The organism is Paenibacillus alvei DSM 29 (assembly GCF_000293805.1).
GTDB classification, from domain to species: Bacteria; Bacillota; Bacilli; order Paenibacillales; family Paenibacillaceae; genus Paenibacillus_B; species Paenibacillus_B alvei.
The window spans coordinates 1322747-1380417 of record NZ_AMBZ01000001.1; the positions used below are offsets into that span (position 1 = coordinate 1322747).

Consider the following 57671-nt stretch of genomic DNA (forward strand, 5'->3'; position numbering starts at 1 on the left):
TTACCCGAGGAACATTTGACGTGGAAGCCGCATGTGAAATCAATGTCGTTAGGCGGGCTAGCCACGCACCTGATTAACCTGCTGAATTGGCAAATCGCAATTTTTCTTTACCCGGAATTCGATCTTTCAACCGTACCGAATCGGCGAGAAGCTTTGGAAAAAAGTGAAGACGTACTGAAGGAGTTCGATGCGAACGTCATCAAGCTTGAAAAGCTGTTATCTGAATGTGACGAGAACGCACTTGGCGAGGAATGGACTTTACGAAACGGCGAGCATATCATTTTGAGCCAGCCGCGGGCGATCGCGCTTCGCACCTTCGGAATAAGCCACATGATCCATCACCGAGCACAGCTCGGAGTTTATTTGCGGCTACTCGATATTCCGCTTCCAGGCTTTTATGGCCCCTCAGCCGACGAGCAAGGCAAGTAGATGAAAATAAACCAAAAAGTCGCAGAGCATCGGCAAAACCGCCGATACTCTGCGACTTTTTTTTGAGAATAAAGTTTTTGGACGAGAAGGCAACCTAGCAGTCACTTCCCCCAAAAATCGGAACCAATCCGGTTCCAGAACTTCTACGCTTTCCCCATAACATTACTGACGAACATGACTCAAGAATGTGAAATCAAAAAATTTTTTTGCAGCAAAAATCCTTACCCCTATTGGGATTGACCTATACTTCTGGAAAATTTTCTTAAAAAAGGGGCTTTTCATTTTCGGAAGCTCTGTTATAATACAGATCAACGAATGATAAATCTGTATTATAACAGATAAATTTTATGACTCAGGAGGCGTTAGGAATGGACTGCTACTACTGCCATGGCAATGGAGAAATGGAATGTTTGGAATGCGAAGGACACGGAAAACAAGAGAGCGGCCACCAATGTGGCTCATGCAAGGGGCATGGTATCACGCCGTGCTTGCGCTGTAATGGAAGCGGCAGCCTGGATTACGAATTCAATGAACAAGACTCGATCGCGAATATTTTGCAAGCCGCCTATTTGAGTCCGGCTTTCAGCAGAGGGAGGTAATTGGTCATGTCCAAGATGCCCGTTAATAATTGCAAGGAAATTATTGTTCTCGGACACATGCCTGAACCGTACGCTGAGATTTTGACGCCTGGGGCACTCGAGTTCCTCGGAAAGCTCCATGAACGGTTCAATGCCCGCAGATTAAATCTGCTATCTGACCGCGCTGAGCGACAGCGCCGACTGGATGCCGGCGAGCTCCCCGACTTCCTGCCGGAAACGAAGCACATTCGGGACAGCGAGTGGAGCGTCGCTCCCGTGCCTTCCGATCTCCAAGACCGGCGGGTGGAAATAACCGGACCTTCCGGGGATGTCAAAATGGTCATCAATGCGCTCAATTCCGGCGCCAAGGGATTCATGGCCGACTTCGAAGACGCCAATTCCCCAACATGGGACAATTCGATCCGCGGCCAAATCAATATGCGTGATGCCATCCGCCGTACAATCACCTTTACGAGCCCAGAGGGCAAAGCCTACCGCCTGAACGAACAAACAGCTTACCTGTTAATTCGCCCTCGCGGCTGGCATTTAGAGGAGAAACACATTCGCATAGGTGAAGAAATTGCCTCAGGCAGCCTTGTCGACTTCGGACTCTATTTCTACCACAATGCTCGTGCCCTCATCGAGAATCATTCCGGACCTTATTTCTATCTTCCCAAGCTGGAGTCCCACCAAGAAGCAAAATTATGGAACGACGTATTCGTGTTCGCCCAGCAGGAGCTGGGCATCCCTCAAGGAACGATTAAAGCAACTGTGCTCATCGAGACGATTCTGGCCACATTTGAGGCAGATGAAATTTTATACGAGCTGCGGGAGCATAGCGCCGGCTTGAACTGCGGACGCTGGGACTATATTTTCAGCTTCATTAAGAGGCTGAACCGCCATCGACATGCGCTGCTCCCCGATCGATCGCAGGTCACGATGACCGTACCGTTCATGCGGGCATATACGCAGTACGTCATTCGTACCTGCCACAAGCGCGGCGCGCATGCCATGGGCGGCATGGCAGCCCAAATCCCGATCCGGAATGATGCCGAGGCTAACGCGAAGGCAATGGAGCAAGTGCGCGCGGATAAGCTGCGCGAAGCAAATGACGGCCATGACGGAACTTGGGTTGCCCATCCTGGACTCGTTCCGATCGCAATGGAAGTATTCAATGAACAGATGAAAGAGCCGAACCAGATCCATAACAAACGGGAAGATGTCCATGTCACGGCAAACGACCTGCTCGCTTTACCAGATGGAACAATTACCGAACAGGGATTGCGGACGAATATCAGTGTCGGTTTGCAATATATCGAAGCATGGCTGCGGGGATTTGGCGCCGTACCGATATTCAATCTTATGGAGGATGCGGCAACGGCCGAGATATCGCGCACTCAGGTATGGCAATGGATTCGCCATCCAGAAGGCCAGCTTACGAATGGCAACGACATCACGCTGGAACTAGTCTTAAAGCTGACGGAAGAAGAAATGTCAAAGATTGAAGAACGGATCGGCCAAGATGAATTCGCGAACCGCAGGTTTACAGAAGCGAAGCAGATGTTCGTGGATTTGATTAGCGAAGAAACTTGCAGCGAGTTTTTGACGGTGATGGGCTATGAATTGCTGGGATGAAATCATTGAATATGAGGAGATGGTTGCCATGACGGATAAACATACGATTCAACAATTGGAGACGAAATGGAAAGAAGAACGCTGGAAAGGCGTAACACGTACCTATTCTGCCGATGAAGTGCTCCGGCTTCGCGGTTCTGTTCAGGTGGAGCATACGTTAGCCCAGATGGGAGCCGAACGTCTCTGGCATCTGCTGCATACCGAAGAGTTCGTGCCCGCGCTTGGGGCATTGACGGGGAATCAAGCCGTGCAGCAGGTAAAAGCCGGCTTGCAGGCCATTTACTTAAGCGGATGGCAGGTAGCCGCGGACGCCAACCTATCGGGCCATATGTATCCCGATCAGAGCTTATATCCGGCTAACAGTGTGCCGCAAGTCGTAAAGCGGATTAATCAAGCACTGCAGCGGGCCGATCAAATCCAACATGCAGAAGGAAAAAACGAAACTTACTTTTTTGCCCCTATCGTGGCAGATGCCGAAGCAGGATTCGGAGGGTCGCTCAATGTATTCGAGCTCATGAAGGCGATGATTGAAGCAGGAGCAGCAGGCGTACACTTCGAAGATCAACTATCTTCGGAGAAAAAGTGCGGACATCTCGGCGGCAAGGTACTCCTGCCTACGCAGCAAGCCATTCGCCATTTAATCGCAGCTCGCTTGGCTGCCGACGTTATGGGCACAGACACCTTGATTATCGCGCGTACTGACGCTAATGCGGCTCAACTGCTGACAAGCGATGTCGATCCGTACGATCGGCCATTCCTGACGGGGCAACGTTCTCCAGAGGGCTTCTATTATACGCGTGCCGGTATTGAACAAGCGATTGCGCGCGGTCTCGCTTATGCTCCTTATGCAGATCTCGTTTGGTGCGAGACGTCCGAGCCGAACATCGATGAAGCACGGCAATTTGCCGAGGCGATCCATGCAAAATATCCAGGCAAGTTGCTTGCTTATAATTGCTCTCCTTCTTTCAATTGGAAGAAGAAATTGGACGACAAGGCAATCGCGGGCTTCCAACGCGAGCTTGGACGTATGGGATACAAGTTCCAGTTCGTGACACTAGCCGGTTTCCACGCGCTCAATTACAGCATGTTTGAGCTGGCGCAAGGCTACAAGGAGCGCGGCATGGCCGCATACTCCGACCTGCAGCAAGCTGAATTCGCCCTAGAGCAGGTCGGCTATGAAGCGGTGAAGCATCAGCGCGAGGTGGGCACAGGCTACTTCGACGAGGTGGCACAAACGATTTCGGGCGGTATTTCATCCACGACCGCCTACACGGACTCAACAGAAGCAGAGCAGTTCACGTAAGGGGAACCGATTCTAACCCGTTGTTGACATAAAGTCATATTAGCTATAACGCCCCGGTTTGCAATCACTCCCCCTTGCTGCCCGCTGCTCTGCAACCCCGCCTTCGCTGCTATAAGCAGCACTCGTAATGCCAAGCTCTCCACGGAAGCGCAAAACTTCCAGTTTCACTGCAACCTCCCCGGGGCATAAACGGACGGAGCCGTCTCACAGGTCATTGAACAATGGCATAGAGACGGCTCTATTTATCATTCAGCAGTCATTTCCAAGCGTATTATATCATTTCCCTATTATGAGAAATTCAGCCCATTCTTTCCCGCTTATCAACGCTCCAAATCGATCCCTGGACGACTAACCCTTCAAAAAATCTATTTACTAGAAAATATTTAATTTACATAGTTGTCATTAATAGGTTTATATGGTAAATGTATATGTATAACACCATGCTAACTGTCCTCCCTCAAAACACATCCCTTCACACACATCCACAAAAATCTCCTTTGGTATCTTCATGAATCCAGCAATGTTAGAACAGAAAGAATAGCGGAATTTTGAGAGCATCTGTTTTGAAAACGATTACAAAACTAGATAGGAGGCATTTTATGATCCGTAAACTGTCAAGCTTCATTTTGCTCTTCTTTATTCTTTTTTACTCTATTCTTCCTATCAACTTGCCGTCTGTCCACGCGCAAGCCGACAATGCCATTACCAACAATACCATTGCCAACAATGACTTCCCGATCGTACTGGTTCATGGATTTGGAGGCTGGGGAAGAGACGAGATGTTTTCGTTTAAATACTGGGGTGGATTCGGCGATATTCAAGAAATACTACAGAAACACGGGCATTCCGTTTATACAGCTGCGGTGGGAACGGTATCGAGCAATTGGGATCGAGCCTGCGAGCTGTATGCACAGATTAAAGGGGGAACCGTAGATTACGGCAAAGCCCACTCAGAACTGTACGGTCACGAGCGATATGGGAGATCGTATGAAGGGCTGTATCCATCCTGGGGAGAGATTGACCCGAATACGGGGCGCCCGAAGCAAATTCATGTGATTGGACACAGCATGGGAGGACAAACCGCACGCATGCTGATTCATTTGCTGGAAAAAGGAGATGCTGCTGAACGTGCTGTCACCGCTGCATCTGATCTATCCCCGTTGTTCAGTGATCAACCGCTTCCGTATGTTAGCAGCCTCGTTTCCCTAGCCGCGCCGCATAACGGCACCAGCTTCACGCATTTTGTAGAGGGAGTCATTCCCTTTATCCACCAACTAATCGGCTTAATTGCCGCAGCCTCAGGTAATGCCGAGCACCCCCTATATGATTTCAAATTAGATCAATGGGGATTGAAACGAATGCCCGATGAATCCTTTTTTGATTATTTCCAACGAGTAATAAATAGTAAATTTTGGAGAATATCACAAGACAGTTCATTATGGGATTTAAGCCCTAACGGGGCCAAACAGTTCAACGAGCAAGTACAGGCAAATCCAAGCGTCTATTATTTCTCGGTCGCCACCAACAAATCATATCGCATCCCGCTATCGGGATGGCATGCGCCAAAGTTGCTCATGAATCCGTTATTGTTGCCGCCGAGCTATTTTGTCGGTTCCTTTGCGTATGATTCCCCAGGACATGTAGTCATCGATGAGGATTGGTGGCCAAATGATGGGCTGGTGAACACGATTTCCATGGACGGCCCAAAAAACGGCTCAAGCGATCAAATCGTTACTTACCAAGGAAAGCCGCAGGTTGGGAAATGGAACTATTTAGGACTCATGGATTCTTGGGATCATCTCGATGTCGTTGGATTGGGCCTGAAAAATACGGATGATTTTTTCCTCGACTTAGCGGCTATGCTGGCCGAGTTGCCTCCGGCAGGCTGATGAAACAGATGTCAAAAGAGAAATAAAGTGTTCCATTGACTTCTATATAAAATCAGCGGCAATCGTTAAGACTGAAAAATAAAGTCTTAGAACTGCCGCTGTTTCTTTTTAACGCTTCTGTCCCCTATTCGTAGTATAATGCAAGCCATCGATAGCCCTACACCATTATCTTTGATAAATATCGACTCTCATCCATGCTTATTTCTCATCTGCTTTCTCAAAATAAACGATTTCACATAATCGAATATGATGCTTTTTCCCGCGAACTACAAGAGCTACGTGATCGATGAAAACATCATCCAGAGTACCTACTAATTTGCCGACAGTTGTCGTGATAACAACCGCTAATCCTTTGTGTTGGATCAAATGCTCGATGAATTTGGGTTCCACAGATGTCGTGTACATGACATGTTGCGGAAACATCAAGGTTCCCTTGCTCTGTACATCTTCATTCCGATAATATTGCGGAGCTGGGTACATGGCTTGCGGATAGCTATTGTACATAAACCTATTCATGTGCTGCATACCCCTTTATCATAAATTACAATCATATCTATAACTTATGGCAAATACCCATGCGGTGTTCCACAGCACGCCAAAAAAAGAGTGCCCTGATCAAACATCAGGACACTCTAAAGAGTACTATTTGTAACCCTGTTTGTTACTGCTTTAGTTACAACTACGTCAACGATGTGTGGTTCGAAATTGCTTGAATAATCGTATTCCAATCGTCGAAGTGTATTTCGTGCCCCATTCCATCAAGCGTTAATAAGGATGCATTTGGTATTTCATTAGCAAGTGCAACTCCATGTTCTAATGGAAGAATCGTATCATCTGTACCGTGAATAACCAAAGCAGGCACATTGATTTCTTTTAACTTTCATTCGTAAGCGTCATCACCTGTAAGTAGTGCGTGATTAAACATACTAAGCAGATTATTAGCTCGTTTTATCTCGCGTATTACTTGCTTATACGCTCTATTCTCATCAAAGTCATGCTTGGAACCACAAAGCAGGCTAGAGCCTTTGACCAGGTATTTTGCAACCGCCTCTTCATCCGACCAATCCAGTGCTGCTCCATCCGCATGATAAGCAAGTATCTTTTCATCCATCGGAGGCAAGCCTCTATCATTCTCATCAGATCCAAAAATAGATGAGGCAATCAAAGCCATGCTTAGAACTCTTTGAGGATATTTAATTGCAATTATCTGTGCAATCATGCCACCCAATGATAATCCGACGAGGTGCGCTTGGTTAATTCCATATGAATCAAGCACCCCAACTGCATCATCAGCCATGTCCGCCACAGAATATTGAGACTTCCCAGGCGGATAGGTCGTTGTACGTCCCACATCTCGGTTATCAAATCGAATCACATAACGTCCCGAGTCAGCCAAGCTTTGGCAAAATTCATCATCCCAATAAACCATGGAACACATGGCTCCCATAATCAGCAGGACAGGAGGATGAGTTGGATTGCCGAAACTCTCTGTGCATATATCAATTCCATTGATTTTTTTATCTTTTCACTCATGAGATACTCCTCATTTCATTCGAATTTGTTAATGATAAAAACACACTCAAATAAACCCATACATTTTTCAAAAAAATGATGAGAGTAGTTGAACTGTGCTTCAAATTAACGTAGACGAATGAATTTAATAATCATGAGAAGACCTCTCCTTCAAAACACAAAATTAGGGGTTCACCCCATACCCATCAACTTAAGAAATTAATTGTTCCCCAAAACGAAAAAAGTGAACTAAATTCCCATGGACACCTATGAAAAGATGAAATTTTCGTTTCTGTTAGGTTGATGGGCATGGGATACCGCTCAACATTTTAACAAAATATATACTAAGCAAATTTCAGCATAAAGTAAACCACTTTTTCTTAAAATTGTTTCTTCCCTTTCTCGGCGAAAACCAGCAATAATCCAAACAAATAATAAATGATACTTACCGTAATAACACCATAATCAACCTTATCTTCAGGAAACTTATGTATGTTTCAAAGAGACTCCGCCTTTTCAACGTACAATGAACTTCAACAATTACTAGCTACTTCCTAAACATTGTTCTTCATTTACCAACCTGTTTATGCTTTTTTCAAACTTTGCAACAGAACCAGTTTAACCATCATCATGTTCATGGAACTTTAGGTTATTTAAGTCCAGTTGAGTTCAGAAAATGAGTCCTTAAAAAAGCAGTCTGAATTTGTGTTGACAATCCACACCTCCATCAATACTATCAAAAGAACCTTTATACTGTTACAGCTTGAGAAATCCACTGAGCAGTTAGTTCAGGAAATTCAACAGGAAACTGATGACCGTACTGAATACGTGTAATATCCAAGTGTTCAAACTGCTTTGGGACATGATGATCTTTGTCCAAAGCTCCCCATAGTATCTTAATTTTCCTCTTATCCCATGTCTCGGGATTTAACTGAATGGATTTTGATATAGTTAAGCAAGACATGACCGTAGCGTTAGTTTTGCGAATACGAGGGGATTTTAAATCACGGACCACAGAATGAGCGTAATTACTCAATAACTGACTCGATGTTCTGAAGCTATTGGCTTGAAGTAGCTCTTTTTCCAAACGGGCGGGCTCCATATATTTTAGAACGAAACTTGTAATACGTCGAAATCTATATTTAGGTTGGATAGGATGCAGTACTGGCTGCAATAAAATGAGTTGTTTGATCAGTGAGGGCAGCCGTTCCATCACTTGAGCCGCAATCAATCCGCCAAATGAATGCCCCACTAATATAACGGGTCTGTTCAACTCAGTGATCATAGTGGAAATGCTCTCTACATAGCCTTCTAGCACAGAAGGATTATGGTGATAAGGGGTACGCCCAAATCCAGGTAAATCTACGAACCAAGTATTTAAACTGCTTAAAAATTGTGAGAGGGGCAAAAGGGCATCGGCATTGCTGAACGTCCCATGAAGAAAAATAATAGGCGTTTCATTCCTATCTTTCTCTAGCGAAACTAAGTTAGCCCTTCTTCGTTGACTAAAATCTTTCTGCTCATTTTGATTCAGGCCTAAATGATTTAACCGATAATCCAAATCACTAATGATAAAAGGGAGCGTGGACGGAACTACGAATGAATTTCTGCCGTTCCTTTGTTCTATTTCTAATTTACTGTAAACAGGGAATTCCGACTTAACAAGAAAACTCATGGATTCTTTAGGAATACCAAGCATCTTACCAGCACCCATTCTAAGCACAGTTTTCAATAACGGAAGCGGTATAGTTCCTAACGGCTTTGTTGTCTGCAATTCGTGTGCCATGAGTTTGATGACAGTTCGGATCGACGGACTCTCTTGCTTAGAATCTAAAAGATAGTAGGTATTGCTTGATAACCCTTCTGTATTAGCAAGTTTTGAAATAAACGAAGCCACATGATCAATATGAACCATCGGTAACCAATAATCGTCGCCGCCTGGAACAAGTGGCATAAGATTTCGCCTTACGGCATCGACTAAGATACTAAGGCCTCCAATCTGTTCTGTTTTCCCTGAGAAGGAGTCTCCGACGATTACACTAGGATTAACAGTAGATAAGGGAATGCTCATGTTATGAAGAGATTTTCGTATATAAGAGTCGGCTAAAAACTTCATTTTTTCATAAGGCGGTTGATTGTCCAGCAAATGATCTAGATCCAACAATGCATTTTGTTCATGATAGGGACTCATAAAGCCTACGACATGGATAAAATGCTTTAATTCTTTTGCAGCGTGGATATCCTGTGCTAGCCGAGCAAGGGATTTTGCAGGAGCGAGGAAAGACTGCTCAGCTTCACTGAGGTTCAACTCAATATTCATTGGACCTCCTGCATGAATAATTAGATCAGTTGCAAGTAATTGCTTGTAGCTGTCATCACTTAAACCTAATCGAGGCTGCGTTAGATCACCGATAACAGGAACAATGTTGTTCTGTTGATCGGGTGACAGTTGATTGATGATGGTAAGAAGACGATTTTTTTGACGTACAAGTGCATAAATCTGATGCTGAGAAGCTAACTCAGCGATTAAATGACGTCCAATATAACCAGTTCCGCCGGTCATGAAGATATTCATAATAAAAACACTCCTTTATTATTTTATAGTACTAACTAGTACTAATATATCTAAAAATATTACTTTAGCATGGAAGCTAAAGCAGGAAATAAATTTTTGATCATATCTTGGTTGTTAGAAGCTTGAGCCAAGAAGAGAGCACCCTCAATAGAGGAGACAATCAACATAGCTGTTTGTTTAACAGGCAGCTCTTCCTTTAGTTCTTGTCGTGCAATCCCTTGGGCTAAAATCAATTCAACACCATGCAGCTGTTTTTCAAAAAAACTCTTGATTCTATCTCTAATTTCAACCGCGTCAATAGGCGTCTGTGTATACAGAGTCAGGAAAGGACAACCGCCAAGGTAGTTATTTTGTTCAATAGTATCGCTTAAAATGTGGAGTACCGCTTCTAATTTCTCCTGAACGGTGAGCTCAGTTTGAGACACAATATAATTAATTCGCTGCTCGTAATGTGCTATCAACTGATTAACAATAGCGAGCAGCAGCTCCTCCTTGCTCTTAAAATAATAATAAATGTTCGTTTTTGAAACTTTGCTACGTGCGACTATGTCGTCCATGCTTGTTGCCAGAAAACCTTTAGTAAGAAACAATGTAAAAGCGGATTGCAGAGCAATATCTTTATTACTAAGTGTATTTTTTTTCATATTAGTACTATACAGTACTACAAATGGAGAGTCAAGGGAATGATTGATGAAATGCATAGGGGTTCGATCGAGATATGTGTAAAAATAGGTTGTAGGCTTTCCACTTATTTATCAATCTTTGCAAAAAGATATCCAAGGATAACAAAGTGATTGTTTCGTCTGTTCAATTTCTTACAGAAAAACGGACGAAAATCCCATAGGTATGAGAAAAAAACAGCCTTTGATATCTTAGGCATCGTATACAATTTTTCTATTTCTCACAATCATGTAGCGTAATCTAAAAATTTGAACCCCGATAGGGTTTATTTGGTATGCAATTTTATTACTCAAATGGATTGAATTCGAAACAGATTATCTATACGAAGTCAATCTGTTCGTCAGCCTAACCACTTTGCATTTGTAAGAAAGCGTCCAGCCGCTCCTTCTGAAGAAGATGGTGGCGGTAATGCATCTCCACCATTGCGAACCATTCGACCGCGTTTAACGCGCCGAAGGCTACAGCCGGATGAATCGCTTTCCGCTGCAGCCGCTCTGAATCTATGCTCTGCAGCAACGTCCCAATCTCATGCATGCGGCGCCTTGCTTCCTCCAGCTTGGCAACAAGCTGCTCCTTGCTCTCCGGCTGAGGAGGCGTATACTGCAAGTCGGCCGGTACCTGAATACGAACCGGCGGGAAGCTCCCTTGCTCAAACACGGCATGGCCAGCCTCCGTTTTCCCGCCTGCCTCCTCGCTGCCGCCACCAGGCGCCATACACTGCTCCGCAAGACGGAGCTGCAAGTTCAGCGTGGAATGGGGCAGATGCAGATACATTTGTCCCAGCGACCATTCGTTCTCGCTTGGCTTGCGCCACAGTTCCGTCAGACAATACTCGTCCAGCTCCTGAACATAATGCTTCGATATCTCGTCGAACCGTACTAAAATATCCGCAATCCTCATGTTCTTGTTCATCAAGATCATCTCCTCGAATACAGAAGTACTCTCATCGTATGAGAGGGTTCAAGAAAAAAGCATATTCGTAGTTTATATCTTTAATTCTAAACCTTCGTTGAAAATCCTGCCCGATAAATGAATGCCATTCCCGCTCCAATCCTGTTTTTTCTCAGATTACAATTTTGGAAATAAGAAAAGAAAACAGCCGATTTCACCTCTAAGGAAATCGGCTGTATTATCTGTATTACGATTCATGTCCCGGAAGAAATGGGAATGAGGTATACACATCCCCTACTTAAGCTGTTCATTCAACACACTATCTTCTAACACAGAAAATTTATCCCCATATACTTTCGTTAAATGTTTCTCCCCCCATGTACATAATGAACTTAAAATCCCTTCTAAGCTTCGTCCATATTCACTAAGCTCGTATTCTACTCTTGGTGGAACTTGATTGTACACGATTCGATTGATAACCCCATCCTCTTCAAGCTCGCGCAGCTGTTGGGTAAGCATTTTTTGCGTAATACTTGGCATGAGCCGCTTTAATTCGCTTGTCCGTTTTTTTCCGTGAGTCAAATGGCAAAGAATCACACACTTCCACTTTCCACCTATAACTTCTAATGTCGCTTCAACAGAGATATTGTATTTCTTCTTTTGCATCGTGATTCTCCTCCTTCTTATAGGCACTAAAAAGTACCTATATTACTTTCTGGTTCCTATATAACTTTCAAGTGCGTACTTTCATTTAAGAACGATATATTTCATAATAACATTTGTCGGTTGAGAAATACTATACTTTCTTCAATTTCACAATAACATTTTGAGGTTGATACCCTTCAAATTTTATTATTCGCTGAAAAGAAAGTTCCCATTTATATAACAGAAAAGGAGGAGACAATATGGAACTAAATAAAAAGCAAAGCATGTTAGCATTGCTTGCCTTAGCAGTAAGTGCTTTTGCAATCGGAACGACTGAATTCATCAGTGTCGGATTGCTGCCTCTTATTGCAAATGATTTAGGTATTCCAGTTACCACGGCAGGATTAACAGTGTCCCTATATGCATTAGGAGCAACGTTTGGAGCTCCGATTTTGACAGCTTTGACATCAAGTATGTCACGTAAGAAATTATTACTTTGGATCATGATTGTCTTTATTATTGGCAATACTGTTGCTGCAATCTCAACGACAATCGGGTTATTGCTAGTCGCACGAGTGATATCAGCATTCTCACATGGGGTCTTCATGTCAATTGGATCGACAATTGCAGCCGATTTAGTTCCAGAAGACCGCAGAGCTAGTGCGATTTCCATTATGTTTACCGGTCTTACCGTAGCTACAGTAACGGGTGTTCCATTCGGAACCTTTATTGGGCAGCAGTTAGGATGGAGAACCGCCTTTATTGCCATTGTTATCATTGGTGTTATTGCATTACTTGCAAATAGCATACTTGTTCCATCTCAATTGCGAAAAGGAGTAAAAACTACTTTTCGTGATCAGCTTAAACTTGTAACAAATGGTCGGTTATTGCTATTATTCATCATTACAGCATTAGGATATGGCGGAACATTTGTCGTGTTTACCTACTTATCACCATTGCTTCAAGACATCACTGGGTTTAAAGAAGGAACGGTAGCTGTCATTCTGTTAGCTTACGGTATCGCGATTGCGATTGGGAATATGATTGGAGGTAAGTTATCGAATCGAAACCCAATTGGTGCATTGTTCTATATGTTTATAGTACAAGCAATCGTCTTATTTATTTTGATGTTTACAGCACCATTTAAAGTTGCTGGGTTGATAACCATCCTGTTGATGGGGCTGTTGGCATTTATGAATGTGCCGGGCTTGCAAGTATATGTTTTGATACTGGCTGAGCGCTTTGTTCCTAGTGCGGTTGATGTGGCATCGGCAATCAATATTGCTGCATTTAATGCCGGAATTGCGATAGGCTCCTTTGTAGGCGGTCTAGTTACTGACTCGATAGGACTAATCCATACGACTTGGATTGGAGCACTTATGGTAGTAGTCGCTACAATCTTAACTGGATTTAGCAGAGCTATGGAACGAAAAGATCAAGTAAGCAAAAAATAAAAAATTTGGAGGTTTTAATTATGATGGCAAAAAATTTGCAAGATACAACAACTTTGAATAATGGCGTGAAAATGCCTTGGTTTGGACTTGGAGTTTTCAAAGTCGAAGAAGGCCCTGAATTGGTGAATGCAGTCAAAACAGCGATTAAACATGGATACCGCAGCGTGGATACCGCAGCGATTTATGGGAATGAAGAAGGTGTTGGCCAAGGGATCCGAGAAGGCTTGAAGGAAGCGGGCATTTCAAGAGAAGAGTTATTTGTCACTTCTAAGGTTTGGAACGCGGATTTGGGATATGAATCTACGATTGCTGCTTATGAAACAAGCTTGAAGAAACTGGGCTTAGAATATTTGGATTTGTATTTGATTCATTGGCCGGTTGAAGGAAAATATAAAGATGCTTGGAGAGCGTTGGAAACTCTTTATAAAGAAGGCCGCGTAAAAGCAATTGGCGTAAGTAATTTCCAAATCCATCATTTGCAAGACTTGATGAAGGACGCTGAAATTAAGCCGATGATCAACCAAGTAGAATACCATCCACGATTGACTCAAAAAGAGCTGCAAGCATTTTGCCAAGACAACGGTATTCAGTTTGAAGCATGGTCACCACTCATGCAAGGTCAATTGCTTGACAACGAAGTTATTCAGGAAATTGCGAACAAGCATAATAAATCTGTTGCCCAAGTTATTTTGCGTTGGGACTTGCAGAACGGAGTGGTTACCATTCCAAAATCAACAAAAGAGCATCGAATTGTTGAAAATGCGAATGTGTTTGACTTTGAACTGACAAAAGAAGAAATGGAAATCATTGATGGATTAAATCAAAACCATCGTGTAGGTCCAGACCCAGATAACTTTGATTTTTAATAAAAAACTCGGGCTGCGAGTTCTCAGCGTGTAGAGAAAGAGCTATTCTTTCTCTACACTTTTTTATGTTGAAACAACGACAATCTAGAGCTATATTTCCTGCTGACAGTAGCGCTCCAGCTTAAGGCGTAAGAGAAAAGGAATAAAATTCTCCTTTCTTGTTGATCTTGCCCACGATTGTAGGTTGTTTGTCCTTCTTAAATGTATATTCGTTCAATTTAACAGTCACTTTATATCCGGCCAAATTGACATTGAATATTGATTTAACTTTGCCGCTTGCTGCAGAAATCGCTTGTTTTGGGGTATATTTGGGTTTGGCAAAGGATTTGGCAAAATCTTTGTCGCTCGTCCAATCCGTATAAATCGTATCGACTTCCAACACTTGATTAGTTATTGCGTCAATCTTGACGCTATGATGATCGTAGTGATCTCTAAAATGCCAAAAATAGCTGCCGGCGACTTCATCCTTTACCCGCTCCGCGCGAACAAGATTTACTTTTTCTTTCCTTAATTGATTAATTGCGTTAACAGCTTTATTCAACAATTTTTTATCTACTTGGGCTGAGGAATAGCTTTGTCTGGCGATGATTTTGTTCCCTTTGTCGAGATCGATATCCAGCGATGCTGTCCCCCAGAATACCCAGTAATTTCGCGGCTCATTATCTTGATATGGCGATTTTACTCTCCATAATGCGTTGAACGTTAATGGATATTTCTTATCCTCGAACTTCGCGATGAAAGCATTCACCTTCTTAAGAACGGCTGACTCCAACGCAAGATCCTTATCTTTGATTTGATAATAGACGGTTGCATTATTCACTCGTTGTTTTTTCTTGTCGTAACCAACAGTAAACCTTGCTGCAGGCTGGGACAGCTCCCCTTCTAGATCAATATTGTCACTATTATTCGCCATTACTTTGAGATCCGATTTCATCTCATTGCCTTTTGCAATATCCCCAAGAGCGGCTTTGACCTTCTCTAAAACAGTTGAATCGAGCTGTGATTTAGCCGTACTTTCAATAACTTCTGTGTGCGTTTCTGCCTGTACAGGTCCATTAAAAAAGCTGCATGTCAATAAGGCGGCCATAACGGTAAGTAGAGCGATTCTTCTTCGCATATAAACCCTTCCTTCATTATGGAAAAATGTAACTTCATTTTTTAGATTCATTTCCTTTTTAAAAGGTTGCACCTTTACAGACATTAGAATAGTAAACATCATTCCAATAAATTTTCTTATTCAACAAAAAACAGGCGTCTTTTACACCGCTTACCTGTGCAAAGAACACCTGTTTGTTTTTGGTAACACTCTTTTGAGTAGCCTTTCCTATCAATCTGAGGTTCCACTGCGTTTATCCCACATTGTAATGTGGTTTTAGCACAACTTCTTGGTTCACTTCTGGTTTCGCTTCTTGGTTCTTCTTCGACTGATTACGTTGGCTAGGTACGGAGATAAAGATCGCAATCAAGAAAGAGAGCATACACAAGACCGCAATGACGGTAAAGGTAATTTGGAAACCACCGAACAAAGCACTAAGGAACGAACCAGCCAAGGCACCTAACCCGAATCCTTGATAAATGATTCCATAGTTCTTGCTTTGGTTCTTCAAGCCGAAATAGTCTGCCACAATCGCCGGGAAGACCGTGATATTACCGCCAAAGCAGAATGCGATCACCGCGACACAGGTGAAGAAGATGCCCAGATTCAGAGGTACAAAGTTCAAGGCCATGACGGACAATGCCGTCGCAAAAAGCGCTCCCGCTACAACTTTCATACGTCCTACTTTATCAGACAATGCACCGAGAATGATTCGACCGGCTGTATTGAAAATCGCCACCATAGCTACCGCATTCGCTGCTGTGCTGATATCAAGACCGGCTAGCTGCACACCGATGTCTTTGACGATACCAATCAGGTACAATCCACTCATACAAGCTGTGAATAGAATAAGGAAGAGCATATACGCTTCTTTCGTACGCAGCATTTCTTTCACTGTATAATTCCGCCCACTCTGCGACTCCGCAGTTGCGTCTGCAGGTGTTTCCGTAATTACGGCTTCTTTGATTAACAACGAACCGGCAATCACCATGACCATCACAATCAATCCCCAGACCAGAAATGCATAGGAGACCCCCATCGTATTGATGAAATTCACATTAATATATTTGAAAACCAAGCTGCCTGTCCCAAAAGCTCCCACCGAGATCCCCGATATTAATCCTTTGCGTTCAGGAAACCATTTCATTAAATTCGATAGCGATGTGATGTAGGCCGTACCATCCGCAAAACCAACAACCACACCAGCAAGCAAGTACAACATCCACAACGATGAAACCTGTGAGCTAGCGATAAGCCCTGCACCGAGAACAACACCTGCAATCATCGTCATACGCCGAATTCCGATGCGATCCTGAATTTTTCCGGCGAACAATGTCGAGAAAGCCAGTGCAAAACTGGTGATGGAAAATGTAATCGATACGGAGCTGAGCTCCCATCCAAATTTGTCGGCTAACGGCTGATTGAATAAACTCCACGTATATATGGTTCCTAATCCCATTTGTACAATGATTGTTCCAAGGACGATCAGCCAGCGATTTACCTGCGACCCAGTTGCTTGATGCGTTCTCATAATAGATCCCCTCTTTCCATTCTGCTATGATCAAGAGTTGTGTTTTATCAGTAGGGAGTGAAAGCTCTTACGCTTTGCTTTTACACCCTTATCTTACAAGATAAAACGCTTTCTTAAGCCATAAGCGGCATGAAATGACGGGATTGCGGAATGAACTGCATTTATATATGCATCAACTGCCTGAATTCTTTGACTTTACTTCTGCTGACGGGCACTTCGGCATCCATATCACGCAGACGCAGCAAGTAAGTATTGTTGAACCATGGAACGATTTCATGGATTTGAGACAAATTGACGGTATAGGAACGATGACAACGATAGAATCGATCTTGAGGCAGCATAGCATGAAAGTCCGAAATACTCATCGGCATCGTATAAGTACCACTCTTCGTGAATACGTTCGTTACCTTCTCTTGTGCTTCCGCATAGTAGATGTCATCGCTATCCGTAACGATATACTTATCATTTTTCAGCAGATTAATGCGTTTCTCCTCAGATTTTGGCCTGTTGTCCGCAGGATTGGAACTTCCACCTTGCTGCACATCCCGTTCGAAGGCGGTCTCCAGCTTACGCAGCATCGCGGCAATCCGGTTCTCGTCGTAGGGCTTCAAGATATAATCAAAAGCCTCCAGTTCAAAAGCTTGAGCGGCATGCTCCTTATAAGCGGTTGTAAAAATAACATACGGTTTATGCGCGAACTTACTAATATTCGTCGCTAGCAGCATCCCGTCCAGGGATGGAATGTTGATATCGAGAAAAATCGCATCGACTTCCTTCTCCTGCAGAAATTTAAGCACATCAAGGCCATCCTCAAATCGCTCCACGATTTCAATGCGGCTATGTTTGGTAATCAAATATTCCAGCTCTTCACTGGCCAATACTTCATCTTCCACAATTATCGCTCTCATCGTGTCTCCTTCTGTATGTCAAAAAAGATATTCGTTCCTTGATCTAGTCGCTCCACTGTAACACCATGCCCGAAAATGAGCTTCACACGCTTATGCACATTAAATAGACCAATATGGTTCGGCGGAACACGCTCCTCCATCACCTGTTTTATGATATCTTCACGGATGCCCACGCCAGTATCCTGGACACCAATTCGAATGTAATCGTCTGTATCTTTAACATAGATGGTGACCGTTCCAGGCCCTTTCACCTTCAATATACCGTGGACAATCGCATTCTCCACTAACGGTTGAATGATGAGACTCGGAATCTTCACGGCGACTTCATCCACATCATAAACGACATGCAGCCGATTTCCAAAGCGTGCCTTTTCAATTTCTACATAATTCCGAACCTGCTCCAACTCCTTATGGATATCGATCAAATCATCCGTTAACTCCAAATTGTAACGCAAATATCCGGATAAATTGACGATCAGTTCCCTCGCTTGGTCCGGTCTGGTTCGGATCGAGGATCCAATCGCGTTCAATGCATTGAACAAAAAATGAGGCTGAATGGTTGTCTGCAGCGCTTTGAGCTCCGCTTTATTCGCCATTTCCTTAATCTCTTCCACACGAGAAACTTCCATTAATGTCGAAATAATCTGGGATAAACCGACGGCCATAGTCTGCAGCGGATAGGTAATTTTATGGGCTTTCCGATAATAAATCTTCAAGGTCCCCGTCACTTCTTCCCGCTCTTTCAGTGGAATAATGAGCAAGGATTGAATGCCGGGCATCGCATCGTCCAACGCATGGTTGCTTATCATGAATTCCCCGCTTCGTATCGTCTGTTTGGTCATATCACTGATGATCTCATGCCGGAATTGATAGCGGTCTTCCCCAAAACCGACGTAAGCGAGCACGCTCGAGGCATCCGTAATCGCCACTGCATCGGCTTGAATATCTTCTTTAATAATGGAACAGATCTTGTGCAAGGATTCGGTATTGATAGAGCGGAAATAGGGCAATGTCTTATTCGCAATGTCCAACGCTAACTTCGCTTGCTGCGCAGCGATTCCTTCCCGCTCACTTTCTACATTCTGAATTAATAAAATGATCAATCCCACATTCAATTGCCCTAGAATCATCGGTGTTGCTATTCTGGATACAATTTCATTGCCTAAGGTTGTAGGCTGCGCCATGAATATGATCAACAGCATCGTTAAAGCCTCGCAAGCCATCCCGGCAACAATCCCGATAAACCAACGCTTCGATTTCGGCGTTCGAAGATGAATATAGCCAGATACCAGCCCCGCAATAATACTTGTGATGAGACATGGAATCGAGGTCACCCCGCCGATATCGATCAAATAACGATGGATTCCGGACACCACGCCCACGACTAGACCGACCCAAGGCCCGAATAAGATGCCTCCTGCCATAATCACGATAATCCGTACGTTGACCAGCGAGCCTTCCACATCAATGCCTGAGTAGGTGCCAAATAGTGCAAAGGTACAGAACAGAATCGTAACAACGGCGAACTCCTTCGTGGTCAGCGATTCCTTTTGCAGAATCTGCTTAAAGCTCGGAATACGAGTTAAGAAAACAAAATAATGAGCAATAATGCAGCCCGCTCAAAGAGCTGAAGCAGCATCGTGAAATCTCCGTCTATGGAAACTACCTCCCGTTAACACAAGCTGTTTTTGTGTTTATTTTATCAAAGTTTGCTCTGTTTTCACGTTCCAATTCCATACATAAAAAAGAGCGTGTTTTGAAAAAGATTGTTCAAAACACGCTCTTAACCTATTCTATTGAATTATACTTTTAATAAGGTTTGAAGGATTGCGCCACAATATTAATATTATTTATTCTTCATTATTTTCCATCCATTGAAAGTGGAAGCTCCCCTTTTGATCAACCCGCTCGAACGTATGCGCCCCAAAGTAATCCCTCTGTGCCTGAAGCAAATTAGCCGGCAGTCTTTCCGTCCGATAGCTGTCATAATAAGCTAGAGCGGAAGCGAATGAAGGAACCGGAATTCCTCTAGCTACGGCAATCGATACGACTTTTCTCCAGGCTTCTTGATAGTTCGCAATAATCCCACTGAAGTATTCGTCCAACAACAAGTTTTTCAATTCCGGGTTCCGGTCGTATGCATCCTTAATATTTTGTAAAAAATCTTGCGCGGATAATACATCCCCCGCGGAAGATCATGGCGATGCCTCCATAGTTCAAATTCCAATTGTACGCGTCGGAAGCAGCTCTCATTTGCGCAAAGCCTTGCGCATACGAAGCGATTTTGCTGGCATACAAAGCTTTGCGAACGGCCTCGATAAATTCCTTGGGATCGCCGTCGTAGCTTGATGCTGCGGGGCCTTTCAACTGCTTGCTTGCGGCCACGCGTTCTTCTTTCATTGCGGAGATAAACCGTGCAAACACGGATTCAGTAATAATGGACAATGGAACTCCCAGATCCAATGCGCTTTGGCTCGTCCACTTCCCCGTACCTTTCTGTCCTGCTGAATCGAGGATGACATCCACCATAGGCTTGCCGGTTTCCGGATCGGTCTTCGAGAAAATATCGGCTGTAATTTCAATCAAATAACTATCCAGTTCGCCTTTGTTCCATTCGGAGAAGATGTCATGCAACTGCTCGGTATTTACGTTCAATACATCTTTGAGCAGATGATACGCTTCGCCGATGAGCTGCATGTCACCGTATTCGATGCCGTTGTGCACCATTTTGACATAATGGCCGGCGCCATCTTCTCCGATATAAGTTGAGCAGGGATCGCCGTTCACTTTGGCAGAAATAGCGGTCAGAATTGGCTCGACCAGTTCATAAGCCTCTTTTTGCCCGCCTGGCATAATCGCGGGACCGTTCAGCGCCCCTTCTTCGCCGCCCGAGACACCCGCGCCAATAAAACGGAATCCCTTGGCTTGCAGCTCTTTGTTTCTTCTTTGCGTATCAGGGAAATAGGCGTTTCCGCCGTCGATAAGAATATCCCCTTGACTCAGGTAAGGAACAAGCTGATTGATGGTATCGTCCGTCGGTTGCCCCGCTTTGACCATGATCAGAATTTTCCGCGGCGTCTCGAGCGATTGGACGAATTCTTCAATACTATACGTGCCGACGAAATTCTTGCCTTGCGCCTCCGCCAGAAGCTCATTCGTTTTCTCTGGCGAACGATTGTATACCGCAACCGAGAACCCTTTGCTTTCTATATTTAAGGCCAGATTTTTCCCCATGACGGCCAAACCTACCACGCCGATTTGTTGTTTCTTCATTGCAATTCCCTCCCAGTCATTTCTATCTATAGGCACGCCTCCATCAACGGGAGCATGCCGCGTGCCTTCTTGTTCACTTCATCACTTAAAGCTCGGCTGTTTTTTCCAATCGGCAGCGAATTTGTCCATGCCTTGATCCGTTAAGGGATGCTTGGAAATTTGTTCGATCACCGCAAATGGAATCGTTGCAATATGCGCGCCTGCCATCGCTACGCGCGTCACGTGATCCGGATGGCGGACGGATGCCGCGATAATTTGCGTGTCCAGGTTATGCACTCGGAACAATTCAGCAACTTTCGTGACGAGCTGGACGCCGTCTTCCGATATATCATCCAAGCGGCCAAGGAACGGCGAGACATAGGTTGCGCCTGCACGAGCGGCCAGTAAAGCTTGGTTCACGGTGAAAATCAGCGTCACGTTCGTTTTCACGCCTTTGTCGCTCAAATAGCGGCAAGCTTCAAGTCCGGCGAGCGTCATCGGAAGCTTGATCGTGATGTTTTTGTCATTATTATTGATTTTAATTAGTTCGTTCGCTTGCGCGATCATGTCTTCAGCTGTCACCGCATCAGGCGTTACTTCGGCAGAAACCGATTCAACTCCGGGTACTTCCCGCAAAATCTCGGCGATTCGATCTTCAAATTTCACACCTTCCTTGGCGACCAACGACGGATTCGTCGTAACACCGGATAAGATACCGATTTTATACGCTTTTTTGATGTCTTCTACATTTGCCGTATCGATAAAAAATTTCATAGGTAAGTACCTCCATTATTTTATTGGACACATTTATTATTACTTCAGTAATTCCTTCGTCAGGCGAACCACTTGATTTACGGAGAATCCAAAGTATTCCATAACCTCCGTACCAGCGCCAGAGGCGCCAAATGTATCGATCGACAGTACTTTTCCGCCTTGTCCCGTATAACGATCCCAGCCTAACGAAATGCCAGCTTCAATGGCCACCCGCTTCGTAACGGAATTAGGAAGGACACTCTGCTTGTACTCTTCGGGTTGACGATCGAACAACTCTCTGCTTGGCATAGCAACGACGCGTACGGAAATGTTGTCCCGCTCCAACTCCTCCTTAGCATTCATGGCCATAGAAACCTCTGATCCGGTTCCAATAAGGATGACATCCGGCTGGCCGCCTGTTTCGCTCAAGACATAAGCTCCTTTGGCTACCCCTTCAACATTGGCCTTAGTGGCTTCATATACAGGGAGATTTTGTCTGCTAAGCACCAGAGCTACTGGGCCTTCATTTTGCTGCAGAGCATACGCCCATGCGCTTGCCGTTTCATTGGCATCGGTCGGACGTATGACCGTAAGTCCCGGAATGGTGCGCAGCGCAGCCAAGTGCTCAACGGGTTCATGGGTAGGTCCATCTTCCCCAACAGCAATGGAATCATGGGTAAATACATAAGTCACAGGCAGTTTTTGCAGCGCAGCCAAACGAATAGACGGGCGCAAATAGTCGCTGAATACGAAGAAGGTGCTTACGAATGGCTTTACACCTCCATGCAAGGCCATGCCATTGCCGGCTGCACCCATAGCATGCTCACGGACGCCAAAGTAAATATTGCGTCCCGAGTAGGACTCCACAGCAAACTTTTGCTCTCCTTTGATGTCCGTCATCGTCGAATGCGATAAATCGGCACTTCCTCCAAAAATCGAAGGTACAGTTTTTACGTAATGATTTATCGCTTCGCCGCTTGCTACACGGGTAGAAATCGTTTTGGAATCGTCGAACGTTAGGATGTCCGCTGCCTCAATCGATACGGAACCGTCGATGACTTGCTCAAGCTCCTTACCCTGCATAGGATATTGCGCTTTATAGGCCGCGACCAATTTGTTCCACTCTTCTTCTTTGGCCTCGCCCTTACGTTTCAGCTGCTCGAAATGCGCATTGACTTCTTCCGGAACGGTGAACTCTTCCTCATACTTCCAGCCGTAAATTTCCTTGGTCGCCTTCGCTTCTTCCTTGCCGAGCGGATTGCCGTGTACTTTGTTCGTTCCCGCTGCCTTGCTTCCGTAACCAATAATCGTCCGAATTTCGATAAGCGTCGGCTGGGCATCGTTATGCTTGGCTGCGGCGATCGCTTCTGTAATCTTGGAAATGTCATTGCCGTCCTCGACCCGGATATATTCCCAATTGGCCGATTCCGCTCTTTTTTGCATATTTTCGCCGAAGGAAAGGTTGAGCCCTCCATCCAACGAGATGTCGTTGGAATCATACAATACGATTAATTTTCCAAGCTTCATATGTCCTGCCATGGACATCGCCTCGTAAGAGATTCCTTCCATTAAGCAGCCGTCTCCGACAAGCGCATACGTATAATGATCGATTACCGGGAAACCGTCTTGATTGAATTTCGAGGCCAAATGAGCTTCGGCCATCGCCATCCCGACTGCCATCGCCAACCCTTGTCCCAGAGGTCCAGTTGTCGCTTCTACGCCATCCGTGTGCCCATATTCGGGATGCCCCGGCGTTTTGCTGTTCAGCTTGCGAAACTGTTTTAAATCATCAAGCGATACCTGATATCCAGACAAGTGCAGCAGGCTGTAGAGCAAGGCTGATCCGTGACCCGCAGAAAGAACGAAGCGGTCGCGGTTAAACCATTTGGCATGTCCGGGATTGTGATTTAATAGTCTGGACCAAAGAGCGTATGCCATCGGCGCCGCTCCCATCGGCAGCCCCGGATGACCGGAATTGGCGCGGTTGATAGTATCGATAGACAATGTTCGGATCGTATCGACAGCTAATTGATCAATGGTTTCCTTGGTAAGCATATTGTTCTCCTTCTTCCGTTTTAATATGTTGTTCTGGTTTGTCATCGAACCACCAATGGTAGCCGTCCTTCGCCAATAACGCATCGGACTCGGCAGGACCGTAAGTGCCCGCTTCATACCGATGAAGCGGAACCAGATTCTCCTCGAATGCTTCCAGGATCGGTTGAACCCATTTCCAGGACAATTCGACCTCATCCCAATGTGCGAAGAACGTAGGATCTCCTTGCATAGCGTCGTAAATCAAATTTTCGTAAGCCTCGGGAACATCGCCCTTGCTCTCATGAAAATTCATTTGAAGGGGCTTGAACTCCCCTTTATGCAAAGGATCTCTTGTATTTAATTGCAGCGTAATGCCTTCATTAGGACTAATTTCAAATACCAGAAGGTTAGGCGATTTTCTTTCAGTACTTTTCTGAGAGGACATCTTTAACTGTTCCTTGAACTCAATTACAATCCGCGTTGATTTCTCTTTCATTCGTTTGCCTGTTCGGATATAAAAAGGTACGCCGCGCCAAAAGAAATCATTGATCTGCAATTTAGCGGCAATAAACGTATCGTTCATGGAAGTAGAAGCGATCCCTGGTTCGGAGATATAGCCGATTACCGGCTTTCCTTGAACGGTTCCTGCTTTGTATTGACCACGGATAATGCTCGCGCTCACTTCCTCTTTATGCAGCGGCTCGAGGGCTTCCATTACCTTTTTCTTCTTAAAGCGCACCATTTCCGAGTCGCTGTTGATTGGAAGATGACTCGTCAGCATCATCAATAATTGCAGCATATGGTTTTGGAACATGTCTCTTACGGCGCCTACGTGATCGTAATAACCCGCTCTTTCTTCTACGCCGACAGTCTCGTTTGCTGTAATTTGCACGTTGGCAATATAACGATTCGTCCATAAGGCATTAAGGACCGGATTTTGCTGCAAAATCTCAAGCTTCTGAATCAGCGGCTTGCCGAGATAATGATCGATTCGGTAAATTTCATGATCCGCAAAAGCTTGGCTCAGCTTCTGATTTAAATCGCGAGCAGATTTCAAATCATGGCCGAAAGGCTTCTCGATCACGAGACGCTTCCAGCCATTCGCGGAACCGAGCCCGCTTTCCTTAATGCTCGCTGTGATCGTTTCAAAAAACTCCGGTCCGACAGATAAATAAAACAGGCGATTCGGCGGAATGTTCAGCTCTTCTTCTCTCTGTTCAATCAGTTGAAGCAGCTTCCTATAATCTTCTTTGCGATCTATATGAAGAACGCTGTAACGGAATAAGCTCACAAAATCTTTGATTAACGAAGAATTGTTCGCTTCGCGTCTGGAAAAAGTACGGATAGACTGCTCGACATTTGCCTGAAACGATTCATCAGACAGTTCTCTTCTCCCAAGACCAAATAAGGAGAATGATTGCGGCAGCTTCCGATCGATATACAAGTTGTAGAGGGCAGGGTATATTTTTCTTTTGGCTAAATCCCCAGTCGCTCCAAACAAAACAAAAGTGGTCGGCTCCATGTTTCTCTCTCCTTCAAGCAGCGCTCTATTAAACAAGCTCTGGTTTCTATTTCGTAGTTCCACTATAATACGAATATCATCTATACAAGTAATAAATATATTTCACAGGAGCTATAGACCACATCTATGAGTATAAATTACGAATTGTACAAGGTTTTTTATTGGGCTGCGAAGACAGGCAGCTTGACTCAGGCTGCCAAGGCCTTATACCTAACCCAACCTAGCGTCAGCCACGCCATCAAACAGCTCGAAAACAGCTTCGGCATCTCTTTGTTCTACCGGAATTCCAAAGGCGTTGGGCTGACAAGAGAGGGCGCCATGCTGTATTCCTATATTGAGCAGTCACAGATCTTAATATCTCTGGCCGAAGAAAAAATGGAGGCACTTAAAAATCTGGACAGCGGCGAGCTGCGGATCGGCGGAAGCGATTCGCTGTTCAAGCATTATTTGCTCCCGTACTTGGAGGACTTTCATGAGAAGCATCCCGGGATCAGACTACACCTGAATCATGGTACAACGCCGGAAATCATTTCCTTCTTAAAAGAAGGAAAAATTGATTTAGGCGTCATCCGTATGCCTATCGTCGATAGCCAGCTTGAAGTGAGGGAGACTTTTCAGCTGCAGGAATGCTTTGTAGCGGGGACACGTTATGCCGAGCTCAAGGATGCGGTTTTAACGCTGGATATGCTGCTCCAGTACCCAATTATCCTGTTCTCGCGCAATAGCAGGGCACGAATGACCATTACGGAATTATTTCAAAGCTACGGATATAAACTCACACCTAAAATTGAGGTCGGAAGCGTGGATCTTCTCATCGAGTTTGCTAGGAAAGGACTCGGAATTTCTTACGTGACGAGGGAATTTGTTTCGAAAGAGCTGGAAGAGGGCACCCTCTTCGAGATTCAATTGGACGTGCGGCTGCCGCCTTCTCACGTGGGGATTATGATTATGCGCAACATGCCGCTTTCCATGGCAGCATGCGGGTTTATCGAGATGATTCAAACGTGTCCGCTATCAAAGCAGGCACGTTCAGGAGCTGCTTTTCCATTGAAAGAATAGTTCGATTTACCCATGGCATAGGGGACAAGAAAACGTAAAACTTCAAAAGGCAAAAAAACTACTGATGAATTCAGTAGCAAAAAAGCTGTTTATAGCATTTTTTAGTATCATCATAATCATTTCCTACGATGCTGAACCAATTGTTCAGTAAAAAATAAAGGATTAGACCGGAACCTCTTATGGTACAAGAAGTCCCGGTCTTCCCTGGATATTTGAAAATTAGTTTTCTACTCAACGTCAGAATGAAGCATGGATCTAAACTGAATAATAAAGTTATAAACTGCCTCATTGAACTATCTCCCCCGTTAGTTTAACAAAGTTCACGGCTGAAAAAAGAGTCAGACAGTATTATGGAATTAGTTCATGTATCACTATCTGCGATCAAAGGCAAGACTCGCAGCAAGACCTGTCAAATAGCAATTTTGGGGTTCAGTAAATTTGTTATCAATCCCGTCAAAAATAACTTTTTCGGCGGTTCAATAGAAAGACCATCAGGCTTGAGAATTGAAGCAGCGCCTGGTTTGACTGCATTCCAAGCGAGCCAGAGCAGGTAAACAGCCCCGGCCCACTTGACTGATTCGTAAATGAACGGAACCGTTATGAAAAGAGCTGAGAGACCGAACATGGTTGCGATCATGTAAATCACGAATCCAAGTATTACACCAAGAAGCGAGATGACTCCAACTGTGCGACCTTGCGAAATAGTAGGAGATTAGGTAAATCTCCATAGTTCATCAACGTTAGAAATCATTATATATCCGAAGCCTAGTTTTGGTGGCATTTTTTGTAAGAAGTATGTAAATTTGCTGTTTTTAATTGGTTCAATCTCTACGGTCTGGTAATCAATGATGTTCAAACCTTCAGCCCGGAATTTTTGTGAATCTGGAATACTTTCCTCTCCTTTTGTACGTGGTGAGTGGTACTTCCACACAAAAGAATAGTTTCTTTTTGTTTTCTTGACATAAAAAGGGGCAATCCCTTTGCCAATTTTTCCATAGCTTTTGGGACAGCCCCTCTAATCCTTTAACGGATAGAAAACCTGTTCAATTTTGCCTCAGTACCAAGCATGACAGTGTTAAGCTCATTCCCTCGGCTATCTTGTCCCCTTCTGAAATAGAGACTGCGTAAAAAATTCTTGCTGTTCACACGAGCAATCACCTGACTGCGGCTTCTCGGCAAATTGCAGCATTGCGCTAAACCGCTAATCCAATCAGCGATTTCTTGATGTGGAAGCAACTCCTTATCAATCATCGTATCCACGATGTTTACCAACCGCTCATCATCCTCATCGCTAAAGATGTGTTTACCATTATGAAGCTTGCCAGAAATAGCGACAAGAACCTCACGCAGCATTGCTACGCTGCTCTCCTCGCACTGCACCAGCTCGACAAAAACATCCGCACCGTGAGACGCGCTGTGAGCCCAGCCTCCTACCGAAAGGTAACCTCGCAGATCCTTCTCCTCTTTATAATAACAGAGCATTGTATGCATTAATTGCTCAATTTCAGCTTGATTAAAAAATGGATTCTGTCTGTGGCGTTGCACAATCAAAGCGATAGGCAAAGCAGAGAACGTTCTTGTAAAAACTGACTGATCATCCTCGCTGCCAATATTATAGAACAAATGGTTCTCATCAGTCAGAATAGTTAAGAGGCTACGCAACTCCTCTCCACTGAACCTATTCTCTTCCTTAATCCACATATAGAACATCGGATAAATCAGGTTATCCCGTAATTCTGGCTGAGGATCGCCAATATATTGAAGTAACAAAGGTAAGAAATCTTGATGCTGCTCACCTTCGCGTAACTGATACTCATCCTTCTCAATTCTTTGCAAATCCAGCATCAATTTTGTCCTTGTATCGGTCATTTTCCCATCCCTCTCATCATTCGTTCACTCGCCTCGCCGAGATCATGAGTCAGCGGAATTTCTGCTTGTTCCTATTCCTATCCCTTGGATGCAATTAACATCAATCACATTATTGTAGCACAGCCAAAACCAATGATTTTATCGCTAATTAATTAGTTGTTGAGTTGTGGATGTAAAGTAAGCTCCTCGAAGTGCCATTTGAGCAACATGATTTTTTACACTCTTATGCGCCCTCCGTAATTCATAGTTTTTCCATACAGCAATTCCAATCCCAACAACGGATTCTGCCCGTTAGCAAAGCGGCTGCCGAACCATGCCGGCAGCCGCTTTATAGTTATTAATTAAGCTTATTGTAACCTTTAGCATTATGGTTGATAGATCGCTTCAAATTGTTACCCAACCAACTTTCCTTTAACTCTCCTCTCCTTCTATTATTCTATTGTTTTCAAGCCGCACTTTATAAGACTCCCCCCAAGCTTTCATAGAAATAAACGAATTGTAGGAAATATGCCTAAAAGTTTGGATTTCTCAGAGGCAGCCGCATTACCGCTTACCTCAATAACTGCATGGGAGGGCCTATTTGATCGTCTAGGAATTAGTCTAAACGCAAATAAAAACAAAAACATACTTATTATCGGAGCAGCCGGAGGAGTGGGCTCGATGGCCGTTCAACTTGCTAAATTTGCAGGGTTGACCGTCATCGGCACTGCTTCGCGTCCAGAGTCGACTCAATGGGTCAAAAGTCTGGGGGCGGATATTATTATAAATCACAACAATCCTTTTCAACCTCAACTCAAGGCTATGGGTATAGACACCATAGATTATATCTTTTGCTTGAATGATACTGTACAACATATGGCGAATATGGCGGAGGTCATAGCCCCCCAAGGTATCATTTGCTGTATTGTTCCTGCAGATAAAGATTCCTGGGCAGGAAACTTGAACGTGGACTTGCTTTTTTCTAAAAGTGTAACGTTTGTATGGGAGTTCATGTTTACACGATCCTTATTCCATACGAAAGACATGATTGAACAACACAAATTACTGAATAACCTGGCGGATTTAATTGATGACGGAAAATTAAAAACGACGCTAACTGAACGACTAGAACCCATTAATGCGGCAAATCTGCGTTTAGCACATGAGAAGTTGGAAACCGGTCGATCCATTGGGAAGATTGTTTTAGAAAACTTCTGATACTACGTAGAAGGCACGTTTAGTGTATAACGCTATGATCCGGCGAAACAAAATGTAACTAAAATGAAAACTCAGTTTGGTTCACTTTTATCTGTCTAATTTCTCGAATTCACCCCTAACATTGAATACAGCTCCTTCATCATAAAAAAGTCCCGATGACCAAACAAAGCATCATCGGGACTTTTTTACGAGCTCCAGACTTTTTTACTGGTTCCACAGTTTTTTACTGGTCCAGACTTTTTTATCATCAGACAGCTTCTGACTTGCAATAAGGATTGTTGTTTGCTAATCCTTATGCAACAATTGTTGTTGATTAACTCTTGCACGTTTGCTTTGTGCTTCAAAAACAACACCGGTTCATATCACTACCTTACTTAAGTTCTTTAGATTTTAGATTGTTATTTTCCGTTTTTTCTGTAATTTCCTCACCATAACTAGGTACACTTATAACTTTAGAATATAAACTTATTTCATCCGGCTCTCCAACTGGAATACCTTTTAATTCAACCCATGCATGTGCCCTAAATGGCTCTAGGGCGTATCCAGTACACCAACTAACAGATCTTCGTTTTAACCACGTTGCTACTACAACCGCAAGTGAACGTCTCAAACAACCCTCTTGACTTCGACATCTCTTACTTACTGTACATACTGCATCACGAATAACCTGAACTTGTTCCTTCGAAGCCGATGGATATCTTCTCGTTAAACAAGATAATATCTTTTCTATCATACTTGGAGGGAGCCAATTCAGAGGTGCTGATAGAAGTATAGCTAGTCTGGCATGCCATTTTGCCCCATTTGATACTTGTTCTGGACGCTCTGGAAAAAGTGGTATGTCCATTATGCTAGTCCCTCCTCTCTAAGCATGGAAAGAAATTCATTAACATCATTCTCTGCATTAGCACTCTCTAAACCAAAAGTCTTTTCTAATTCAGCCACTAATTCATTCCTAGTTTTTCCTTCACCTAATCCTTGAATTAAAAGTCTTCCAACGTGATTTACTTGGGTACGTTATATCCTTAACCCATACCTTATTTGAGGCATTTGTTTTAAATTTTTGTTGACAGTATGTTGGGTGATATCGGATTGAATGAGCTGGAGTTGATAGTTTGTTCATTGAATTTTTTTACGGTACAGGAGCGTAGATGGTTCTCTATCATGATACGTTTGACGGTTCTATCCGTCGTAGAATACCTTCTGCATGCAGCTTATGTGTAAGCTTACGCACCATAACTTCCTTGCGTGTCTTGATGATGGAAATGGATTCGACAAGTTTTATTCTTTTATGTCGCTTAGATCTTTCCGAATCTTTCGAATTCAGCCACTTGTAAAATCCGCTCCGTGATACACTCCGCCACCACCAAAAGCCCCATCTCTAAATTGCCGGTCTTGTCCTGCCCATTTTTGAAGAGTACCGACAGGAATGTTAAGTTCCCCAGCAATATCAATGTGTTTTTCGACTTGCCTGTACATACTTCACAGTCTCTTCTTTAAATTTATTATTGTAACGTTGACTTTGTTCGCTCAAATTGTTGTTTATGACATGATGGTGCATCATAGCTACACTTACCATTATTAAAGGAGTGAAACGATGGTAATAAAAGTTGCTATTTGTGATGATGTTCCTGTTTTTGCAAAAGCTATCGAAGATTTAATGTTAGAATATAACTCCTCGTTATTTGAAATTGATATATATTACAATCCATTTCGTTTAATTGAATTACTTAAAAGAAATACATATGATTTGTTTATTTTAGATATTGAGTTTCCTAATGTATCAGGAATAGAGATTGCCGAGATCATTAGAAAGAATAATTATACTTGTCCAATTATTTTTATTACAAGTTTCAAAGAATATATGGAAAAGGCTTTTAAGGTTAACACTTTTGATTACATTTTAAAACCAGCAACAAAAGACAAACTATATCCTACCTTGAATCGCGCTATAAAATATTTAGATTTAGATGATTCAAAATTTATGTTTACATTTAATAAAGTTTTTTACAGTCTTTCTTTTAGTGAAATTATTTACTTTGAAAAAAATAAAAGGAGCGTACTTATTCACACACCCTCTGATATATATGAAACGCTTCATCAAACAAGAGCCCTTTTATCCAAAGTTAATGATAATTTTGTGCAAATCCACACCTCGTTTATTGTTAATGTTAGATATGTAAAACAAATTGGAAATAATTGTGTTGTTACCAATTTAAATGATAAGCAAACTGTTGAAATACCAATCAGTCGTAAATTTATAGATAGTGCCAGAAAACAAATTTTGATGAAGTTAAGAGACTTAATATAATGAATGATACTATTGTTGCATTATTCCTTTGTTGTTAATTTAGTGTTGGCTAATCGTTTTTTCAAAATAACTCCATCAATAAAACGTTCTCTAAAGAAAACTTAGTAATTACATCCTTGACTTTTTTCTTACCGAGATTCCGTTTCGTTTTTATTACGAAGCGGTTATCGCTATCAAAAAGTTATGATTCAAAATCCGGAAACGATCACCTAAAGAAGCTTGCATCTTATTCCTCTCCTTAAAGAGTAATAAAAAGTCCCGATAGAAATTTATTATCGGGACTTTTTAAAGGAATCATCATTTAGAACAAGTCTTTATTGTATAGAAATTCGTTAGAACAACAATTTATTATTTGACGGATTGTAATATGAAGTGACACCTAAAATACAAAAAGGCCCATGTTAGTTTCGTGTAAAATGGAAGTCACCACAACAAACCATTTTCTACAGGAGAAATCTAACATGAGCTACTCCCTTCTTAGCATAATTGAACGAGGACAACTAGAGGCCCTGCACCGACTAGGGTGGTCAATCCGTAAGATTGGACATGAATTAGGCTGCCATCCCCCCACCATCGCACGAGAGCTTAAGCGTGGAAGCGAGGTGCGAGGCTACTTTGCCCAGTCTGCTCAGGTTGCCTATTACGAGCGAAGGGCTTCATCTGTACCTGTCGGCAAGTATACGCCTGAACTTGCAAACGAGCTGACCGAGAAGCTCATTCAGACTTGGTCACCGGAACAGATAGCAGAGAAACGTCGGCTCGAGAGCAAGACCTTCGTCTGCTTCAAAACCATCTATCGGTGGATATACGAAGGACGGTTGGCAAGCGGTGATGTACAGGCATTACGGCATAAAGGCAAGCGTCAGAAGCCTGTGGAAACTCGAGGTTGGTTCTTGGTAGGTACACCGATTAGCAAGCGCCCCAAAGAGATTCGCAAGCGTGAAACCTTCGGTCACTGGGAACTGGATACCGTTGTCTCAAGCCGTGGCAAAAGCAAGGCTTGTGTAGCCACTTTTATTGAGCGTAAGACACGGCACTACTTAGCCTTGAAAATACCCGATCGTACCGCCTATTCGATGGAGGTTTGACTTTGGTGTGGTTGCCAGCCAATTTCCTCAAGCCGCCTTTCAAACCGCTACCGTAGATCGCGGGAAAGAGTTTGCTTGTTATGCCAACCTTGAGAACTTTCATAATCTCAAGGTTTACTTTGCAGATCCGTATTCATCCTGGCAGCGAGGCTCAAATGAAAACGGAAATGGTCTTCTTCGAGAATTCTTTCCAAAGGGCCATGATTTTGCTTTGGTCACCGATGAAGATTTGGCCAAGGCTATCTCTCTCATTAATAATCGTCCCCGTAAATGTCTCGGTTGGATGTCTGCTCACGAAGCTTTCATGGATGAACTGTCGCACTTAGCTTGACACTCCGTCTAAAAAAACACCCGGCAGGATGCGTACCGAGAGAAATACGGCATACACCCAAGCCGGGTAAGGGATTAGAAAATAATATCAATGACCTCTAGCACATCTTGCTCCTGTTCGTATTGCCCGTTCAGGGAAATATCCTTCAACAGCACCGAAGGCTGTTCGCAAATTTGAGTGATGATTACGAGCAGGTTCTGAGCGAAATTGTCGATCAGATTGCGTGTGAACAACTTGGTGGCATATTCAAACTGCCCGTTCATTCCCTCATCCAGCAACGAAATGACCAAGGTAAGATCAAATTGGGAAACCGTATGCGTTTCCGGATAAGATTCGATCTTGATATCCCCGAAGTTTTGAACGTTATCTTCCTTGGTTTCCAGAGCAAACACGACATCGAATACAGGATTGCGGCTTTGATCTCGCGGAACCTGCAGCTTTTTCACAAGCTCCTCGAACGGATAATCCTGGTGGTCGTAGGCCCCCAGCATCGTTTCCTTGACTTCGTTCAAGTAAGCGAGGAACGTCTTCTCCCCGGACGGATAATGGCGAATCGCCAAAGTGTTGACAAACATTCCGATGAGCGGCTCCAGGTCGGCATGTGTGCGGCCCGAAACCGGCGTGCCTACAATGAAGTCTTCTTGTCCCGAGTACTTGCTGAGCAGGATTGAATATGCCGCCGATAACACCATATAAAGGGTGGCACCGTTCTCATCGGCGATGCGCTGCAAGCTGTCGGTCATCTGCTTGTCGATGCTGAAAGGCACCACATCTCCCTTAAAGCTGCGAGCGGCAGGTCTGACAAAGTCCGTAGGCAGTTCAAGCGTCGGCAGTTCGCCTTCCAACACGTCCAGCCAGTAGGCTTCCTGACGTTTCAGCCGCTCTTTTACAGGTTCGGACTGCTGCCAAGCGGCGAATTCCTTGTATTGAATCCGAAGCGGTTCCAGCGTCTCGCCGTTATACAGGCGCAGCAGCTCTTCGACGAAAATGCCCATCGACATGCCATCCGTGACGATATGATGAATGTCCAGCATAAGCAGATGCCGTTCCGCTTCCCATTCGACTAAGCCCACACGCAGCAGCGGCGGCCGCTCCAAATCAAAGACACGTACAAAGCCGTCTACGATGCTCTTCGTTTCACTTTCCGTCACTTTCGTATACTCGACGGCAAACTTCAAGTCCGGATAAATCCGTTGTACCGGTACGCCGTCGACCATTTCGAAGCCGGTTCGCAAAATTTCGTGACGAGCGATCAATCCTTTGAGCGCCGCCTCGAATTGATTTCGTTCCAAGCGCCCGACGAGAACCGTCATGCCGGACATGTTGTAGCTAAGCTCGGCGCCTTCCATCTGCTGCTGGATGTACAGCCGTTTTTGCACGGAGGAAAGCGGATAGTAATCCCTCTTCTCCAGAACCGGAATGGAGAGGTGTTCCTGTCGCTCCAATTGGCTGATCGCTTCGGCCATCGCTTCGATGGTCGAGTGCCGGAACACATCGCGCAGCGGCAGGTCCACGCTCAGCTCCTTGTGCACCTTGCTGACCAGCGTCGTCGCCCGCAGGGAGTGCCCGCCGAGATCGAAGAAGTTGTCCGTCACGCCAATCGTGACCGGCCCGAGCACGTCCTGCCAGATAGCGACCAGTTTCGCCTCCAGTTCGGTGCGCGGCGCCACGTATTCGCGGCCTGCGCTTGCTCCCCCTTCCGGCGTCGGCAGCGCCTTCCGGTCAATTTTCCCGTTCGGCGTCAGAGGCAGGCGCTCCAGCTCCACGAAGTACGACGGGATCATGTAACCCGGCAGCTCGCTCGAGATCGCCCGTTTCAGATCTGCCGCCGTCAGTTCGCCATCCGTTGTGTAGTACGCGCACAGCGCTTTCTGCCCGTTCGCGTCACTTCGAACCAGCACCACCGCTTCGCGCACGCCTTCCACCCGCAGCAGCTGCGACTCGATCTCGCCCGTCTCGATCCGGTAGCCTCGGATTTTCGCCTGGTTGTCGATCCGGCCGATGAAGTCCACATTGCCGTCCTCCATCCACCGCGCCAAGTCTCCCGTGCGGTACAGCCGCTCGCCCGCGGAGAACGGACTGTCTACGAACTTCTCTTCCGTCAGGTCCGGACGGTTCAAGTACCCGCGTGCTACCCCGACTCCGCCAATGACCAGCTCGCCCAGCACCCCGACCGGCACCGGGTTCAGATGCGCGTCCACGATGAAGAATTTCGCATTCAGCCACGCTTTGCCGATCGGCACATGGCCTGTCTGCGGCAGCTTCGTCAGCGGCTCGTCGTAGAAACTGGAGTCGATCGCCGCTTCCGTCACGCCGTATGCGTTGATGATCCGGAACAACGAGCCGAAGCGTTCCTGCAAGGTCCGGTAATCCGCCACGCTGCAGCTGTCCGAGCTCGTGATCAACAGCTCCATCCCGCTCATATCCAGCCGCTGCTCGTGCACGTACTCCATGAACGGCACGATCAGCGCCGGCGTCGATTCGAAGATGGTGACACGCTCCCGCTCCATCCAGTAGTGCAGACGAGACGGATCGATCCGGTCGTCCTTCGGCACAATCACCATCGTGCCTCCGTTATACAGCGTCCGCGCGATATCGCCCACGAACACGTCAAACGAAAAGCTTGCGAGTTGCAGCAGCCGCACCGGGAACTGATCCAACCGGTATTCCCGCCGGTAGCCCGCCGCCGTGTTCACCAGGCTGCGGTGCTCGATCATCACGCCCTTCGGCTTGCCCGTCGTTCCCGACGTGTAGATCACGTACGCCAGATCCTCCGGACGGGCATCATGGAAGCTGCCCATGTCAACATTCGGATGGCTCTCATCTCCGTCATCCACAGCATCCGTCAGCTTGCCGGAGCCAATCGCCGCATTCGCCCGCTCCTCGCTGTACGACGCTTCGTCGTCGAGGTACAGCACCGCCGCCAGCGCCCGCTCCTCTTCGCCAAGCCAGGCTTCGGCGCGCTCTCGCAGCGGCATTTGCGTCAACAGTACCTTCGCTCCGCTGTCTTCAAGCATGAACCGCAGGCGGTCCGCCGGATAATCCGGGTCGAGCGGCACATACGCCCCGCCCGCTTTCCAGACGGCCAGTACGGCCACCAGCAAGTCCACCGAACGCTCGGCGAGAATGCCGACGATCGTCTCCCGGCCGATGCCGCTTGCGCGCAGCGTGGCCGCCAAGCGGTTCGCCCGCTCGTTCAGCTCCGCATACGTCAGCCGGTCGTTCTCGTACACGACGGCCTCCGCTTCCGGCGTGCGCTCCGCCTGTTCCTCGAACAGCCGGTGGAACGCGGCCGCAGGAGCCGCTTCCGGCTGCGCCGGGTTGAACGCGCCAAGAATTTGCTCTTTTTCCGCCGGTGTCAAAATGCCCAGCTCGGCAATAGTCGCCGACGGGTTGCGGAGAATGGATTCAAGCAGCTGCAAGTAATGAGCGGCCAATTTCTCCACCGTTTCGGTTTTATAAAGAGCAGTGGCGTATTCAAACAGATACTCCAAGCCTTCCTCGATCTCCGTGACGTCCAAGCTGAGATCGAATTTAGAAACAATTTCTTCGCTGGCATACGTCGACAAATGGAGTCCGGGAAGCTGGATTTCCAAATTCTCTGTATTCTGCAAAGCAAACATCGTATCGAACAGCGGATTGCGGCTTAAATCACGAGCTACGTTTACCTTATCGACCAGTTCCTCAAACGGATAATTCTGATGTTCAAAAGCGCCCAGCGTCGTCTCCTTGATTTCCTTCAAGTAGTCAAGGAACGTCTTACCGGCAGCCGGATAACTGCGGATGGCCAGAGTATTGACGAACATTCCGATCAGCGGCTGAACGTCGCTGTGATTTCTTCCCGCAATCGGCGTACCGACCACCACGTCTTCTTGTCTTGTATATTTATGCAATAATATTGTATAACCAGCAAGCAGAACCATGTAAAGCGTTGCGCCGTTCTCGGCTGCAAGCCGTTTCAGACCCTCGCTTTTCTCCTTATTCATAAACAATTGCAGTGTGCGGCCCTCGTAGCTCTGCATAGCCGGGCGCGGGTAGTCCGTCGGCAATTCCAAAACCGGCAGTTCTCCGCGGAACATGTCGAGCCAGTAGGCTTCCTGCTTGGCAAGCTGAGCTTTCTGCTCGTCCGATTGCTGCCATACCGCATAATCTTTGTACTGAATGCGGAGCGGCTCCAACGGCTCCCCGCTGTACAAGCGGACGAACTCTTCGATCAGTACATCCATCGAAACGCCGTCAGATACGATATGATGCGTATCGAACATCAGAATGTGCCGGTCCGGCGCCAGTTCGGCAAGGCCTACACGCAGAAGCGGCGGCTTCGCCAGATCAAACGGACGAACGAATTGGCGCACCGTTTCTTCCGCCTGCTCCCCGCTGATCTGCACATATTCCACCTGGAAGGCGGCTTCTTCGTAAATCCGCTGAACCGCTTCGCCTTTTACCATCTCAAAGCCGGTACGCAGCGTTTCATGACGAGCTACGAGCCCGCAGAACGCTTCTGCAAACCGCTGCCGGTCGAGCTCCCCTTCGAGCAGCATAGCTCCCGGTATGTTGTAGCTCAGCTCGCCTCCTTCCAACTGGTTCAAGATATAGAGACGTTTCTGAGCGGAAGATAGCGGATAATACTCGCTAGGTTCCGCAGCCGGAATAGCTGTGAACGAGCCGATCTCCAGCCGCTCCATAGCCGCGGCCATTTCCTCAACCGTCGAGTAGCGGAATACGTCGCGAAGCGGGAATTCAATGCCTAGCTCCTTATGCATTTTGCTGACCAGCGTCGTCGCCCGCAGGGAGTGTCCGCCGAGGTCAAAGAAGTTGTCCGTTACGCCTACCGCCTTCTCCCGAACAAGCACCTCCTGCCAAATGGCGGCCAGCTTCGCCTCCAGTTCGGTGCGCGGCGCCACATATTCGCGGCCTCCGCCTGCTCCCCCTTCCGGCGCCGGCAGCGCCTTCCGGTCGATCTTTCCGTTCGGCGTCAAAGGCAGACGCTCCAGCTCCACGAAGTACGACGGGATCATGTACCCCGGCAACTCGCTGGAAATCGCACGCTTCAGGTCAGCCGCTGTCAAGCCTTCTTCCGCTGTATAATAAGCGCACAAAGCTTTCTGACCTTCTTGATCTTCCCTGACGACAACGACCGCTTCCTTCACGCCACCTACACTCAGCATCTTCGCTTCGACTTCGCCCGTCTCAATCCGGTAGCCCCGGATTTTCGCCTGGTTGTCGATCCGGCCGATGAAGTCCACATTGCCGTCCTCCATCCACCGCGCCAAGTCTCCCGTGCGGTACAGCCGCTCGCCCGCGGCGAACGGACTGTCTACGAACTTCTCTTCCGTCAGCTCCGGACGGTTCAAGTACCCGCGTGCTACGCCGACTCCGCCAATGACCAGCTCGCCCAGCACCCCGACCGGCACCGGGTTCAGATGCGCGTCCACGATGTAGAATTTCGCATTCAGCCACGCTTTGCCGATCGGCACATGCCCTGTCTGCGGCAGCTTCGTCAACTCCTCGTCGTAGAAGCTGGAGTCGATCGCCGCTTCCGTCACGCCGTAGGCGTTGATGATCCGGAACAACGAGCCGAAGCGTTCCTGCAAGGTCCGGTAATCCGCCACGCTGCAGCTGTCCGAGCTCGTGATCAACAGCTCCATCCCGCTCATATCCAGCCGCTGATCGTGCACGTACTCCATGAACGGCACGATCAGCGCCGGCGTCGATTCGAAGATTGTCACTTGCTGCTGGCTGATCCAGTAGTGCAGACGAGACGGATCGATCCGGTCATCCTTCGGCACAATCACCATCGTGCCTCCGTTGTACAGCGTCCGCGCGATATCTCCCACGAACACGTCGAACGAGAAGCTGGCGAGCTGCAGCAGCCGCACCGGGAACTGATCCAACCGGTATTCCCGCCGATAGCCCGCCGCCGTGTTCACCAGGCTGCGGTGCTCGATCATCACGCCTTTCGGCTTGCCCGTCGTTCCCGACGTGTAGATCACGTACGCCAGATCCTCCGGACGGGCTTCATGGAAGCTGCCAATGCCAATATTCGGATGGCTCTCATCGCCGTCATCCACAGCATCCGTCAGCTTGCCGGAGACCATGCCGAAACCAATCGCCGCATTCCCCCGCTCCTCGCTGTACGACGCTTCGTCGTCGAGGTACAGCACCGCCGCCAGCGCCAGCTCCTCTTCGCCGAGCCAGGCTTCGGCGCGTTCTCGCAGCGGCGTTTGCGTCAGCAGCACCTTCGCTCCACTGTCTTCAAGCATGAACCGCACGCGGTCCGCCGGATAATCCGGGTCGAGCGGCACATACGCCCCGCCCGCTTTCCAGACGGCCAGCACGGACACCAGCAGATCCATCGAACGCTCGGCGAGAATGCCGACGATCGTCTCCCGGCCGATGCCGCTTGCGCGCAGCGTGGCCGCCAAGCGGTTCGCCCGCTCGTTCAGCTCCGCATACGTCAGCCGGTCGTCCTCGTACACGACGGCCTCCGCTTCCGGCGTGCGCTCCGCCTGTTCCTCGAACAGCCGGTGGAACGCGGCCGCAGGAGCCGCTTCCGGCTGCGCCGGGTTAAACACACCGAGAATTTGGTCTTTTTCCGCCGCCGTCAAAAGCTCCAACTGATTCACGCGGATATTCGGGTTAGCCGCAACCTTCTCCAGTGCCTGGGCAAAATGACCGTGGATCAGCCTGATGTCTTCCTCTCTGTACGTCAGCGCATTGTACGTAAACCGCAGCAAAATATGCTCTTCCGGAATGACGGTAATGTCCAGGTCGTAGTTCGTTTGCTCCGGCGACTGGATATTAGCGATTTTCAGCGCTTCTTTGTCACCGCCGACAACCTGCTCAATTTGTTCTTCCATCGGATAATTTTCAAAGACCATGATATGGTTGATCAAGTCGCGCTTTTGTTCGCTCAGCGACTGAATTTCGAACAGCGGGAACGTTTCGTAAGCTCCCGATGCCAGCGCTTGATCCTGGGTTTTTCTCAAGATATCGGCTACCGTCTCCTCGGCTTTGCCTTGAATACGAACCGGAATCGTATTGATAAACAGGCCGATCATGCTTTCGATGCCCGGAATTTCCGCTGGACGCCCGGATACTACGGAGCCGAATACGACATCCTCGCTGTTGTTGTATACCTGCAGAACCAGTCCCCATACGGTCTGCATGAACGTATTGAGCGTCACCTGCTGCTGGCGCGCCACCCGCTCGATTTGCCCGGTCAGTTCCTTGCTAAGTTCCACATCGATTTCGGCCGCTTCAAAAGCGCCCTGCTTCAGCTGCGTTTTCTCCTGAGGCAGCTTGGTCTGCTGATCGTAACCCGCCAAATACTCGGACCAGTAACGCGAAGCTTTCGCGGCATCCTGAGCTTCCAGCCATTCGATATACCGGGAGTACGAGGTAACCGGAGGAAGCTCCAGCGTCCGCTTCTCTTGGAACGCGAAGTAGGTGTCGAACACTTCCTTGATCATGAAGGACATGCACCAGCCGTCCATCAAAATGTGATGGTGACTCCAGATCACATGGTAGGACTCGTCGCCCGTGCGCAAAACGGTCACGCGCATAAGAGAGCCTTGAGCCAAATCGAACTTGTTCGCTTTATCCGCGCTGACGAAATCGGCTATCGTCTTCTCCGGGTCTTCATCGATTGCCGAGCGAATATCTTCGAAGTACACTTCACACTTCCGCTCGCGGAATACCACTTGAATCGGCTCGTCTCTCCAGCCGGTAATAAAGTTGGTCCGCAGCGCCTCATTCCGCTGCACCAGCGTATCCAATCCTTGGGTGAAGGCTTCGACATTCAGGCTTCCATACAGATCGAAGGTCACCTGTTCGAAGTAAGCTTCCGAATCGGCATCCAGCAGGCTGTGGAACAACATCCCTTTTTGCAGCGGAGTCAGGGTGTAAACATTCTCCAGTTCGCCGAGCGCCGCCGTATGTTCAGCCAACCGCTCCAGTTCCTCCACCGTCACATCTTGAAGCAGAACGTCGCTAGGCGTAAGCTCCGGCCGCTCTTTCGATACGCAATGGCTGATGACTTCACGCAAGCTCGAATGAAGCAGGGTGCCCAGGCGCTCTACCGTTTCCCGTTTATACTGGGTTTCCCCATAACGGATTGTGAGTTCCAGCACTCCTTCCGACACCATACCGTTGATATCTAGGGCAAAATCTATCACTGCATTCGGGCTTGAATCGGAGCCCGGGCTGAACGGAGACGGCTGCGAGCCGCTGCTTTCGTAATCCTGGTCGAACTGACCCAAATAGTTAAAGCTGATCTCCGGCTCCAAAGCGAAGCGCTCGCCGTCACGCGGCGCCGACAAATAACGCAGGATGCCGTAGCCGATTCCTTTGTTCGGAATGCGGCGCAAGCTTTCTTTCACCTGTTTCACCTGATGACCGAACGCCTGGGCGTGACCCGGCTCCAGAACGATAGGGAATTGGCTTGTAAACCAGCCTACCGTGCGCGTAATGTCCACATCCGGCAAAATATCTTCCCGGCCGTGGCCTTCGAGATTCACCAGCACGCGTTCCCGGCCGCTCCAAGCTTGTACCGCGAGGCCGAGCGCGGCAAGCAGCAAATCGTTCATTTCTGTACGGTAAGCACGGTGTGCCTGCTTCAGCAGCTGTTCGGTTTCCTCCGCCGTCCAGCGAACGGTCACGAGCCCGCTGTCCTTCAGCTTGGATCTGCCTTGTTCAAAATCTTTCGGAAGCGGCTCATAGGTCAATTGCTCGATATGCTGCCAATACTCTCTCTCGCTTTCCAGCGCCGGATCGTTCGCATAACCGTTCGCATAATCAGCGAGCTGTTTCGCCCACGTTTGGAATGAATCCGTTTTGAGCGGCAGACGGATCGGCTGCCCTTGCAGCGCCTGCTCATAGCCGGCAGCAAAATCTTCAAGCAGAATCCGCCATGATACGCCGTCTACGACCAAGTGATGGATCGCGATGAGCAGGTGGTCGCCGTCGTCGCAGCGGAACAAGCCGAGCTTCACCAGCGGGCCGTTTTCCAGATCGATACTCGCTTGAATATCATTCGCCTTAGCCTCTACCGCGCCTTTCACGTCGCAGACTCCCCTGAAATCTACAACTTCCAGATCGAACAGCGCTTCGTTCTCACCGGTGCCTCGGTTCCAGGCGGTATAGCCGCTCTCGGTTTGGCGGTAAACCGTACGGAGAGCATCGTGATGCACGATAAGTTGACGCACCGCTTGGCGTAAAGCTTCTTCGTCGAAGCCTTGCTTGGAGAACTGCATGAATGCCTGGTTGCTGTGATGCACGTCGGCCGGATTTTGTTCAAAGAACCAGCGCTGAATCGGGGTCAAGATGACCTCTCCCGTCACTTCGGCCTGGCTTGCCGTTCTCTCCGCCGTTTGCAACTGCAAACTAAGGGCGGAAATCGTCGGATAATGGAACAAATCTTTCATGACCAGCTTGTACCCCGTTTGCAAAAGACGGGACGATACCTGCAAGGCCTTGATCGAATCGCCGCCGAGCGCAAAGAAATTGTCCATCGTGCCGACCTGATCCACGCCCAGCACTGACTGCCAGACCAACGCAAGTGCTTGCTCAGCAGGAGTACGAGGCGCCGTGTATGCAGCCTCGGCACGAATGCTTCCTTCCGGCACAGGCAGCCCTTTACGGTCGATCTTCCCGTTCGGCGTAAGCGGCATTTGATCCAGGCGCATGATACGCGAAGGCACCATATGGGAAGGCAGTGCAGCGTCCAGATGGGCCACAAGCCCTTCCAGATCGAAGCTGGAACCCGCTACAACATACCCGCACAAATATTTCTGCCCCCGTTCGTCCGTCCGAGCAATAACAAGCGCTTGACGCACGCCGGCAAAATTTTGCATGATCGCTTCAATTTCACCAAGCTCGATCCGATAGCCGCGAATTTTTACCTGGTTGTCGATCCGGCCGATGAAGTCCACGTTGCCGTCCGGCATCCAGCGCGCCAGGTCGCCCGTCCGGTACAGCCGCTCCCCAGCGGCGAACGGGCTGTCTACGAATTTCTCCGCCGTCAAATCCGGGCGGTTCAAGTAACCGCGGGCCACACCCGCTCCGCCGATAACCAGCTCGCCCAACACCCCGATCGGCACCGGCTTCAGACTCGCATCCACGATGTAGAACTTGGCGTTCAGCCATGCTTTCCCGATCGGCACGCTGCCCGTCTTAGGCAGCTTCTCCAGCGGCTCGTCATAGAAGCTGGAGTCAATCGCCGCTTCCGTTACGCCGTAGCTGTTAATAATACGGAACTGCGAGCCGAAGCGCTCCTGCAAGGTGCGGTAATCCGCTACGCTGCACGCATCCGAGCTTGTGACCAGCAACTGCATCGAGCTGAGATCCAGACCCTCGGCATACACATGCTCCATGAACGGCACGATCAGCGCCGGAGTCGATTCGAACACCGTCACGGCGTAGTCGCGAATCCAGCCGTAGAGGCGGGTTGGATCAATCCGGTCGTCCTTCGGCACGATGACCATAGTGCCGCCGTTGTACAGCGTCCGCGCAATGTCGCCGACGAACACGTCGAACGAGAAGCTGGCGAGTTGCAGCAGCCGGATCGGGAACTGATCCAGGCGGTAGTCCCGCCGGTAGCCCGCCGCCGTGTTCACCAGGCTGCGGTGTTCCACCGCCACGCCCTTCGGACGACCAGTCGTACCGGAGGTGTAGATGACGTAAGCCAAATCGCGCGGCTTGTTCACATTCGCCGGATTCGATGCAAGATCCGCTGCCAGTACGTTCTGCTCGGCTTCTGCCGTGGCGGACGTTTCGGCAGAAGCCGTTTCCGCTTGCGCCAAAGCCTCCGCCTCTGCGCCTTCTTCGCCCAAAGCTTGTACGCCTGCAGCCACTTCCGCCGCTCCGAGGCTGTACGTCGCAGCGTCATCAAGTGCAAGCACCGTTTGCAGCGCTAGAGCTCCGTCGCTGCGCCAAACTTCCGCCTGCTCCAGCAGGCGGGTCTGCGTGAGCAGAACCGACGCCCCGCTGTCCGTGAGCATATACTCGATCCGCTCCGCCGGATAATCCGGATCAAGCGGCACATAAGCGCCGCCCGCTTTCCATACGGCGAGCACCCCGATCAACAGCTCCGCCGAACGGCCGGCCAGAATGCCGACCACCTGCTCCGGCTTCACTCCGCGCGCCCGCAGTGCATACGCCAGACGATTCGCTTTGGCGTTAAGCTCCGCATACGTCAGCTTGCTGTCTTCGTAGACAACCGCCAGCGCTCCAGGAGTGCGCTCCGCCTGCTCCTCGAACAGCTCGTGGAACGTCCTCTCTCTCCACGACTCATCCGCTTCCAAACCTGTACCCTCTGCGGCGGATTGCTTCGCAAGAGCCGAAGACGACACGTCAAACCCGACCAGCAAATCATGCTTTTCGCTGTCCGTCAATATGTCCAAATCCGAAATCCGCGCACCCGGCTGATCCAGGATCGACGCTAAAAGCTGCTCGTAATGACCCGCCAGCCGTACCATCGTTTCCTGTCTAAACAACGAGGTAGCGTACTCGATCTTGCAAACCAGTTCGTTATCGGCTTCCACGATATCTAAGCTAAGATCAAACTTTGCCGTCTTTTCCTCGATGTCAAACAGCGACCATTGCAAGCCTTCCAGGGTTAAATCCAAGCTTTCGTGCTTTTGCAAAGAAAACATGGTGTCAAACAGCGGATTCCGGCTTAAATCCCGGCTCACCTGAAGAGCTTCCACCAGCTCCTCAAACGGATAGTCCTGGTGCTCGTAGGCTCCAAGCGTCGTTTCCTTCACTTCCTGCAAGTAATCCAGGAACGTCCGTTCCGCCGCCGGACTCAAGCGAAGGGCCAGTGTATTGACGAACATGCCGATAATCGGATGCAGGTCGGCGTGAGAACGGGCGGCAATCGGAGTGCCGACCACGATATCTTCCTGTCCCGCGTATTTATGAAGCAATACGGAGTACGCAGCCAGCAAAAGCATGTAAAGCGTCACTCCCGAATCGCCGGCAAGCCGTTTGAGAGCTTCGCTTTTCTCTGCATCCAGCGTAAACGTGAGCGTTCGACCGTCAAACTGCTGGACGGCCGGGCGGGAGAAGTCGAGAGGCAACTCAAGAACCGGAAGCTCGGAGCTGAATACCCCGCGCCAGTATTCCTCCTGCTGTTTGATACGCTGGCGCTGTTCCTCGGATTGCTGCCAAACGGCGTAATCCTTGTATTGAATCCGCAGCTCCGGCAATTCTTCGCCATTGTAAAGCCCCACGAATTCGCGCAGCAGCACGTCCATGGAAAGGCCGTCGGAACCAATATGATGAATATCCAGCGCAAGCAGGAATTTCTCTTTCTCCAGTTCGATCAGCAGGGCGCGCAGCAAAGGCGGCTGGGTTAAGTCAAAAGGCTGAATAAAGTCTTCAAGAATGGCCCTAACCTGATCTTCACTTGCTTGAAGCTTCTCGACCTTGAAAGCTGCGAGCGGATGAATACGCTGTACTGGCTCCCCATTCACGATTTCAAAACCGGTGCGCAGCATATCGTGCCGGGCTACCAAAGCAGTGAGCGCCTTTTCCACTTTGGCCTCGTTCAAAGCCCCTTCCAATTGCAATGCGCTTGGGAGGTTGTAATTCAGCTCCGAGCCATCCAACTGGTGCAGGACGTACAACCTTTTTTGAGCGGAGGAAACGGGATAGTACGCTCTCTCTTCCGCTTTCGGAATCGAGCTGTGCTGCGTTTCCTCCAAGCTGGCAATAGCCCCGGCCATCGACTCTACCGTCATATAGCGGAACACATCGCGCAGCGGAAGTTCGACGTTCATATCCTTCCGAATCTTGCTGACAAGGTTCGTTGCTCGCAAGGAGTGGCCTCCAAGCTCGAAGAAATTGTCCAGGACTCCAATGCCGAAGTAACCCAGCACTTCCTCCCAGATCTTCACAAGCTGGGACTCCGTCCGGTTACGCGGCGCTACATATTCGACGCCCGTTTGCAAGCCGCCTTGCGGCTCCGGCAGCGCTTTGCGATCCACTTTGCCGTTGGACGTCAGCGGCATTCGCTCCAGCTGCACGAAGTACGACGGGATCATGTACCCCGGCATTCCCTGGGCCAGCGAGGTTCTCATTTCGCTGACCGTCAGCGTCCGATCCGCCACAAAGTAGGCGACAAGCGCCTTCTCGCCTCCGCCATCCTGACGGGCGAGCACCACCGCTTCTTCCACGCCCTCGACGTTCAGAAGCTGCGTCTCGATTTCGTCCATCTCGATCCGGTACCCGCGGATTTTGACCTGGTGGTCGATCCGGCCCAGGTATTCAATGTTGCCGTCCGGCAGCCAAGCCGCCAAGTCGCCCGAGCGGTACAGTTTGTCCCCCTCCGCAAACGGGGAATCGACAAACTTCTCCGCCGTCAGATCCGGACGGTTCAGGTATCCTCTCGCAAGGCCTTCCCCGGACACATACATTTCGCCCGCTACGCCGATCGGCACAGGGCGGCGGTTTTCATCCAAGACATACACCCTCAGCGTCGGGATCGGCTTGCCGATATTGCTCTTCGCCGCCTCAATCTCGACCCACGTAATTTCCTTATACGTCACGTGAACTGTCGTCTCGGTAATACCGTACATATTGATCAGCTTCGTCTCCGGGTACTTCGTCTTGAAGCCCTTGAGCAGCAGCGGACTCAGCGCTTCGCCCCCGAAGATGACGTTGCGAATCCGCAGATCGTACGGATGGTCCGCCAAGACCTCACGCAGCAGCTGGTAGAAGTACGTTGGCGTCTGATTCAAAATCGTGACCTCTTCGCGGCCCAGCAGCGCCAGGAACTCGGCCGGATTTTTCGCCGTGAGCGGCGGTACGATGACCAGCTTGCCTCCGTACAGCAGCGCTCCGTACATTTCCCAGACGGAGAAATCGAAGCAGAACGAGTGGAACAGCGTCCACGTGTCGGATGGCCCGAAGTCGAACAGGTTCTTGTCGTTGAACAGGAGGCGCACGACGTTCTTATGCTCGATCAGCGTTCCTTTCGGTCTGCCGGTCGTTCCCGACGTGTAGATGACATAAGCCAGGTTGTCCGGCCCGGAAATCGGCTCCAGGTTCGAAGCACCCAGCGCACCTTCGGAGTCCGCCCCTCTGTCGCCCCAAACGAAATCATCCAATTCGAGACGCGTTCCTGCGAAGTCGGTCTTCTCGTGCAGATGCTTTTGAATCAGCAATAACGGCGCGCCCGAATCCTCGACCATGAAGCGGATGCGCTCCTCCGGGTAGTCGGGATCGACAGGCACGTAGGCTCCGCCCGCTTTGAGAATCGCCAGAATGCCGACGACCATATCGAGCGAGCGTTCGGCCAGAATCGCTACCAGTTGGTCCGCTTCTACTCCCGTCTCCCGCAGCTTCCGCGCAAGGCGGTTGGATCGCTCGTTCAGCTCGCGGTAGGTCAACTGCCGCTCGTTCATGACGGCGGCCACGTTGTCCGGGTAAAGCTCCGCCTGCTCTTCGAACAAGCCGTGAATCGTCTGCTGCCGCGGGTAGTCCGCCACCGAATCGTTGAAACCGCACACCAGTTCGCGGATTTCCTCCTCCGTGAGCATTTCCAGCGAGGCAATATCCCCGTCTGGCGCTGCTGCGATGGTTTCTAACAGCTTGTCATAATGTTTGGCGAACCGTTCCGCGGTCTCCTGTTTATACAAAGCCGTAGCGTACTCCAACCGGCATTCGAGCTGACCATCCAGCTCCGAAATATCCAAGAGCAGCTCGAACTTGGATGTTTGGTTTTCCAGCGGATAAAATGATTGCTCCAGCCCCTCAATGACAATTTGCTCGTTCTCCGTATTTTGCAGGGAGAAGAACGTATCAAAGAGCGGATTTCGCCCGGTCGCGCGCGGAATGTGAAGACTTTCCACCAAGTCTTCGAACAAATAATTTTGGTGTTCGAAAGCCCCGAGCGTGATGTCCTTGATTTCTTCCAGGTACGAAAGGTATGGCTTGGAACGCTCCGGACGACTGCGAATGGCCAGCGTATTGATAAACATTCCTACGATCGGCTGCACTTCTTCCTGCGTTCTTCCGGCAATCGGCGTTCCGACGATCAGATCTTCCTGACCCGAATATTTATGCATAAGGATGGAGTAAGCCGACAGCAGCACCATGTACAGGGTCGTCCCCGTCCGTGCCGCCAGCTCCTTCAGCTTCTTCGTCCGCTCTTTCCCGATATAAAACTTCACGGTTCGCCCATCAAAGCTTTGCACCGCTGGCCGCGGGAAGTCCGTCGGCAGCTCCAAGATCGGCAGCTCGCCTGACAACTGTTCCAACCAGTACTCCTTCTGCGGCTGGAGCATCTGCCCGTAAGCTTCGGAATGCTGCCAAACGGCATAATCTTTGTATTGAATGCGCAGCGGTGCCAGCTCCTCGCCCCGATACAGGCGGCTGAACTCGTCGAAGAGCAGCGCTGTCGATATGCCGTCCGAGACGATATGGTGCATATCGAACAGCAGAATGTGGCGATCCTCGGCGACTTCGATCAGACCGATTCGGAAAAGTGGCGGCTTGGTCAGATCAAACGGGCGATAGTAAGCTTCCACCACTTGATCCACTTCCCGCTCGCTCGCCTGGAAATAATCAACAGAAAACTCCACCTCGTCATAGATGCGCTGCACAAGCTCGCCTTGAACCTGCTCAATCCCGGTACGCAGCGTCTCATGGCGCTGAATCAGCGCCCGGAATGCGTGCTCTACGCGCGTGCGATCCAGCTTACCTTCGAGAACAAGCGCCGCCGACATATTGTAGCTGCGCTCTGCCCCGTCAAGCTGGCGCAGTACGTACAGACGCTTTTGCTCGGATGAAACCGGATAGTACTCGGCCTCAGCCGCCTTTGTAATTTCATACGTCTCCTGCTGCTTTAAACCGCCGATTCTTTGGGCCAGCTGTTTGATCGTGGTGTAGCGGAAAACGTCCCGCAGCGGAACCTCGACTTGCAGCTCTTTCCGAATCTTGGAAACCAGCGTGGAGGCTCGCAAGGAATGACCACCCAGGTCAAAGAAATCGTCTTCGACTCCAACTCGCGCAATACCCAGCACCTGCTGCCAAATGAGAGCAAGTCTTGTTTCCAGCGTTGTGCGAGGAGCCACATACTCACGGCCTGCTTCTACCTCTCCGGTCGGTTCAGGCAGCGCTTTACGATCAATTTTGCCGTTCGGAGTAAGTGGAAGCTTATCAAGAGACACCAGCCGGGCCGGGACCATATGGGTCGGCAGCTCTTGCTTCAATTGGGACAGCAGATCGCTCAGCTGCAAGGAAGTATCCGCCGCCACGTAGCCGCACAAATACTTTTGCCCCTGCTCATCCGTACGGTCGGTCACCACAGCCTGCTTGACGCCCGGGAAACGCAGCAGGGCCGTTTCAATTTCACCGAGTTCAATCCGGAACCCGCGAATTTTCACCTGATAGTCGATCCGGCCGATGAAGTCGACGTTGCCGTCTTCCAGCCAGCGGGCCAAATCGCCTGTCCGGTACAGACGTTCGCCCGGCACAAACGGGCTGTCCGCAAATTTCTCGGCGGTTAGGTCCGGACGGTTCCAGTACCCGCGCGCCACCCCGGCGCCGCCGATGACAAGCTCGCCCGGAACCCCTACAGGAACCGGATTTAACGCGGCATCGACAATGTAAAACCGGGCGTTCAGCCAAGCTTTGCCGATCGGCACATGACCCGACGGCGGCAGCTTATCCAGCGGCTCACTGTAAAAGCTGCTGTCAATGGCCGCTTCGGTAACGCCATAGCTATTGATGATGCGGAATTGTCCGCCGAATCTTTCCTGCAGCAATCGGTAATCGTTGACACTGCAAGCATCCGAGCTGGTAATCAGCAACTGCATGGAGCTAACGTCCAGCCCTTCTTCATAAATATGCTGCATGAATGGCAGGATGAGCGCAGGCGTCGATTCGAATACCGTAATGTTTTGCTCCCGAATCCAGCCGTATAAGCGGTTCGGGTCAATCCGGTCATCCTTCGGCACAATCACCATCGTACCTCCGTTATACAGCGTCCGCGCGATGTCTCCGACAAACACGTCAAACGAAAAGCTGGCCAACTGCAGCAGCCGCACCGGGAACTGATCCAACCGGTACTCGCGACGGTACGCATCCGCCGTATTCACGAGACTACCGTGCTCGATCATGACGCCTTTCGGGCGTCCCGTCGTACCCGAGGTGTAAATCACATAAGCCAAGTCTTGCGGGGCACTATCGGCAGATTCAAATTCCACGGCTAAGGCATCCCTGTTATAAATCTGTTCATCGTCCATGGCATAGACAGCTTGAAGTTTCAGCCGGTCATCGGCCAACCAACCTCCGGCCCGCTCCAACAGATGACGCTGCGTAAGCAGTACCGATGCACCGCTATCGCTGAGCATGTATTCAATCCGCTCCGCCGGATAATCGGGATCCAGCGGTACATAGGCTCCGCCGGCTTTCCAAACTGCGAGCACCCCGACCAGCAGGTCCACCGAACGCTCCGCCCAGATCCCCGTAATCGTCTCCCTTCCCACGCCCTGTTCGCGAAGGAGAGAAGCCAGCCGCTCGGCGCGTTCGTTCAATTCGCCGTAGGTCAGCTGCTTGTCCATGTAGACGACTGCCGGATGATCCGGAATTTCCCGGGCAAACTTTTCAACATACCGATGAAATGCTTCTCCCTCGTTCAGCTCTGTCATCGGCGGGTTAAAAACGCCCAGAATGCGGTGTCTCTCCTCATCGCTCAGCAGAGAAATCTCGCGTACCGGCAGTTCGGGAGTCTGAAGAAACTGGTCCAGAACGGTTATATACTGTTCCATAATCCGATCAATCTCGGCCGTCTCGAACAGGCCGGTACGATAGGAAGCATGGAGAATGACATGACCTTCATTTAGCATATGGTCGAAGCGCAGCAGCAAATCGTCCATCTCATGCCTAGCGAAGTGAGTCTCCAAGCGTACTTTGATTTCTTCGTACTCCACGATTTTCAAAGGCAGATATTCCAGAGACGTACGGAACAGCCCCGAAAGATCGTTGCGGCCGTGTTGTTCGCGTAAATCCTGGATCAATTGGTTATAAGGGTATTTCTGATACCGCAAATCCGCCGTATTTTCCTTGGAAACCGTTTGGATCAAGGAGAGCACGTGCCCGTCTGGATTCAGACGAATCCGCGTGGCCACGGTACTGACGAACATGCCGATCGTTTCTTTTTCCTTCTTGCTGGTGCGATTGGCGAAAACCGTGCCGACCGGAATATCGGTGCTATCGGTCAGCTTGTACAATAAGGTGTACATGGCGGACAGAAATAACGTATATATGCTGACCTGATATTGTTCGCTGAAGGCCAGAATGCGTTCATACCGGGAACCGTCCAAAGTGATGGCCCGTTTATTGGATTCACTGCCGATCGCGAATGGCGGATACGATTTAATGCCGGTCGTTTCTGGCAAAGTGTTGTACTTCGTCAGCCAGTATTCCTTGCCTTTTTGATAACGCTCCGATTGCTCATATTCACACTCCGCGGAAATATAATCCAGATAGGATGGGGCCTGATAACTGCTGGAGATGCCTTTGCGCAGTTCCAGGTATTTTTCCATCACCGCATGCAGCAAAGCATTGACGGACAAGCCGTCGGCGATAATATGATTTACCGTCAAATTGAGCCATACATGGCCGTTCGCAAAATGGATAATCGTAAATTGGTGGAGGTGTTCGTCGAACACGCTGGCCGGTTTTTCGCTTACTTCTTTCACCCAAGCATAGAATTGTTCGGTTGTGCCTATTTCGAGGCGGCTTATCCTAGCTTGGACATTCTCCGGCTCTTCGAACCACTGCGTTGGATTTTGCAAATCTCCGCTAATACGGATTCGGAAAGCGTCATAGGTTTTGACGATCTCCGCCGCAGCTTGCTCCAGAAGCTGTGTGTCGATCTGGCCCGTAATCTGGTAGGTCGCGGAAAGCATCGTGATGGACGTTCCCGGATTCATAATTTCCATGAACCATATTCGACGCTGGGCTTGCGTTAATCCGTATTGCTCGTTGGTATTCTCTCTCACATCGACACACTCCCGTTTTAGAGATTCTTTAAAGAGGTTGTTCAAAAAAGTCATGTTTTGATCACGAAGTGTCACAGGAAGTTTATTCGACATCGAATCTTGCGTTCACCCTCGAAGTCCGTTGCTCATGTAGTTTTGCCTACACTCCGCTACTCCTTCTTCGGGTTCTCACAACCTTTTCGGTGCTGAAAATCTGACTTTTTGAACACGCACTTATAAATAGGATTTGTACCTAGGAATCCGCACGCCGTACAGCCGGGCGTAATACCCCCCGAGCGCCAGCAGATCCTGATGGCAGCCCCGCTCGACGACCGTCCCTTGGTCCATGACGGTAATCAAATCCGCATGTTCCACGGTGCTGAGACGGTGCGCGATCAGAATGGTGGTGCGCCCCTTCATCAATACATTCAGGGCCTGCTGTACCCAATGCTGGGATTCGTTATCCAGCGCGGAAGTCGCTTCGTCCAGCAGCAGAATCGGGGCGTTTTTGAGAATCGCCCGGGCAATCGCAATTCGCTGCCTTTGTCCGCCCGACAACGACGCTCCTCGCTCTCCCACTGGCGTTTTATACTGTTCAGGAAGTTCCTGAATGAAACGGTGAGCGTACGCCGCTTTGGCTGCTTCGATCACTTCTTCATCCGTTGCATCCGGGTTGCCGTAGCGGATATTTTCCTCAATCGTGCCGGTAAACAAGAACGGCTCCTGCGGAACGTATGCAATCTTCCTGCGGATTTCATCAAGCGTGTAATGGCCGAACGGTTTCCCTTGGAGCAGGATTTCTCCGCTGTCCACAGGATAAAAGCCGAGCAGCAGCTTGATCAGCGTACTTTTGCCGCTGCCGCTGGCCCCCACGATAGCAGCGACCTGGCCGGGAAACACCTGCATGGACATGTCGACAAGCACCTTTTTATCCGCCTGATAGGAAAACTCCACATCGCGAAACTCCACCGCAGCCTCCGACACAAGCTCGCTGTGAGGAGATCCCAAACGCTCCGGTTCCTCTTCCTCTCTTAGTACCTCCTGAATCCGGTGAGCGCCCGCGAGCGAATTTTGGGTCATCGACAGAACCACGCCTAAGTTCAACAAGGCGTGCGTCAGATTCACTTGCAGAACCGCAAGGGCGGCGACGCTTCCCATTCCCATCAGTCCGTAGGCATAAAGAAGACTGCCGATGACGATGATGCCGCAGAACGTGACGTAGCTGATAAAATGGTTCACCGCAGCCTGCATGCCGTTCTTCTGCGCGGTTTGCCGAAGCGTCTGCGTCATTTGTTCGTTCAACGCCTCGAACTGGCCGTAAATCGTGCGGATGCGGAACAGCTTCACAATTTGAATACCGCCCATAAAATCTTTGAATTTCTCGGTCATTTTACCGAGCGTTTGCAAGCCTTGTTCGGACAAGGCGCGAATATCCCGCGCAAATTTCAGGCTGACCACGGAGGACAGCAGCAGAATGACGAAGGATACGCCGGCAAACCGCCAATCGATCAACACCATGGAGACAATGGAGCCGATGCAAAACACAACTTGAAGCAGCAAAACGAAGTAAACCTGCGAGAATGTAAACTCAACGGTCGTTACGTCGTTGTTCACCCGCGACAGCAAGTCCCCATGGTGCGTCTGCTCCAGGAATCTCAGCCGCACCCGGCACAGCTTGTCATAAAGACGTTTGCGTATATTCAGCACAGTCAGTTCGACACTGCGCTGGTATAAGTAAATGAACCAGGGAGAAATCACATTTTCCAGGAACAGCACCGCGCCCAAAATAATAAAGGCTTCCACCATTAGGGACGTATCTCGGGACACGGCGAAATCAACCAAGTTATGTACGACCAAACTGAAGGCGATCAGGAACAATGTCTGGGAGAGCGCCGTCACGGCCAGGCCAATGGCGTACTGGGTTTTGCGCTTGCGGTTCATAAAGGTCAGCAAGTATCCGAGTTCTTTCACTTGCGAGAGCCATCCGCCCTTTTTCATGTGTACGCCACCTCCCTGCATTCGGCAGACTCGGTAAATTCCTGGTAGTACGACTGGGCGTATAGTCCCTTCCTCTCCAGCAATTGTTCATGAGTGCCCTTTTCCACAATATTTCCTTGTTCCATGACCCAAATTTCGTCGGCGTTTTGTACTGTAGAAAGCCGGTGGGCAATAACCATGGTCGTTCTATTCTTCATCAATACGCCCAGCGCTTCCTGAACCGCGCTTTCCGACTCCGGATCAAGAGCCGACGTTGGCTCGTCCAGCAGCAGAACGGGAGCATCCTTCAGAAAAGCCCGGGCCATTGCAATGCGCTGGCGCTGCCCGCCGGACAAAAAGCCTCCGCGCTCTCCGACATACGTCTGGTATCCGCCCTCAAGCTGCATAATGAAGGAATGCGCCTGAGCGGCTTTGGCGGCTTCGATAATCTCGTCCATCGACGCTTCTTCCCGCCCGTAGCCGATATTTTCGGCGATCGTGCCGCTAAACAAATATGAATCCTGGGTTACCACGGAAAAATGCGACCGAAGCTGCTCCGGATCGGCGCCGTCGATCCGGCTGCCGAACACGCGGATCTCACCCTGATCCTCCGGAAGCGGATAAAATCCGCATACAAGCTTAATCACCGTGCTCTTCCCTCCGCCGCTCGCTCCGACAAGCGCGATCGTCTTCCCTTCCGGCACCGAGAAGCTAACATTCCGAAGGATCGGGGAGCTCTCCTCATACCCGAAGGTTACGTTCTGAAACTCGATGGGGGCGGTGCTCGCTTTCGGCAGCGAACGGCCATTTTCCGTTTCGGTCGGCTGCTCGACGATTTCGGAGACCCTTCTCAGGGCACCGGCCATTTCGAACGTCCGCGTGATGAGCTCGGGTATATGCTCCAGAGGCTCCAGACACAGATTCAGCAAGTACAGGAAGGCGATCAGCGCTCCCGCGCCTAGCTGCCCGTTGTAGATCAAATAGCTTCCGTAACTGACGGCAAAAATGATCGGGCTGATCATCAGCGTGGAAAGCAGGGGGTTGACCCAGGCTTCCCGCTTTTTCACAGCCAGCTTTTTTTGGGCCGTCAATTGCAGCATCACTTGGTAGGAGCGAGATAACATGCCGGATAGCAGGTAGCTTTTCACAATAGGCATACCCCCAAGCGTATCCTGGAGGTTAACGTTCATTCGGCCCATGTTTGCCTGGGCTTCCTCCGTCAACCGCTCCAACTGCTTGCCAATCCATTGGGAAACCAACAGCGCCACGGGAAACAACAGCAGGCTGGACAGCATCAGCTCCCATTGGAGGTAGATCAAATAAGCAAAACAGCCGATGAACAATAGCGGATGATAAAACCACTGGGCAAGGTCCCGAATCATAAACTGCTGGATAAGCTGCAGGTCGTTGTTGATCCGCGACAACACGTCGCCCGAGTGCTGCTTTTCCAAATAGGAGACCGGGAGTTTGCCGATATGACGCATGACGTGGTTGCGGATATCCTGCACCGCAGAGGCGCTGCTTCGCTCCACACCGAAGCTCATGAAAAACTTCGCCGGTACACCGATCAAGATGACCACAAAGACCGTGTATACGATTTGCAGAACGAGTGGCCCTGCCCCCTTCTCGGCCTGGGTGGTCAGCTGCTCGATCAAACTTCCCGTCCATATCTCAATAACGGCGGCGGCAATTGCGGACAAGGTACCGACGATCATCCAGCCTTTGTGACGGCTTACATAGGACATCAGCCAGCGGAACGCTTTCCAGGTGGCGTAAGCGGTTTGGCGCTTGGAAGGCGCCGCTGTGCCTTGTTCTTGAACAAACGGCTGTCGGTCAGCTTCCATGCAGTACCCCGGCCTCCGCTTCGATCTGCCGCTTGACTTGCTCTAAGATATCCCGGATGACAACGGCCGTTTCGTCCACGCGCGCGAGTTCCAGCAATTCCTCGTGCGCGCCCTCCAGCCGGTAATCGGCGTAAGCTTGCGTCGTTGCCCCCCGCCAGGATGGCAATTGGTGCTCCAAGCGGAACGCTTCGCTGTCCTTCGCAATCAGTTCGTAAATCCGGGCCGGGATCGTGCCGGAGTTAATAAGCTGCGCTTCGTACGCCAAAGTCGCTTTGACCTTCTGATGAACCCGCTCCCGCACAAGCGGGTTGCTCATTAATTCCTTCTCTTCTTCGTCGAAATCGGCAAGCATTTCTTCAAGCTCTTTCTCTGACGTTTCGGATGGCGTCAGCATGTCCTTAATCCACGAGTCCACCATGAGTACGTCCGTTACGGAATACCCTCTTTTCTCCATCGTTTTGGCTACCTCGAAAGTCAGGTTGCCCCCGAAGCAGTAGCCGAGCAGCACGTAAGGTCCTTCGGGCTGGATGCGGACGATCTCGTCCACATAACGGTTCAGCATGGTCTCGTAATCAGCGGCATCGTCGATAAAATCAATGCCGTAAAGCACGAATCGGCCGTCGAGCCTGCTTGCGAGCTCCCGGTAACCGATGCCGAAGCCGCTGCCCGGAGGAAAGCAGAACACGTTCAGATCTCCCGCTTTATTCAGCTTAATGAAGGAGTCTCCCCCTTTATCCAGGCCCAGATCCCCCTCTCCGAAAGCCATGGCTTCAACGGTTACATGATGGAATTGGCGGTTCAGCGGTATCTCAATGCCCGTTTCATCGTAAACGGCTTGAACGAGCCTCATCAGACTTAACGAATTGCCGCCCAACTCAAAAAAGTTATCCTTTACGCCGACCTGCGGAACACCAAGCGTATCCTGCCAGACGCGGGCGATCTTCATTTCGAGCAGCGTTCTCGGCGCAACATATTCCGCTCCTCTGCCCGCGGCTTCCTCCGGCGCGGGCAGCGCTTTGCGGTCGATTTTCCCGTTGGGGGTCAGCGGCATCCGCGAAAGCTGCACGAGGTGCGAAGGAATCATATACCCTGGAAGCTGCTTGGCGAGCTCCTCCTTGAGTTCATACGCCGCCAGCCTCGTTTCCGCGACGTAGTAAGCGACAAGCTGCTTTTGACCGTTCGCGTCGTCACGGTCGAGCACCTTGGCTTCTTGCACGGCGGCGATCTTCAGCAGCTGCGTCTCGATTTCGTCCAGTTCGATCCGGTACCCGCGGATTTTCACTTGGTGGTCAATCCGGCCCAGGTATTCAATGTTGCCGTCCGGCAGCCAAGCCGCCAAGTCGCCCGAGCGGTACAGCTTCTCCCCCTCCGCAAACGGGGAATCGACGAACTTCTCCGCCGTCAGATCCGGACGGTTCAGGTATCCTCTCGCAAGGCCTTCCCCGGCCACGT

28 protein-coding genes and 7 pseudogenes (2 of these 35 running past the window's edge) are annotated in these 57671 nt (G+C 49.0%); 11 read left to right on the forward strand and 24 right to left on the reverse strand.

The features are described from left to right. The 4 genes from PAV_RS06090 to aceA all read left to right on the forward strand — a co-directional run. Positions 1–429 carry the 3' portion of a DinB family protein gene (locus PAV_RS06090; RefSeq protein ID WP_005544366.1) on the forward strand. 69 nt of this gene lie to the left of the window's left edge, so only the last 429 of its 498 coding nucleotides appear in the window; its start codon lies beyond the left edge, outside the window; it ends in the stop codon at positions 427–429. Between the two features lie 368 nt (positions 430–797). Beyond that, positions 798–1028: a hypothetical protein gene (locus tag PAV_RS06095; protein ID WP_005544367.1), complete on the forward strand. Its 231-nt coding sequence runs from the start codon at positions 798–800 to the stop codon at positions 1026–1028. A 6-nt stretch (positions 1029–1034) separates the two neighbouring features. Beyond that, positions 1035–2642 carry a malate synthase A gene (gene aceB / locus PAV_RS06100; RefSeq protein WP_005544368.1) on the forward strand — a complete coding sequence of 536 codons (1608 nt, stop codon included), beginning with the start codon at positions 1035–1037 and terminating at the stop codon, positions 2640–2642. A 28-nt stretch (positions 2643–2670) separates the two neighbouring features. After that, on the forward strand, positions 2671–3945 hold the full coding sequence (gene aceA / locus PAV_RS06105) for an isocitrate lyase (RefSeq protein ID WP_005544370.1): 1275 nt from the start codon (positions 2671–2673) through the stop codon (positions 3943–3945). Positions 3946–3984: 39 nt separating this feature from the next. Here aceA and PAV_RS36820 read toward each other — a convergent pair whose 3' ends face one another. Continuing rightward, on the reverse strand, positions 3985–4113 hold the full coding sequence (locus tag PAV_RS36820) for a hypothetical protein (protein WP_262866445.1): 129 nt from the start codon (positions 4111–4113) through the stop codon (positions 3985–3987). Between the two features lie 431 nt (positions 4114–4544). Between PAV_RS36820 and PAV_RS06110 the strand changes: the two genes are divergently transcribed. Beyond that, positions 4545–5834: an esterase/lipase family protein gene (locus PAV_RS06110; RefSeq protein ID WP_005544372.1), complete on the forward strand. Its 1290-nt coding sequence runs from the start codon at positions 4545–4547 to the stop codon at positions 5832–5834. A gap of 198 nt (positions 5835–6032) precedes the next feature. On the opposite strand, the gene PAV_RS06115 is transcribed toward PAV_RS06110, so the two are convergent. The 6 genes and pseudogenes from PAV_RS06115 to PAV_RS06140 form a co-directional block, all read right to left on the reverse strand. After that, on the reverse strand, positions 6033–6350 hold the full coding sequence (locus tag PAV_RS06115; protein WP_005544373.1) for a DUF2642 domain-containing protein: 318 nt from the start codon (positions 6348–6350) through the stop codon (positions 6033–6035). A 163-nt stretch (positions 6351–6513) separates the two neighbouring features. Beyond that, a pseudogene (gene mle, locus PAV_RS06120) lies at positions 6514–7347 on the reverse strand (alpha/beta fold macrolide esterase). A 747-nt stretch (positions 7348–8094) separates the two neighbouring features. Beyond that, the gene (locus tag PAV_RS06125) at positions 8095–9921 is read right to left on the reverse strand and encodes an alpha/beta fold hydrolase (RefSeq protein ID WP_005544377.1); all 1827 of its coding nucleotides are present in this window, start codon (positions 9919–9921) and stop codon (positions 8095–8097) included. 59 nt (positions 9922–9980) lie between these two features. After that, complete coding sequence (locus PAV_RS06130) at positions 9981–10565, reverse strand: TetR/AcrR family transcriptional regulator (RefSeq protein WP_028402269.1); 585 nt, start codon at positions 10563–10565, stop codon at positions 9981–9983. Between the two features lie 382 nt (positions 10566–10947). Beyond that, on the reverse strand, positions 10948–11514 hold the full coding sequence (locus tag PAV_RS06135) for a DinB family protein (RefSeq protein WP_005544381.1): 567 nt from the start codon (positions 11512–11514) through the stop codon (positions 10948–10950). A gap of 273 nt (positions 11515–11787) precedes the next feature. Beyond that, the gene (locus PAV_RS06140) at positions 11788–12159 is read right to left on the reverse strand and encodes a winged helix-turn-helix transcriptional regulator (RefSeq protein WP_005544382.1); all 372 of its coding nucleotides are present in this window, start codon (positions 12157–12159) and stop codon (positions 11788–11790) included. Positions 12160–12398: 239 nt separating this feature from the next. Here PAV_RS06140 and PAV_RS06145 point away from each other — a divergent pair, with 239 nt between their 5' ends. Both PAV_RS06145 and PAV_RS06150 read left to right on the forward strand, forming a co-directional pair. Beyond that, the gene (locus tag PAV_RS06145) at positions 12399–13592 is read left to right on the forward strand and encodes an MFS transporter (protein WP_005544383.1); all 1194 of its coding nucleotides are present in this window, start codon (positions 12399–12401) and stop codon (positions 13590–13592) included. A gap of 23 nt (positions 13593–13615) precedes the next feature. After that, positions 13616–14458: an aldo/keto reductase gene (locus PAV_RS06150; protein ID WP_040735534.1), complete on the forward strand. Its 843-nt coding sequence runs from the start codon at positions 13616–13618 to the stop codon at positions 14456–14458. 121 nt (positions 14459–14579) lie between these two features. Here PAV_RS06150 and PAV_RS06155 read toward each other — a convergent pair whose 3' ends face one another. The 8 genes and pseudogenes from PAV_RS06155 to zwf all read right to left on the reverse strand — a co-directional run bounded on the left by PAV_RS06155 (position 14580) and on the right by zwf (position 25554). Then, on the reverse strand, positions 14580–15575 hold the full coding sequence (locus PAV_RS06155; RefSeq protein ID WP_040735536.1) for a hypothetical protein: 996 nt from the start codon (positions 15573–15575) through the stop codon (positions 14580–14582). 232 nt (positions 15576–15807) lie between these two features. Further along, positions 15808–17085 (reverse strand): L-lactate MFS transporter, encoded by a 1278-nt coding sequence (locus tag PAV_RS06160; protein WP_005544386.1) that lies wholly within the window; start codon positions 17083–17085, stop codon positions 15808–15810. A gap of 161 nt (positions 17086–17246) precedes the next feature. After that, positions 17247–17993: a LytR/AlgR family response regulator transcription factor gene (locus PAV_RS06165; protein WP_005544387.1), complete on the reverse strand. Its 747-nt coding sequence runs from the start codon at positions 17991–17993 to the stop codon at positions 17247–17249. Then, a pseudogene (locus PAV_RS06170) lies at positions 17990–19632 on the reverse strand (LytS/YhcK type 5TM receptor domain-containing protein). The gene PAV_RS06165 and the pseudogene PAV_RS06170 overlap by 4 nt, the downstream one beginning before the upstream one ends. Before the next feature lie 211 nt (positions 19633–19843). Then, positions 19844–21266: pseudogene (gndA, locus tag PAV_RS06175) on the reverse strand (NADP-dependent phosphogluconate dehydrogenase). A gap of 81 nt (positions 21267–21347) precedes the next feature. Next, entirely contained in the window at positions 21348–22019 is a 672-nt protein-coding gene (gene fsa / locus PAV_RS06180) for a fructose-6-phosphate aldolase (protein WP_005544396.1), read from the reverse strand. Between the two features lie 39 nt (positions 22020–22058). Beyond that, complete coding sequence (tkt, locus tag PAV_RS06185) at positions 22059–24053, reverse strand: transketolase (RefSeq protein ID WP_005544398.1); 1995 nt, start codon at positions 24051–24053, stop codon at positions 22059–22061. Then, positions 24031–25554 (reverse strand): glucose-6-phosphate dehydrogenase, encoded by a 1524-nt coding sequence (gene zwf, locus PAV_RS06190; RefSeq protein ID WP_005544400.1) that lies wholly within the window; start codon positions 25552–25554, stop codon positions 24031–24033. Before zwf ends, tkt begins: the two co-directional genes overlap by 23 nt. A gap of 126 nt (positions 25555–25680) precedes the next feature. Here zwf and PAV_RS06195 point away from each other — a divergent pair, with 126 nt between their 5' ends. Then, entirely contained in the window at positions 25681–26613 is a 933-nt protein-coding gene (locus tag PAV_RS06195) for a LysR family transcriptional regulator (RefSeq protein ID WP_005544403.1), read from the forward strand. A 412-nt stretch (positions 26614–27025) separates the two neighbouring features. Here the strand turns inward: PAV_RS06195 and PAV_RS06200 are convergent. Together PAV_RS06200 and PAV_RS06205 are read right to left on the reverse strand one after the other, a co-directional pair. Then, positions 27026–27325: pseudogene (locus PAV_RS06200) on the reverse strand (LysE family translocator); the annotation flags it as partial. 311 nt (positions 27326–27636) lie between these two features. Next, positions 27637–28482: a DUF2785 domain-containing protein gene (locus PAV_RS06205; RefSeq protein ID WP_005544408.1), complete on the reverse strand. Its 846-nt coding sequence runs from the start codon at positions 28480–28482 to the stop codon at positions 27637–27639. 486 nt (positions 28483–28968) lie between these two features. On the opposite strand from PAV_RS06205, the pseudogene PAV_RS06210 reads away from it, so the two are divergent. Continuing rightward, positions 28969–29679: pseudogene (locus tag PAV_RS06210) on the forward strand (zinc-binding alcohol dehydrogenase family protein); the annotation flags it as partial. 370 nt (positions 29680–30049) lie between these two features. Here the strand turns inward: PAV_RS06210 and PAV_RS06215 are convergent. From PAV_RS06215 to PAV_RS34500, 3 genes and pseudogenes are all read right to left on the reverse strand, one after another. After that, positions 30050–30523 carry a lasso peptide biosynthesis B2 protein gene (locus PAV_RS06215; protein ID WP_005544410.1) on the reverse strand — a complete coding sequence of 158 codons (474 nt, stop codon included), beginning with the start codon at positions 30521–30523 and terminating at the stop codon, positions 30050–30052. Beyond that, a pseudogene (locus PAV_RS37520) lies at positions 30523–30675 on the reverse strand (PqqD family protein); the annotation flags it as partial. The gene PAV_RS06215 and the pseudogene PAV_RS37520, both read right to left, overlap by 1 nt. Before the next feature lie 324 nt (positions 30676–30999). Next, on the reverse strand, positions 31000–31155 hold the full coding sequence (locus tag PAV_RS34500) for a hypothetical protein (protein ID WP_005544412.1): 156 nt from the start codon (positions 31153–31155) through the stop codon (positions 31000–31002). A gap of 118 nt (positions 31156–31273) precedes the next feature. Between PAV_RS34500 and PAV_RS06220 the strand changes: the two genes are divergently transcribed. Next, a complete protein-coding gene (locus tag PAV_RS06220) occupies positions 31274–31987 on the forward strand; it encodes a LytR/AlgR family response regulator transcription factor (RefSeq protein WP_005544413.1) in 714 nt (237 codons plus the stop codon). Positions 31988–32448: 461 nt separating this feature from the next. After that, a pseudogene (locus PAV_RS06225) lies at positions 32449–33406 on the forward strand (IS30 family transposase). A 74-nt stretch (positions 33407–33480) separates the two neighbouring features. On the opposite strand, the gene PAV_RS06230 reads toward PAV_RS06225, so the two are convergent. The 4 genes from PAV_RS06230 to PAV_RS06245 all read right to left on the reverse strand — a co-directional run. Continuing rightward, a complete protein-coding gene (locus PAV_RS06230) occupies positions 33481–52419 on the reverse strand; it encodes a non-ribosomal peptide synthetase (protein WP_040735017.1) in 18939 nt (6312 codons plus the stop codon). 213 nt (positions 52420–52632) lie between these two features. Beyond that, positions 52633–54396 (reverse strand): ABC transporter ATP-binding protein, encoded by a 1764-nt coding sequence (locus PAV_RS06235; RefSeq protein WP_005544415.1) that lies wholly within the window; start codon positions 54394–54396, stop codon positions 52633–52635. After that, positions 54393–56219 (reverse strand): ABC transporter ATP-binding protein, encoded by a 1827-nt coding sequence (locus PAV_RS06240; protein ID WP_005544416.1) that lies wholly within the window; start codon positions 56217–56219, stop codon positions 54393–54395. Before PAV_RS06240 ends, PAV_RS06235 begins: the two co-directional genes overlap by 4 nt. Beyond that, on the reverse strand, positions 56209–57671 hold the final stretch of the coding sequence (locus PAV_RS06245) for a non-ribosomal peptide synthetase (protein WP_005544417.1). It continues 1846 nt past the right edge of the window; 1463 of the gene's 3309 nt are visible here — the last part of the coding sequence; the start codon falls outside the window, past its right edge; it ends in the stop codon at positions 56209–56211. The genes PAV_RS06240 and PAV_RS06245 overlap by 11 nt, the downstream gene beginning before the upstream one ends.

Bases quoted from the DNA above. Each gene is read 5' to 3' on its own strand.
- PAV_RS06095 (WP_005544367.1), top strand. From the start codon at position 798: ATGGACTGCTACTACTGCCATGGCAATGGAGAAATGGAATGTTTGGAA.
- aceB (WP_005544368.1), top strand. From the start codon at position 1,035: ATGTCCAAGATGCCCGTTAATAATTGCAAGGAAATTATTGTTCTCGGA.
- aceA (WP_005544370.1), top strand. From the start codon at position 2,671: ATGACGGATAAACATACGATTCAACAATTGGAGACGAAATGGAAAGAA.
- PAV_RS06110 (WP_005544372.1), top strand. From the start codon at position 4,545: ATGATCCGTAAACTGTCAAGCTTCATTTTGCTCTTCTTTATTCTTTTT.
- PAV_RS06115 (WP_005544373.1), bottom strand. From the start codon at position 6,350: ATGAATAGGTTTATGTACAATAGCTATCCGCAAGCCATGTACCCAGCT.
- PAV_RS06125 (WP_005544377.1), bottom strand. From the start codon at position 9,921: ATGAATATCTTCATGACCGGCGGAACTGGTTATATTGGACGTCATTTA.
- PAV_RS06130 (WP_028402269.1), bottom strand. From the start codon at position 10,565: ATGAAAAAAAATACACTTAGTAATAAAGATATTGCTCTGCAATCCGCT.
- PAV_RS06135 (WP_005544381.1), bottom strand. From the start codon at position 11,514: ATGAACAAGAACATGAGGATTGCGGATATTTTAGTACGGTTCGACGAG.
- PAV_RS06140 (WP_005544382.1), bottom strand. From the start codon at position 12,159: ATGCAAAAGAAGAAATACAATATCTCTGTTGAAGCGACATTAGAAGTT.
- PAV_RS06145 (WP_005544383.1), top strand. From the start codon at position 12,399: ATGGAACTAAATAAAAAGCAAAGCATGTTAGCATTGCTTGCCTTAGCA.
- PAV_RS06150 (WP_040735534.1), top strand. From the start codon at position 13,616: ATGGCAAAAAATTTGCAAGATACAACAACTTTGAATAATGGCGTGAAA.
- PAV_RS06155 (WP_040735536.1), bottom strand. From the start codon at position 15,575: ATGCGAAGAAGAATCGCTCTACTTACCGTTATGGCCGCCTTATTGACA.
- PAV_RS06160 (WP_005544386.1), bottom strand. From the start codon at position 17,085: ATGAGAACGCATCAAGCAACTGGGTCGCAGGTAAATCGCTGGCTGATC.
- PAV_RS06165 (WP_005544387.1), bottom strand. From the start codon at position 17,993: ATGAGAGCGATAATTGTGGAAGATGAAGTATTGGCCAGTGAAGAGCTG.
- fsa (WP_005544396.1), bottom strand. From the start codon at position 22,019: ATGAAATTTTTTATCGATACGGCAAATGTAGAAGACATCAAAAAAGCG.
- tkt (WP_005544398.1), bottom strand. From the start codon at position 24,053: ATGCTTACCAAGGAAACCATTGATCAATTAGCTGTCGATACGATCCGA.
- zwf (WP_005544400.1), bottom strand. From the start codon at position 25,554: ATGGAGCCGACCACTTTTGTTTTGTTTGGAGCGACTGGGGATTTAGCC.
- PAV_RS06195 (WP_005544403.1), top strand. From the start codon at position 25,681: ATGAGTATAAATTACGAATTGTACAAGGTTTTTTATTGGGCTGCGAAG.
- PAV_RS06205 (WP_005544408.1), bottom strand. From the start codon at position 28,482: ATGACCGATACAAGGACAAAATTGATGCTGGATTTGCAAAGAATTGAG.
- PAV_RS06215 (WP_005544410.1), bottom strand. From the start codon at position 30,523: ATGGACATACCACTTTTTCCAGAGCGTCCAGAACAAGTATCAAATGGG.
- PAV_RS34500 (WP_005544412.1), bottom strand. From the start codon at position 31,155: ATGTACAGGCAAGTCGAAAAACACATTGATATTGCTGGGGAACTTAAC.
- PAV_RS06220 (WP_005544413.1), top strand. From the start codon at position 31,274: ATGGTAATAAAAGTTGCTATTTGTGATGATGTTCCTGTTTTTGCAAAA.
- PAV_RS06235 (WP_005544415.1), bottom strand. From the start codon at position 54,396: ATGAAAAAGGGCGGATGGCTCTCGCAAGTGAAAGAACTCGGATACTTG.
- PAV_RS06240 (WP_005544416.1), bottom strand. From the start codon at position 56,219: ATGGAAGCTGACCGACAGCCGTTTGTTCAAGAACAAGGCACAGCGGCG.